The organism is Kitasatospora sp. NPDC001225 (assembly GCF_053597855.1).
Genome location: NZ_JBSFJC010000035.1, coordinates 1 through 56,495, shown reverse-complemented (window position 1 = coordinate 56,495; position 56,495 = coordinate 1). Strand labels below are relative to the sequence as shown.

The window sequence follows — 56,495 nt, the reverse complement described above, 5'->3', positions numbered from 1 at the left end:
GCGACGGATCGTGATCACCCCGCTGGTCGACGAACGGCCCATCCGCTACCAGGACTGGGTGGCCAAACGGCGTTCCCTGGTCCGCGAGTTCAGCGACGGGCGGTGCGGCTACCTGCACATCCCGGACCTCGGCGGCTCCGGCTGGGCGCAGTTCAACCGGGACCTGCGGCGCGAACTGGACAAGCCCGCGCTGGTCCTGGACGTCCGCGGCAACGCCGGCGGCAACGTCTCCGAACTCGTCCTGGAGAAGCTCTCCCGGCACGTCCTGGCCTGGGACTTCACCCGGGACCGCCGCCCGGTCCGCTGGCCCCGGCACGCACCGCGCGGACCGCTGGTGGCGCTGGCCGACGAGGCCACCAGCTCCGACGGCGACGTGATCATCGCGGCGATCAAGCTGCTCGGGCTCGGCCCGGTGATCGGCGCCCGCACCTGGGGCGGGGTGGTCGGGATGAGCGGGCGGCACACCCTCGGCGACGGCACCCAGATCTCGGTGCCGAAGAACGCCTCCTGGTTCGGCGGCGGGCTCGGCTGGACGGTGGAGAACCGGGGTGTCGAACCGGACGTGCACGTGCTGCGCACCCCGCGCGACTGGGCCCGGGGGCGCCACCCGGAGCTGGTCGCCGCCGTCCAGCTGGCCCTGGAGCTGCTGGAGGACGCCCCCGCCGCCGAGCCGCCGTCCGCCGACACCCCCCGGCCGGACCTGCGCCGCCCGCCGCTGCCGCCGCGTACGGCCTGAGCTCCGGGCTCAGCCCCAGGGGTCGCCCTCGGCGGTCATGTTCTCGGCGGCGCGCCGGTCGGCCTCCTCCTGGGCGAGCCGTTCCTGCTGCTCCCGGGTGCGCTCGATGTCGTCGCCGTACGCGTCGGCGGCCTCGTCGTGGGCGAGGGCGGCCCGCTGGGCGGACTCCTGCCCGGCGGACTCGTGCTGCGGCCGGTGGAACAACCTGTCGAAGATGCCCATGGCTCCTCCTCCGGGGGGAACGACGGAATGCCGGGCTGTCCCCCACTCTCACACCGGGCACGGACGGGCGCACCTTGAGCCTTTGGTCCCTGGTGAACGCGTCCAAGGGCCGTAGCCGGGAGCCGCCGGACGGGCGGAGGGTGGTGGCCGTCGGCGACATCCACGCCACCCCCTGGAGCCCGCAGTGACCGTCGTACACCCCGGAAGCCCCGCCCGGCGCACCGCCGAGGACCAGCACGACGGACCGCGCCGGCGGGTCGGCCCGCTGGCCGCCCTGGACGGCCGGCTGCCCGGCGCCCACGACCTGCTGCTGATGCAGTGCCCCAGCTCGCTGCGGCCCCTCGCGGGCGGCGAACTCCCGGACTGGGCACGGGCCGTGCTGCGGGCGCACCCCTGGGTGACGGTCGGCCGGGCGCCCGCCGTGGTCGGCAACCCGGTGGACCTGCCGCACCCCCAGCGCTGCACCCGCGACCCGGAGGCCGCGCCCGAGCTGTGGTTCCCGGTGACCGTCCGCGGCCCGCGCCCGGGCCAGCGGCTGGACGCCCTGGCCCCCTGGGCGGCGGTGGCCCGGACCCTGCGGCCCGAACAGCTCCCCGACCGGCGCGGGCATCTGGCCCCCGAACGGCTCGCCGGCATCCCGGCCCTGGCCCTGCTGCCCGAGGTCGGCCGGCTGGTCGCGGACCACCGGCTGCCCTGGGGCCCGATCGGCGCGGTCGGCTACGAGCTGGGCAGCGGCGTGCCGGTGGCCGGGCCGATGAGCCCGCTGCGGCTGGTGCTGCGCGCGCCGCAGCCGATCAGCCGGCGGGACGCCCTGCAGCTGCGGCGGGCCCTGACCAAGCTGCCGGTGCCCGTGCAGGCCGAACTGGAGACCCGGCACGGCTCGGTGCAGCTCGCCGAGTACGCCTCCGGCGCGCTCGGCCTCACCCTGCTGACCCCGGACGGGCCCCGCGAGGTCCACGACCCGTGGTTCCCCCGGGGCCCGTTCGCCTGACGGGCCCGGACCGCCCCCGAGAGAAGTCCTCGAAAAAGTCCCGGGCCCGATGTCAATCCCGCCGGGTCCGCTCCGACGTCCCGGTGTGCGGCACCCCGCCGCACGATCACGGGACAGGAGCCCCAGTCATGAACCAACTGCTCAGAGTCATGAACTTCAATGTCTCCAGCGACGGCGTCGCGGCCGGCGAGCACCAGAGCTTCGAGCTGCCGTTCGGCCTCGACCGCCCCGAGCGGCTCTTCTCCTGGGCCGGGGCCACCGCGAGCTGGCCGATGCGCACCGACCCCGGCGGCAGCCGGGGCCTGGACGACTACTTCACCCGGGACTTCGACCGCAACATCGGCGCCGAGATCATGGGGCGCAACAAGTTCGGGCCCCAGCGCGGCCCGTGGCAGGACCACGAGTGGCGCGGCTGGTGGGGTGCCGAGCCGCCGTTCCGTACGCCGGTGTTCGTCATGACCCACCACACCCGGCCGTCGTTCACGCTCTCCGACACCACGTTCCACTTCGTCGACGGCGATCCGGCCACCGTCCTCAAGCAGGCCCGGGAGGCCGCCGACGGCAAGGACGTCCGCCTCGGCGGCGGGGTCACCACCATCCGGCAGTTCCTCGACGCCGACCTGGTCGACACCCTGCACGTGGCGGTCTCCCCGGTGGAGCTCGGCACCGGGCTGAAGCTCTGGGAGTCCCCCGACGAGCTGCTCGACCGGTTCCACCTGGAGGTCGTCCCCAGCCCGAGCGGTGTGGCGCACCACCTGTTCTGGCGGCGGTGACACGGGGGCCCCACTTCTCGGCGGAGGAGTGGGGCCCCGTTCGGCGCGGTGGGAACGACGGTCAGCCGGTGATGCTCGCCGCACCCGTCTCCAGGTGGCCGGTGAAGCGCTGGGACCAGGTGCTGTCCGCATCCACCGTCACGGTGAAGTCGTACCAGCCGTTGCTGTACGCCACGGCGTTGAAGAAGTCGCTCACGCTGCCGCCGGCCGGGACCTGGTACGTCCAGGGGCCGTCCGTGCGGTAGTTGTTGGACGCGATCGTGAACGTGATCGGGGTGCTGCCGGAGTTGGCGAGCTTGAAGTAGAGCGCGAGCTTGCCGGTGCCCGGTTCGACGGCGTACGAGGCGGTGACGGCGGCGTTCTTGCCCGCCTTCGTCGCGTCGCCCTTGAAGCGGCGCAGGAAGCGGTTGGGGCCGACCACCGTAAGGTCGTACGGGCCGCCGCCGAAGTTGGTGCCGCAGTTGAAGAAGTCGCTGGTGCTGCCGCCCGGGTCCACCGTGTACTGCCAGGGGCCGCCGCCGCGGTAGGCGTTGGCGTAGGCCGCGAAGTGGGCGGACTTGGTGGCGGCGGCGCCCCCGTTGTCCATCGCGATCCAGACCTTCATCACCCCGCCGGAGCCGAACTCCAGGTGGTCCAGGTTGGCGTTCGGCTGGTACGGCAGGGCGCGCGCCGGGCGGGTGCCGGACTCCTGCACCGGGAGCTGGTTGTTCACCGGGGCCGGGTTGGGCAGCGGGCCGCAGGCGGACAGGCCGATGGTCTGCGAGGTGTCGGGCAGCGCGGGCAGGCCGTAGACCGGGTTGGCGAAGTCGAACACGCTGGTGAGGTCGCCGCAGACCCGGCGGCGCCAGTCGCTGATGTTCGGGCAGGTGGCGGGCTTGCCGAGGGCGGCGGTCCAGGTCTCCAGGAAGCGCAGCACCGAGGTGTGGTCGAAGGTCTCGGAGTTGACCCAGCCGCCGCGGGTCCAGGGCGAGACGGCGATGAGCGGGACGCGGAAGCCGAGGCCGATGTTGGTGCCGTTGTAGAACTCGCCCGGGGTGCCGGCCGGGGCGGCGGGCGGCGGGACGTGGTCGAAGAAGCCGTCGTTCTCGTCGTAGTTGATGAACAGGACGGACGAGTCGAAGACGTTCGGGTCCGCGTTGAGCGCGTCGATCACCATGTGGACGAAGTGCGCGCCGTCCACCGGGGTGGCGTACGGGTGCTCGGAGGAGGACTGGTCGGGGACGATCCAGCTCACCTGCGGCAGCGTCCCGGCCAGCACGTCGGCCTTGATGGCGGCGGCGATGTCGTCCGGGGTCCGCCCGGTGACCTTGGGCACCGAGCCCATGCCCTTGACGGCCAGCGGGCTGCCGGCCTGGGCGCCCGTGAAGTTCGTGAAGTACGCCAGGGCGTTGTCGCCGTAGTTGTCGGCGGCGTTCTGGTAGACCTTCCAGCTGACGCCGGCGCTCTCCAGCGCCTCGGCGTAGGTCTGCCAGCGCAGGCCCTTCTCGTCGCCGCCGTCGTAGGCCGGGCCGCCCGCGGTGCCGGCCGGGTCGATCTGGCCGGACCAGTGGTAGGTGCGGTTGGGGCCGGTCGCGCTGAGCACGGAGCAGTGGTAGGCGTCGCAGATGGTCCAGTTCTCGGCCAGGGCGTAGTGGAACGGGATGTCCTGGCGGGTGAGGAAGCCGAGCGTGCGGACGTTGCCCTTGGCGGCGACCCAGGAGTCCATCTTGCCGCCGTTCCAGGCCTTGTGCTGGTCACCCCATCCGTGGCTGAGGTCCCCGTTGCACTGGGCGAGGCGCTCCGGGTCCGCTCCGCCGGCCGGCTTGGTCTGGCTGAACTGCCAGGGGTACTGGCGGGCGAGCAGGCCGTTCGGCTGGTTGAAGACGCTGTAGCCGCCGGAGATCTGGATGGCGCTGCGGTCGGCGAAGCCGCGCACGCCGCGCAGCGTGCCGAAGTAGTGGTCGAAGCTGCGGTTCTCCTGCATCAGGATCACCACGTGCCGGGCGTCGGTGATGGTGCCGGTCGCGCTGAGCGCGGCGGTGGAAGCGGGAGCTGCGCCACTTCCCTGGGCGGCCCCCGCGGGCCCCGCCGCTCCGGTGCCGGCCACGGCGAGGCCTGCCGCGGCGGCGCCGGACAGCGTGACGAACTTCCTACGACTCAACTCGGCCATCAGACCGGTCCGTCCCTTCGCTGGCGATGTTGTGTGCACAAGTCGGGGCCATCGATCGCGGAGAAGTCTCCACCTCGGCCCGACCGGCCCACCAGGTGCCGACGGCAGGTTTGGCGGACTGTTCGCCCGGGCGTCACCGAGCGACGCCCGGCTGAACGCGCGGAGGGGCTCAGGTGCTCAGCGGTCCTTGACCTCGATCCCCAGCGCGTGGGCGAACTGGGGGGCCAGCTCCATCAGTTGGAGCGAGCTGATGACCGCCCCGCGCAGCCCCTGGTGGCCGTCGACCAGACCGAGCCGGACGGCGCCCCGAAGGTCCGTCCGGCTCAGCGTGGCGCCGCGCAGGCGGACCTCCTCCAGCGTGGAGCCGGGGAAGGACACCCCGGTCAGCTTCGCCTCGCCGAAGTCCACGTCGCGCAGCAGGCAGTCCTCGAAGACGACGTCCCGCAGGACGGCCGAGCGCAGGTTGACCGCCTCCAGCTTGCAGCCCCGGAACACCACCCGGCGCAGCGCCGAGCCGTACCCGGCGACCCCGGCGAGCACGCCGCCGACGAAGGAGCTGTCCTGCCACTCGGAGTCGCTCAGGTCGCAGGCGACCCAGCGGCCGGCCTGCACCCACACCTCGTTGAACCTTGCCTGGCGCAGCTTGACCCCGCTGAGCGCGACACCGGTGAAGGCGCACTCCAGGAAGGCCGCCCCGGCGCCCGACTCGTCGGTGTGCTCGCCGCCGTCGAAGTGCGCGGTGTCGTACCGCTCGTCGGCGCGCAGCGGCCCGGTGTGCGGGCGCAGCAGCTCGGCGTACGGGAGGTCGGCGAGCCGGTCGGGGGCGGAACGGGGCATGGCGGTGGCTCCTGGCGGTCGGGGCGTACGGGTCTCGGCGCATGCTCGCACGCGGCACCGACAACGCCGGGGAGCGACGAGGCCCCGGACCGGATCGCGCCCGGGAAGCGCCGAGGCCCCGGACCGGCCGCGCCGAGGCGGCCGGTCCGGGGTTCACCGTCCGGGGTTCACAGTCCGGGGTTCAGCGCCCGGGTCAGCCGCGCGCCCAGAGCGAGTTGACGCGGCTGCGCTCGGTGGTGTTCGGGTACGGGTTGGTGCAGGACGGGCCGGGGCCGCCGCCGGACATCAGCTCGCTGCACGGGCCGGAGTAGTGGTCCGGCAGGCCGAGCACGTGGCCGGTCTCGTGCGCCACCACGCGCACCGAGCTGTACTGCTGGTTCTGCTGGTAGTCGAGGAAGACGTAGCCGCGCCCGTGGCCGTCGGTGCTGGCGTAGGAGCCGCGGCTGTCGTTGCCCTCGTAGTAGCGGAAGTCGGCGGCCGAACCGGACTGCAGCTTGACGTTGGCGACCGAGCCGTTCCAGATCTGCGCGGCCTGGGATATCTGGTTGCGGAAGGAGGGGGCGGAGCTGGCGTCGTAGGTGACGGTGACGCTCGCCAGGCCCGGGTTGGCGGCCTGCTTGGCCTTGGCCGAGGCCATCACGGCCTGGAAGAAGGCCTGGTTGTTCGCCGCCTCCGCGGCCGAACCGGCGTACGTCGTGGCGGTGTAGCCCTGCACGGCCGGGGCGGTCGGCGTCGCGGCCGCGGCGGCGGTGGTGGGCAGCACGGCGAGGCCGGCCGCGAGGGCGAGGCCGAGGGTGGCGGACAGCACGGATCGCTTCATGTGGGGGCTCCGATTCCTGAGGTGACGTGGCCGGTTGGGGGCCGGCCGGGGGGAACACCTGGTCAACGGGTGGTGTCCCCAGAGCTTCGGGCAACCCGGCGCGTGCGCGGATGATGCCAACCCGCGATAGCACCGTTCAATACCCCTGCTATGGAGTCGATTTGAGCTGTCTTTTCCTCGCCTTGACTCAATCGTGCCCCTGGCATTCCGTTCCGGCGGCGGCTAGGCTCCGGTCCGGGGAAGTACCCGGGGTGGCGGGCCGCTCGATTCCGGCCGAGCGGCCCGCCACCCCGAACCCGCTTGCCGCTCGCGTCAGTTCCGCGCCGCGAGACCGTTCGCCCAGAGGTAGTCGACCTGGCTGCGCTCGTTGCCGTCGGGGTACGGGTTGGTGCAGGACGGGCCGGGGCCGCCGCCGGACATCAGCTCGCTGCACGGGCCGGAGTAGTCGTCGGGCAGGCCGAGCACGTGGCCGGTCTCGTGCGCCACCACGCGGAGCGAGCTGTACTGCTGGTTCTGCTGGTAGTCGAGGAAGACGTAGCCGTGGCCGTGGCCGTCGGTGCTGGCGTAGGAGCCGCGGCTGTCGTTGCCCTCGTAGTACGAGAAGTCGCCGCTGCCGCTCGCCGCCTGGAGCTGGACGTTGGTCTCCGAGCTGTTCCAGATCTGCGCGGCCTGGGATATCTGGCTGGTGAAGGAGGGCGCGTTCGCGGTGTCGTAGGTGACGGTGACGGTCGCCAGGCCCGGGTTGGCGGCCTGCTTGGCCTTGGCCGAGGCCATCACGGCCTGGAAGAAGGCCTGGTTGTTCGCCGCCTCCGCGGCCGAACCGGCGTACGTCGAGGGGGTGTAGCCCTGGACGGCCGGGGCGGCGGGAGCGGCCGGCGCGGCGTTCGCGGCGTTCGCGGCGGTGGCGGGCAGGACCGCCAGGCCGGCCGCGAGGGTCAGGCCCAGGGCTGCGGACAGCACGGATCGCTTCATGTGGGGACTCCGGTTTCGCGGTGCGCCGGCTCGCCGGGGCCCGATGGGGGCCGGGCCCGGCCGGGGCGCACGGTGGGGGCCGCCCCGGGCGGTGGCCGAGAGGCGGGTTGCTGCCCCCGAGCTTCGACCCGGGCGGGGCCGTCGCGGATGATGCCAACCGGCGATAGCCCCACCGCATAGCGGCCCGGTGCCGTCGTGCGGCGCACCGGCCGATCCGTCGGCCGTTCAGCCGGTCGGTCCGTCGGCCGGCCCTTCGGCATGCCTTGAATGCCTGTCATGTCCTTGGCGAAGGGGTGCGACGGCGTCTATGCTCCCGACGTGGAGCTCGACGTGAGACACCTCCGGGTGCTGTGCGCGATCGCCGACAGCGGCAGCCTCCGCAAGGCCGCGCTCCAGCTCGGCATGACCCAGCCCTCCCTCACCACCCAGCTGCACCGCATCGAACGGGCCATCGGCGGCACCCTGTTCACCCGCGAGCAGACCGGCAGCCGGCCCACCGCGCTCGGCCACTCGGTGCTCTCCCGGGCCCGGCCGGTGATCACCGAAATGGCCGCCCTGGTGGCCGCCGCTCGCCAGGAGGCACGGGACTCGGCCGGCCCCGGCCGGCAGCGGCGGCTGCGGATCGGCAGCGTCGGAAGCCGGGCGGTCGCGGCCTGGCTGCGCCGGGTGCACGAGCGGCTGCCGGACACCGACACCACCATCCACGTGGACATCTCGGCCAGCGCGCTGCTGCGGATGGTCGCCGCCGACCAGCTGGACGTGGCCTTCGTGCACGAGTGCGAGGGCTTCCCGCTGCGGGTGCCGCCGGACGCCGAGCACCGGGTGCTGATGGCCCGGGAGCCGCAGTTCGTCGCGCTCGCCGCCGGGCACCCGGCCGCCGCCCGCGACGTCGTCCACCTGGCCGACCTCGCCGAGGACACCTGGATGGTCGACCCGACCGCCGACCACGAGTACGCGGCAATGCGCCGGGTGTTCACCGAGGCCGGGCTCAACCCCCGGGTGGTGCAGGTGCGGGACAACGCCACCGCCGCCGAGCTGGTCGCCTCCGGCGAGGCCGTCCGCCCCTGCCAGCCCACCTCGCTGCCCGGTCCCGGCACGGTGGTCCGCCCGGTGCACGGGGACCCGCTGGCCGTCCGGCTGCTGTTCACCTGGCGTCCGCGCGTGCTCAGCCCGCCCGCGCTGGACGCGCTGTACGGCGAACTGCGGGCCGCCTACCTGGATCTGGCCAAGGTCAACCCGGCCTACCTGGACTGGCTGGCGCGGCACGAGCCGGTGCTGCTGGGCCGGGTCGGCTGACGGGCTGTTCGGACAGGGCGGTTCGGACTGGGCGTGCCCCGTGGACCGGTACGCCCCGCGGATCAGTACGCCCGGCGGGCGCCCGCCCGCCTGCTCTCCCGGCCGTGGACCAGCACGCCCACCGCCACCATCAGCGCGCAGACCAGGCCCGCCGCGAGCACCCCGGAGCCGCCGAGCGCGGTGCAGGCCAGCACCAGCGCGGCCCCCGCCGGCGCCACCGCCTGGGCCGCCGCGCCCCGCTTGGTGTGCCGGGAGTGCAGGAACCAGACCGTGACCAGGTAGAGCGCGGTGGGCACGGTGACCGTCGCGGTGGCGGCGGTCTCGGAGATGTGCGCCTGGTGCACCGCCGACTCCACCGCCACCTCCAGCCCGGTGCCGATCGCCGCCGCCGAGGCGAACACCAGGTAGTGCCCGTACCCCCAGACCAGCGCCTGCCGGTTGGAGCGCAGGTGCTCGTGGACGGACCGGGCGAAGTAGATCCACCAGGCCGCGAAGCAGATCAGCAGCCCGCCGGCGGCCACCGGCACCAGCCGGCCCAGTTCCTCGTGCTCGTCCACCGCCGACTGCACCGCGACGGTCGCCGCCGCCACCGTCTCGCCGAGCACGATCAGGGTGAACAGCCCGTACCGTTCGGCGATGTGGTGCGGGTGCCAGGAGGTCCGCGCCCGCAGTTCGGCGACCACCGGCACGGCCAGCTCGCACAGCACCCCGACCGGGATGACGTACAGCCGGACGTCCTGCGGCAGGAACAGCACCACCACCCAGCCGGCCTGGCAGAGCGTGATCCCCGCCGCGTAGCCCAGCGCGACCCGGCGCGCCGGGCCCTGCTCGCCGGCGGCCGCGCGCAGCCACTGGGTGACCATCGCCAGGCGCATCACCAGGTAGCCGACGATCCCCAGCGTCAGGTCCTGGGTGGCGAAGATCCGCGGCACGCCGGCGGCGAGGATCAGCACCCCGGCGATCTGCACCAGCGTGGTGATCCGGTACGGCACGTCGTCGACGTCGTACGCGGAGGCGAACCAGGTGAAGTTCATCCAGGCCCACCAGATCGCGAAGAAGGCCAGCACGTAGCCGCGCAGGCCGTCGCCGTAGTGCCCGGCCGCCAGCGAGCCGGCCAGTTCGCGCCCGGCCTGGCCGACCGCGACCACGAAGCAGAGGTCGAAGAAGAGCTCCAGCGGGGTGGCGACCCGGTGCGGCTCGTTCCGGTCGCGCGGGACCATCCGGCGCACCGGCGGCGGATCGACGGGGTGGCTGGGGCGTGCCGTCGCGGCGGGGTCACTGGCCATCGGAGCTGCTCCGGGGAGTCGGGAGGAGGGCGGGGGGACCGTCCCGCGCATCCTGGCAGCGGCCCCGGCCCGGCGCACGCACCGGCGCGACGGCTCTGAACGCGGGCGCAACAGCTGTGCACGCACCGGCGCGGCCCGGAAAGGCCGCGCGCCCCCCGGGTACGATGGCCCCGTATGTCCCCTTTTTTCCTTGCCGTCAGCCGTAGTTGACGCTCCGGTGCGCGAACCGGGTGACAGCGCGGCGGGTTTCCGGGCGCGCCCCGCGCGCTGCGTCGCGAGCGACCGGAGCGCCGCTAGATTCTTCCCCGGTTGGAAGAGCGCGGGCCCTGCCGGGCCCCACGACACGGGTGGCGTGCGGGCAACGCGGAAGGTCAAGGCGGGTGGCGGGATTGCGGGGGCGGCGGAGCCGATCCCCCCGCGTCCGCGCCACCGGCCTCGTGATCACCGCGCTGCTCGCCAGCGCCTGCCGTGCGGCCCGCCCCGCCCCGGCGGCGGCTACTTCTCCCAGCCGAGCTTGCTGTAGTCCTCCCCCGCCAGACCGAAGGCCCCGTAGTTGGCCAGGCCCTTGCGGGTCGCCACCACCTCCGGCCGCTGGTAGAGCTCGACGGTGTGGCCGAGCTCCCAGATCTTCGCGTCCGCCTGGTTGTAGAGCTTCGCGGCCTCCGCCGGGTCGACCGTCCCGGCGGCCTTCTTCAGCAGCTCGTCGATCTCCTGGCTGCCCAGGCGCGAGGGGTTGCTGAAGCTGTTGTCGCCCACCGGCAGCCGGAAGTTGGTCAGGCTCTTGGAGAGCGGGAAGGAGTCGGTGTTGCGCCAGCTCGCGATCTCGAACTTGCCCGGGTTCACGTACTTGGTGAAGAAGTCGTTGGCGGGCACCTTGTCCAGGCTGACCTTGGCCCCGGCCGCCTGCCACATCGCCACCGCCGCGGTGGCCAGGTCGATCTGGGCCTGCGGGGTGGAGTCGTTGAGCACCCAGTGCAGTTCCAGCGGCCGGCCGTCCTTGGTGCGCGGCTGACCGCCGCCGGCCTCCTTCCAGCCCGCCTCGTCCAGGAGTTTCTTGGCGGCGGCCAGGTCGAACCTGGCCCAGTCGCCGGAGGTGTCCTGGTACCCGGTCTGGTTGGGCATGAAGATGTGGTTGCCGAGCGGCTTGAACTCCACCGGCACGCCGTTGTTGGCGATCTTGATCAGTGCGGAGCGGTCCAGCGCCTTGCCGAGCGCCTGCCGGACCTTCCGGTCGCTCAGCGCACCCGAGCCGCCGAAGGAGATGTGCACCTCGTCCCACGGACTGGCGCTGCGGATCACGGTGTCCTTGGCGTCCTTGAGCTGCCCGTACGCGGTGGCGGTGCCGGCCGCGGCGTAGTCGATCTCGTTGTTGAGGTACGCCTGGGTCGTCGCCGACTGGGACATCACCCGGAAGGTGACCTTGTCGACCTTGGCCCTGGTGCCCCACCAGGCCGGGTCGGGGACGAGGGTCAGGGTCTGCGCGGTCTTGTCCGCCGTGCCGACCTTCAGCGCGCCCGCGGTGATCGGGATCTTCTCCACCCAGCCCTTGTTGAAGTCGTCCGGGGTGGAGATCCCGGCCGCCGGGATCAGCGGGCGGAACAGGTTCTGCCAGTCGGCGTACGGCTCGGCGAAGGTGACCTTCACCTCGGTCGGATCGGCGCCCTGCTCGACCGCGGAGATCTGCTCGTAGCCGGACGGGTCGGAGACGTTGTACGCCGGGTCCTTGCCACCGGCGGCCTGCCAGTCGGCCTTGAAGTCCAGGTAGCCGAGCGGCTTGCCGTCCGACCACTTGGCCTTGGGGTTGAGCCGGTAGGTGACCACCTGCGGCGAGGTCGAGGTGACCTTGGCGTCCACCAGGTAGTCCGGGTCGGGCAGGAAGCTGCCGGCGGCGTCCGTATTGAAGAGCGAGGGCTCCAGGTTGCGCATGATCGAGACTGCGGAACCGTAGTAGCCGTCCACCTGTAGCGGGTTCCACTGGGTGATCCACTGGTAGAGCGGGAAGCGCACCTCCCCGCCGTCCTTGACCTGGTCCAGCGGCTTGGGGTTGAGGTCGTTGGCGCCCGGGCCCGGCGGCTCGCTCTTCGCCGCGTTGTCGGCGGAGCCGCCCCCGCCCGAGGTGCACGCGGTGACCGCGAGCGCGACGGCGACGGCGAGCGCGGCGGCCCGGCCGAGGCGGCGGGCCGTGGTGGAAGCGTCCATGAGGGTCCCCCTGGGATCGATGACGGGAGTTGGGGCGCGAGAGGTGTGACGGGGCTTGAGCGTGGGCAGCCAATTCGGCACCGGGCGAGCAGAAGGTAACAGCGGATCAGATCCGCCACCAGGGGGAGGAGGGCACACCTGATCGAAAAGTCACACGCGGCAACACGGGCGCAACACCGCCTCAGTGCCCGGGTGCTTCACTCTGACCTGCGCTTTCCCAACTCACTGATCAGTCAATCGATCTGACGATCCGCCGAACCATGCCAACCGACGCCCCGAACGGGCCCGGACCGGAGGCCCCCACCCGATGCCCACCAGACGCGTCGGCCCCACCCGCACCGTGACGGGCGGCCGTTGATGCTCCGCTTCCTGACGAAGCGGCTGAGCTACTACGCGGTGCTGCTGATCGCCGCCGTCTTCCTGGCGTACGCGATCTCCGCGACCGCCCTGCAGCCGCGCACCTACTTCGACGCCAAGGTCCCCCGCCCGGCCGTCGAATCGGTCGAACGCCAGCTCACGGCGCTCAACCTGAACGACCACACCCCGGTCGTCGAACGCTTCGGCCACTGGGCCGGCGGGCTGCTCCACGGCGACCTCGGCCGGACCATCCACGACACCCCGGTCACCGACGACTTCGGCCGCCGGGTCTGGGTCTCGCTGCGGCTACTGCTGCTCGGCAGCCTGCTGGGCATGGTCCTCGGCGTCGCGGCCGGGGCCTGGAGCGCGGTGCGCCAGTACCGGATCTCCGACCGGCTGCTCACCGTGCTGTCCTTCGTGCTGCTCTCCACCCCGGTCTTCCTGGTCGCGCTGTTCCTCAAGAACGGCGCCATCGCCGCCAAGGACGCGGCCGGCCACGACGTCATCCCGTTCACCGGCTACGAGACCCCCGGGCTCACCGGCGGCCTCGGCACCCACCTCGCCGACTGGGCGCTGCACCTGCTGCTGCCCACCATCTCGCTGGCCCTCGGCGGCCTCGCCACCTACAGCCGCTACCAGCGCGGCACCATGCTCGACGTGCTCGGCTCCGACTACCTGCGCACCGCCGAGGCCAAGGGCCTGACCCGCGGCCGGGCGCTGCTCAAGCACGGGCTGCGGACCGCGGTGATCCCGATGTCGACGATGTTCGCCTACAGCTTCCTGGGCATCTTCACCGGCGCGATCTTCACCGAGACGATCTTCGGCTGGCACGGCATGGGCGAGTGGCTGATCCAGTCGATCAACGAGCAGGACGTCAACTCGGTGGTGGCGATCAACCTGTTCACCGCCGTCGTCGTGCTCGTCTCCGGCTTCCTCGCGGACACCCTGCACGCCGCCCTCGACCCGCGCGTGCGGTCCTGACCGGAGGAGAGCCGAATGACCACCACCGTCGCCGAGCCCTCCGCCCCGGCCACCGCCCCCCGGGGCACCGGCCGCGGACGGCTCGTCCTCAGCCGGCTGCTCGCCGCCCGCGGCGCCGTCGCCGGGGCCGTCGTCGTCCTGCTGCTGTTCCTGCTCGCCTTCGGCGGCGCGTACCTCACACCCTGGGACTACGCCGCCCCGGACTTCTCCGCGCTGCACCAACCCCCGTCCGCCGAGCACTGGTTCGGCACCAACGGGGTCGGCCAGGACGTCTTCGCGCAGACCGTCCGCGGCCTGCAGAAGTCGCTGGTCATCGGTCTGCTGGTGGCGCTGTTCTCCACCGTGCTGGCCTCCGTCGTCGGCGCCTGCGCCGGCTACTTCGGCGGCTGGGCCGACCGGGCGCTGATGTTCCTGGTGGACCTGCTGCTGGTCTTCCCGGCCTTCCTGATCATCACCATCGTCTCGTCCCGGCTGAAGAGCGCCGGCTGGATCGCCTTCGTCCTGCTGCTCGCGCTGTTCAACTGGATGATCACCGCCCGGGTGGTCCGCTCGATGACCATCTCCCTGCGCGAGCGCGAATTCGTCCGCGCCGCACGGTTCATGGGCGTACGGCCGCTGCGGATCATCAGCCGGCACATCCTGCCGAACGTCGCCTCCTTCCTCATCATCGACGCCACCATCGCGGTCGGCGGCGCCGTGATGAGCGAGACCGCGCTCTCCTACTTCGGCTTCGGGGTCAAGCCGCCGGACGTCTCGCTCGGCACCCTGCTCGCCGCCGGGACCGGCGAGGCCCCGGTGTTCCCCTGGCTGTTCTACTTCGCCGCGGCGCTGCTGGTGCTGTTCGTGCTCGCCGTCAACCTGATCGGGGACGGGCTGCGCGACGCCCTCGACCCCACCTCCGGGACGGCGCCCCGCCGTTCCCGGTCCGCCCGCCGCTCCCGGTCCACCCGCCGTTCCCACCGCCCTGCCAGCCGTAGGAAGCTCCCGTGACCACCACCGCCGAAACCCCGCTGCTCGCCGTCCGGGACCTGCGGGTCGACTTCGCCGGGCCCGACGGCCCGGTCCCCGCCGTCCGCGGGGTGGACCTCACCCTGCGGCGCGGCGAGACCCTCGGCATCGTCGGCGAGTCCGGCTCCGGGAAGTCCGTGACCGCGCTGTCCGTGCTCGGGCTGCTGCCCGGCACGGCGCGGGTCAGCGGCTCGGTGCGGCTGGACGGGCGGGAACTGGTCGGGCTGCCGGGCCGGGAGCTCGCCGCGATCCGCGGCCGCCGGATCGCCATGGTCTTCCAGGACCCGCTGTCCGCCTTCACCCCGGTCTACCGGATCGGCGACCAGATCGCCGAGGCGGTCCGCGTCCACCAGCGGGTGGACCGGGCCGCCGCGCGCCGCCGGGCCGCCGAACTCCTCGACCTGGTCGGCATCCCGGCGCCCGACCGGGCCCTGGACAGCTTCCCGCACGAGTTCTCCGGCGGCATGCGGCAGCGCGCGATGATCGCCATGGCGGTCGCCAACGATCCCGACATCCTGCTCGCCGACGAGCCCACCACCGCCCTCGACGTCACCATCCAGGCCCAGGTGCTGGACGTGCTGCGCACCGCCCAGCGGGAGACCGGCGCGGCGCTCGTCCTGGTCAGCCACGACCTCGGGGTGATCGCCGGGGCGGCCGACCGGGTCGCGGTGATGTACGCCGGACGGGTGGTCGAGACGGCCGGGGTGGACGAGCTCTTCGCGGCCCCGCACCACCCGTACTCGCTCGGCCTGATCGGCGCGCTGCCCCGGCTGGACGGGCGCGGCGGTCCGCTCGTACCGATCCCCGGCACCCCGGCGCCGATGGCCGAACTGCCCCCGGGCTGCCCCTTCGCGCCGCGCTGCCCGCTCGCGGAGGAGCGCTGCACGACGGCCGAGCCCGCCCTGCAGGGTACGGAGGAGCACCTGTCCGCCTGCGTACGGTCGGCGGAGCTCGCCGAGCGACGGCCCGCGCCCGCCGAGGTCTACCCCGTTCCGGAGCTGCCGCCGACCGCCGTCGGCCCCGTCGACCGCTCCACCCGGACGCCGGTGCTGTCGGTGAGCGGCCTGGAAAAAACGTTCCCCCTCCTCAAGGGCACGGTGTTCAAGCGCAAGGTCGGCGAGGTGTACGCGGTGGACGGCGTCGACCTGGACCTGCGGGAGGGCGAGACCCTCGGCCTGGTCGGGGAGTCCGGCTCCGGCAAGTCCACCACCCTGTTCGAACTGCTGCGGCTCGGCGCCCCGGAGACCGGCCGGATCGAACTGCTCGGCCACGACACCGCGACGCTCACCCGGGCCGAGGCCCACCGGCTCCGCGCCCGGGTGCAGATCGTCTTCCAGGACCCGATGGCCAGCCTCGACCCCCGGATGCCGATCGGCGACATCGTCGCCGAACCACTGCTCGCCCAGCGCGCCCCGCGCGAGGAGATCGCCCGCCGGGTGCCCGAGCTGCTGCGCCAGGTCGGCCTCGACCCGGAGCACGCCGTCCGCTACCCGCACCAGTTCTCCGGCGGCCAGCGCCAGCGCGTCTCGATCGCCCGGGCCCTCGCCGTCCGGCCCGGGCTGCTGGTGCTGGACGAGCCGGTCTCCGCCCTGGACGTCTCCATCCAGGCCGGGGTGCTCAACCTGCTCCAGGCCCTCAAGGCCGAACTGGGCCTCTCCTACCTGTTCGTCTCGCACGACCTCTCGGTGATCCGGCACCTCGCCGACCGGGTCAGCGTGATGTACCTCGGCCGGACGGTCGAGCAGGGCGAGGTCTCCGCCGTCTTCGACCGCCCCCGCCACCCGTACACCCGCGCCCTGCTCTCCGCCGTCCCGCTGCCCGACCCCGCCGCCGAGCGCGCCCGCGACCGCATCCTGCTGGCCGGCGACCCGCCCCCGCCCACCGAGCGCCGCACCGGCTGCGTCTTCCGCACCCGCTGCCCGCGCTACGCCGCGCTCACCGCCCCGGCGGACCGGGCCCGCTGCGAACAGGAGCGGCCGGCCCTGCTCGGCGCCCCCGGGGCGGACCACCAGGCGGCCTGCCACCACCCGGAGCCGGCGACCCGGGGGCAGTGACAATCGGTGATCACTCGAACACGATTCGGTGGATCCGGTCGGCGGCGTGTAAAGTCTTCGACGTCAGCAAGCGCCGCTAGCTCAGTTGGTTAGAGCAGCTGACTCTTAATCAGCGGGTCCGGGGTTCGAGTCCCTGGCGGCGCACATGGCAAGGTCTCAGGCCGTCCACTCCGGTGGGCGGCCTGAGGCGTTTCCGGGCCGGGTAGGCCTTCTCCCCATGAACTCCCCCGACACCGGCACCCGGCCCCTGGCCGAGGAACTGCTGCTGCTCTGCGCCGACCCGGCGGACGGACGCCTTCGGATCCCCGCCCTCACCCTCTCGACGGCGGTCGCGGGCGCCGTCCTCGCCGAGCTCCAGCTGGCCGGCACGATCACCGTCGACGGGCGCCGGATCACCGGCCACCGGCCGCCGGGCGACCAGGACGAACTCGCCGCCGCCGTCCTGGCCGACCTCGGGCAGGCGGGCGAGGGCCGGCCCCGGACCCTCGAACACGCGCTGCGCGCGCTGACCCACCCGCACGGCCGGGCGACCCACCACCACCTGGACCGGATGGTCGGGCAGGGCGTGCTGACCGTCCGGAGCCACCGCTTCCTCGGGCTGCCCTACCGCCGCTGGACGGCCGTGCGGCCGGACGCCGGAGCGCTGATCGCCGCCCGGACGGCGGCCACGCTGGCGCACGCCGGGCTCTCCGGGGTCTCTGGTCCGACTGGTCTCTCTGGTCTCTCTGGTCCGACCGGTGCGGCTGATCCGACCGATCCGGCCGACGAGCGCGACCGGCAGCTGGCCGGCCTGATCGGGGCGGCCGGGCTGGAGCGCCGGCTCTACCGGGGTCGGGACGGCGCCGAGACCCGGCACGCCGTCCGGCAGCTGGCCCGCGACCTGCCGGTCCCCCGGGCCGTGAAGCGGGAGATCACCCGGCGGAGGTCCCAGTCCGGGGGCTGATCCGTGCTCCGGCACCCGCCCTCGCGGCCTCCGGCACCCGGGCCGACCGCTCAGCGGGTGTCGAGCACCGCCGAGGCCACCGCGTCCGGGCGGTCGAACATCACCAGGTGCCCGGCCGGGGCGGTGGTGCGGAAGTCCGCCCCGAGCAGTGCCGCCAGCTCCCGCTGCCGGGCCAGCCAGTCCTCGGTGCGGCGGGTCCGGCAGCCGTCGTCGGCGGCCAGCACGGTCACCGGCAGGTCCTCGGCCAGCGGCCGGGTGCGCCGCAGCTCGTCCAGTTCGGCGGCCGTGTCGAGGTAGCGGCCGTTCTCCCGCAGCAGCGCGCGCAGCGCCCGCCCGGTGCGGTAGCAGTGCCGGACCAGCGGCGCCGGGGCGAGGTCCTCGCGGCGGACGGTGGACAGCCGGGCCATGGCCCGGCGGGCCGTCGGGCCCAGCAGGTAGGGCACGGCGAGGGCGGTAGCGGCGCCGGCCACCGCCCGGGCCGCCAGGTCGCGCGCGCCGGGCGCCGGGTAGGGCCGGGCCGCCGCCTCCACGCTGCCGTCCACCAGCACCAGCCCGGCGGTCCGCTCGGGGTGCAGCCGGGCGAAGGCCTCGACGTGGAAGCCGGCCAGCGAGTGCCCGACCACGGTGCAGGGCTCCCGCAGCCCGAGGCCGTCGAGCACCGCCCGGATCCGCCTGGCCTCGCCGGCCGCCGTCGGCGCGGGGCGCCCGGTGGCGGGCTCCCCGGCGCTCAGCCCGTAACCGGGCCGGTCGAAGCGGACCACGGTGCGGTACGGGGTGAGGAAGGGGACGACCAGGTCCCAGTCGAACCAGCTGCTGCCGAGGCCGCCGGAGAGCAGGCAGACCGGGCCACTGCCCTCGGTGCGGACGTGCAGCGGGACGCCGTCGACGCGCAGGAAGCGCGCCCGGTCGACGGCCTCCGGTCCGGCGGTGCTCATGTCGGCCTCCGTCCCGGGGACGGTTCGGTCGGTCGGCGCCGCCCCTCGTCCCCCTGGTTCACCTCGGCGTCCTCGGCGTCCTCGTCCGTACCGTCCGAGCGGGCGACGCCGAGGGCCAGCAGGCCGAGCCAGAGCGCGACCAGCAGCACCTGGAGCCGCTGCCCGGCCCCGAGCGCCCAGGTGCCGTGCCCGGCCTGGAAGGCGGCGATCGAGGCGAGGCTCCAGCCGGTGGCGAGCAGCTCGGCGCCCAGCAGCCAGGGCCCGAACCGGCGCACCGGCGGCCACCAGTGGTAGCGCCGGGCGGCCACGGTGAGCGAGACCAGCGCGGTGAGCGCCCCGGCCATGGCGAGGCTGCTGGTGACCGCGTGCGCGGTGTGGGTGGCGGGGACGAGCCCGGCGGTCTCCCGCGCGGCGCACATCTCGTCGCTGGTGGGGGCGCAGCTGAGCGGCAGCCGGGAGTCGGCGGCGGTCGCGGCGCCGAACAGGGCGAGCGCGGACCAGCCGGCCAGCGCCCAGCGCCGCCGCCGCGAGGCCCCGACCCGCCCGGTGGCGAGGGCGGTGCCGGCGGCGGCGAGCAGGCAGAGTCCGGCGGCCAGGTCGGTGGCCCGGAACAGGCCGCCCAGCGGCTGGTCCTCGGCGGCGAGTTCGCTGATGTACGCCTGCACCGGGTCGAGTCCGGTGCTCAGCACGACCTCCAGCACCCAGGCGGTGTACGCCACGGCGCTGAGCAGCAGCAGGGTGGCGACCGTCGTCCGCGCGGCGCGGTGGCCTGGCTGGGGGCGGGGCACCGTTCCACCCTAACCAGCGGCGAACTCCGGACCAACCGGAAGGAAAGGGGCGGATCGATCGGCCGCCGCCCGGGTCGTTCGCGGGTGCCCGGGCACGACCCGGGGACGACCCGGGGGCAGCCCGGCGACGGTTCGGTGATGGCTCGGTGATGGTTCGAGGCACCCCTCGGAACCGTGTATTGTTTTCCAGGTCAGCAGGCGCCGCTAGCTCAGTTGGTTAGAGCAGCTGACTCTTAATCAGCGGGTCCGGGGTTCGAGTCCCTGGCGGCGCACAGACATTTGGGGAGCCTCTCGCAGCAGCGAGGGGCTCCCCGATTTTTTGGCCTCCGACGTCCGTTTTGCGTGTGATGTCGGTCTCGATTGGCGATCCGCCGGAGCTATCCGGCCCGTTCTGCTCGTCCAGGGCAGTAAAACCGGAATCGGGACAAAGGTCCCCAACCGCCGATGTCCCCGTCCGTGCCGGGCTGCCTCGATGCGCCCGCAGGAAAGGCCGCGCTTTGTCCAGAAACGCCCAGGGCGGCCGTCGCACGCCGTCGATCAGTCTCCGGCCGGTCAAACGGCTCAAGCGCTCCACCGGCCCGGCCGGCGGGTCCGGCGGGTCCGGCGGCAGGAAGCCGCGACGTCCGAAGCGCACCGGCTGGCGCCGGCTGATACCCACCTGGCGGATGACCCTGCTGGGCTTCGGCTCCGCACTGCTGCTCGGCATCGGTCTGTTCGCCCTCGGGATCGCCCTGGTGAAGGTGCCGGACGCGCACGCCGCCGCCACCGCCCAGAGCAACACCTGGCTCTACGCGGACGGTTCGGTGCTCACCCGCACCGGCCAGACCAACCGGCAGAACGTCTCCCTGGACAAGGTCTCCCCCGCCGCCCAGCACGCCGCGCTGGCCGCCGAGGACCGGAACTTCTACAACGAGGGCGCGATCAACGTCCAGGGCCTGGCCCGGGCCGCGGTCAACACCGCCAAGGGCCAGGGCACCCAGGGCGGCTCCACCATCACCCAGCAGTACGTGAAGAACACGTACCTGAACCAGAAGCAGTCGGTCACCCGCAAGGTGAAGGAACTGTTCATCGCCATCAAGGTGGACGCCACCGAGAGCAAGAACGACATCCTCTCCGGCTACCTGAACACCTCGTACTACGGCCGCGGCGCCTACGGCATCCAGGCCGCCTCCCAGGCGTACTTCGGCATCGACGCGTCCGCCCTCGATCCCGCCCAGGGCGCCTACCTGGCCACCCTGCTGAACGCCCCGAGCGCCTACGACGTCGCCACCGCGACCGCGGCGGGCAAGCAGAACGCCGTCAACCGCTGGAACTACGTGCTCGACGGCATGGTCAAGGAGGGCTGGCTCTCCGCGGACGAGCGGGCCAGGACCGCCTTCCCGGAGGTCCGGGACCCCCAGCCCAACCCGGGCCTGTCCGGCCAGGCCGGCTACCTGGTCGACGCGGCCACCCAGTACCTCACCTCCAGCGGCGTGATCAACGAGACCGAGCTGGCCAAGGGCGGCTACACGATCAAGCTGAGCATCGACCCGGCCCGCCAGCAGGCCCTCCAGGACTCCGTCCAGGCCCAGCTGCACGACAGCCTGAACCCGGACAAGCGGAAGAAGGACGCGGCCGCCCAGGCCGGCGCCGCCTCGGTGGACCCGAAGACCGGCGCGGTCGTCGCCCTGTACGGCGGCGTCGACTACGTGAAGCACTACGTCGACAACGCCACCCGGCGCGACTACCAGGCCGGCTCGACCTTCAAGGCGATCGCGCTGGCCGCCGCCTTCGAGAACAACGCCAAGACCCAGGAGGGTCGCACCGTCACCCCGCGCACGGTGTACGACGGCACCAGCGGCCGGAAGGTCCGCGGCGGCAAGGGCACCCCGTACGCGCCGCCGAACGAGGGCGACAAGAGCTACGGCCAGATCACCCTCCAGCAGGCCACCGACTGGTCGGTCAACTCGGCGTTCGCGCAGCTCGCGCAGGACACCGGGCTCCAGAAGGTCAAGGACACCGCCGTCGCGATGGGCCTGCCCGGCAACACCCCGGGCCTCGACCCGGTGCCGTCCATCCCGCTGGGCGCGGCCACCCCGAGCGTGCTCGACATGGCGGGCGTGTACGCCACGCTGGACAACGGCGGCAAGCAGATCACCCCGTGGCTGGTGCAGTCGGTGGACCGCGAGGGCGAGAACGTCGCGCTGCCCGCGCACAAGACCACCCAGGCGATCAGCGAGGACACCGCCAACCAGGTCACCTCGATGCTCCAGGGCGTGGTGAGCGACCCGGGCGGCACCGGCTGGCGGGCCAAGGGCCTCGGCCGCCCGGTGGCGGGCAAGACCGGCACCACCGACGACCAGAAGTCGGTCTGGTTCGTGGGCTACACCCCCGAGCTGGTCACCTCGGTCGCCCTGTTCGGCCAGGACCCGGGCAACGGATCCCAGGTCAGCCTGAGCGGCGTCGGCGGCATCGACGGCGCGGCCGGCGGCCAGTTCCCGGCCCAGATCTGGACGAGCTACATGAAGTCCGCGCTCAAGGGCCAGCCGGTCAGCGACTTCGCCACCCCGGCGGGCGGCGACTCCTCGGGCGCCACCGACCTGCCGACCGCCCCGAGCACGCCGAGCAGCACCCCGTCGACGGGCGCCCCCAGCGGCGCTCCGAGCACCGGCCCCACCACGGCGCCGGGCGACGGCTCGGGCTCGACCCCGTCGGGCGGCACCGACGGCGGCGCGACCACCGCGCCGACGGCCCCGCCGACCAGCCAGCCCACCACCCAGCCCACCCGGCCGCCCCGGCCCACCTCGAAGCCGACGCAGACCACCCAGCCGACCGCGCCCCCGACCAGCCAGCCGACCGGCCAGCCCACGGGCGGGACGGGCGGGACGGACGCGCTCACGGGGGCGGGCGCCTCGTCCCGGTCCGGGGGCTGACGGGGGTCCGTTCACCCCGGCCCGTTCACTCGGCCCCGGCCGCCCGCTCTCAGCTGAGACCGGGCGGCCGGGGCCGAGTGATTTCGCCGCTGCGTACGGTGAAGGGCAGGACCGAATGACGGAATGGCGCCTTACCCGATCATTGGTATGACTGTCACAATGCGGCCGTGCACAGATCAACGGCCTCGCCCACCCTCCCTTCGGGCAGAACCCTCGGCCTCGGCCTCGCGCTCGTCTCCGCCTTCGCCTTCGGCGGCTCCGGCACCGCGGCCAAGCCGCTGATAGAGGCCGGACTCTCCCCCCTGCACGTGGTGTGGCTCCGCGTCACCGGGGCGGCGGTGGCACTCCTCCCGATCGCCTACCGGCACCGGGACGCCGTCCTGCGCCGCCCCGGCCTGCTGCTCGGCTTCGGCCTGCTCGCCGTGGCGGGCGTCCAGGCCTGCTACTTCGCGGCGATCTCCCGCATCCCGGTCGGCGTCGCCCTGCTCATCGAGTACCTCGGCCCGCCGCTGCTGATCGGCTACGTCAAGTTCGTCCAGCGCAAGCCGATCACCCGCGGCGCGGCCATCGGCGCCGGCGTCGCGGTGGCCGGGCTGGCCTGCGTGGTCGAGGTCTGGAACGGTCTGAGCTTCGACGCGCTGGGCGTGCTGTTCGCCCTCGGCGCGGCCTTCTGCCAGGTCGGCTACTTCGTGCTCGCCGACGCCGGCCGGCACGGCGACCGCCCGGTCGACCCGCTCGCCGTCAGCGCGTTCGGGCTGCTCGTCGGCGCGGTGCTGCTCACCGTCCTCACCCGGCCGTGGCAGGCCGACTGGAGCCGGCTCGGCGGGTCGGTGGTGATGAACGGGCACACCCTGCCCGCGTTCGTCCCGGCCGCGTGGATGGTCCTGATCGCGACCGTGCTCGCCTACCTGACCGGGGTGATCTCGGTCGGCTACCTCTCGCCGCCGATCGCCGGGGTGGTCGCCAACCTGGAGGCCGTGGTCGCCACCGTGACGGCCTGGGTGCTGCTCGGCGAGCACCTCGGGGTGCCGCAGATCGCGGGCGGCCTGCTGGTGCTGACCGGCGCCTTCGCGGCGCAGGCGAGCAAGCCCGCGGAGGTGGGTTCGGGGGCTGGGACGGGCTCGGGAGCGGGCTCGGGCTCGGGAGCGGGCTCGGGCTCGGGAGCGGGCTCGGGAGCGGGCTCGGGCTCGGGAGCGGGCTCGGGCTCGGGTTCAGACGCGGGGGCCGACGGCCCTGGAGCCGCCGGGCCCGGGGCCCCCGACCGGGTGGCCGCCGAGCGCGGGATCAGCGGCCGGTCCAGCCGAACCAGTCGAGGTGACTGAGCGGCCACACGACGGCCGACACCGGGCCGACCACGTTGTCCACCGGCACGGCGCCGCCGCCCTGGCCGTGCTGGTGGTACCGGGAGTCCGCGGAGTCGCTGCGGTGGTCGCCCTCGACCCAGACGTAGCCCGAGGGCACCTTCACCGGCCCGAAGTCCAGCCCGGCGCAGGAGCCGTCCCCGGGGTGCAGGTACGGCTCGTCGACCTTCCGCCCGTCGACGGTCAGCGTGGTGCCCTCGCACTGCACGGTCTGGCCGCCGGTCGCGATGACCCGCTTGACCAGGTAGTTGTCGTCCTTCGGCGGCACCAGGCCGACGAAGCTGAGCACCGAGCTCACGGCGTTGGTGACCGGGTTCGGGTCGGTCGGCTGCGGCGGCAGCCAGCCCCCCGGGTCCTTGAACACCACCGGCTGCCCCGGCTCCGGCTCCCAGCCGGTCAGCGGCGCCAGCTTGTTCACGCCGACCCGGTCGCCGATCCGCAGGGTGTTCTCCATCGAGCCGGACGGGATGGTGAACACCTGGAACAGGCAGGTCTTGATCAGCAGCGCGACCACCAGGCCGACCGCCGCCATCACCGGCAGCTCGATCCACCACGGCCGGGGACGCCGGCCCGCGCGGCGGTCCGTACGGCCGCGCGAACCGCGCGCCCGACGGCGGGCCTCGGCGCGGCCACCGGACACCTCGTGGACGTTCGACGCGGAGCCGCTGGGGGCTCCGGCCCCGCTGGGCGTTTCGGGCAGGTTCACCGCCATCGTCGCTGCTCCACCTCTCCGGCTGGGGAAACCTGCACGCTACGCCAACCGTGGAGCCTGACGAAATCGGTCATTTAGCCGCCGCCGACATCGCCGGGTGTCCCGGAGGAGCCCCGGGGGTCGCACCGGGGATCACCGGGGGTCACCTGGGAACGGCCGGGAACGACCGGGGCCCGCTGCCGGCGGTCCGCTCCGTCTCCGTCTCCGGGTGGGGTGCGGGCTTCGGGCGCGGGGGCCTCCGGCCTCCGGGCGTGCGGGCTCCGGCCCGGTCAGGCGCGGGCGATGGCCTCGTGGTGGCGGATGACCTCGGCGATGATGAAGTTCAGGAACTTCTCCGCGAAGACCGGGTCCAGCTTCGCCCCCGCCGCCAGCTCCCGCAGCCGCTTGATCTGGTCCCGCTCGCGCGCCGGGTCGGCCGGCGGCAGCTTGTGCTCAGCCTTGAGTCGGCCGACCCGCTGTGTCGCCTTGAAGCGCTCGGCCAGCATGTGGACCACCGCGGCGTCGATGTTGTCGATGCTCTCGCGCAGGCTGGTCAGCTCGGCCCGTACGGCGTCGTCGATCCCCTGGGGCAGAGCGGCGTCGGGGGTCGTGGAGTGGTCCGTCATCGGGGCGGCTCCCGGTGTCTGGAGTGGGCGCCCGACCGTACGCCGGCCGGGCTCGGGCCCGGGCAAATCTAACAGGGCCCCCGCTCCGGCCCCGCACCGTCGGACGGAACCGTCCACGATCCGGACAGTGCCCCGGAGCCGCCCGCCGGCACCGCGCACCGCCTCCCCGCTGCGGCGTGACACGCCGGAGCGGGGAGGCCCCTGCCCGTAGGCTGGGGCACGCATGACCGGAAGTGACCGCTCGAACACTCTCCCTCAGCACTGGAGGAACCGATCGTGGCAACCACCCGCACCGCCCGTACGGCCTGGGAGGGCAACCTCGTCGCCGGCCAGGGCCAGGTGACCTTCGAATCGTCCGGCATCGGCACGTACCCGGTGTCCTGGCCGTCCCGCGCCGAGCAGGCCAACGGCAAGACCAGCCCGGAGGAGCTCATCGCCGGCGCCCACTCGGCGTGCTTCTCGATGGCCCTCTCCCACGGCCTCACCGGCGCCGGCACCCCGCCCACCACGCTGGAGACCCAGGCCGACGTCACCTTCCAGCCGGGCGAGGGCATCACCGGCATCCACCTGACCGTCACCGGCACGGTGCCGGGCCTGGACGAGGCGGGCTTCGTCAAGGCCGCCGAGGACGCCAAGGCCAACTGCCCGGTCAGCCAGGCCCTGACCGGCACCACCATCACCCTCACCGCCAAGCTGGCCTGAACCGCACCCCTCTTCTTCTCTTCTTCTTCACCGCGCCCCTCGGGGACCGGCCGGCGTCCGGCTCCCGGCCGGTGTCCGGCCCGCGGTCGGCGCGCGACCGGTCCGCGTCCGGCGCACGGTCGGCGCCCAGGGGCGCGGCTTCAGCGCACGCGCCCCTGGCGCACATCATGTGATGTGCACCGGGGGCGTCTGCACGTACCGCCATTCATGATCACAAAGCGGGCGAATCACCCTGGCGGCGGTCACCGCGTGTTGCCGTCGCGGCCTATGATCGGCCGCAGCGCCCTGTCCTTCAGGCGGGTCCCCGCGCACCGGCGCCCCACGACGGGCGGCCCCGCAGCGGACCGACTCCGAGGACCACGACAGAGTGCGGAGCCGACCGCCGGGTCCCGACTGGCCGGCCGGACATCGTCAAGCGTCAGCAGCGGACGGGAGCATGCCGTGCCGGGCCAGAACGAGGGGGCCGACGCACACCACCCGGGCGGGCGGCACGAGGAGTCACCGTGCCACCGCCACCTCGCCTCTCCGGTCCTGGAACCGGTCCTCGATCCGGCCCTTGAACCGACCCTGGGACCCACCGCCGGATCAGCCGTCGGACCTGTCGTCGGATCGACCGGCGGAACGGGCGGCGGGCCCGTCTCCGGATCCGTCACCGGGCCGGCCGCGGGGCCCGTCACCTCCTTCACCGCCTGCGGGACGCTGACCGAGCCGGAGCCGCTGCTCTGCCCCACCTGCGCGGCCCCGCTCAGCGGCGACGCCCGCCGGGAGCGGGGGCTCACCCGTGGCAGCGGCCGGGAGAGCATCGACACCGACCGGCTGCTGGCGGCGCTGCGGGCCAGCGAGTCCCGGTTCCGGGCCGCCTTCTGCGACGCCGTCATCGGCATGGCCCTGATCGATGCCGAGGACCGGATCATCGAGGTCAACCCCGCCTTCGCCGCCCTGATCGGACAGGGCGTCGGCGACCTGGTCCGCACCCACCTGCACGAGATCATCGACCCGGAGGGCATGCCGGACCGGCTCTTCTCCGAACTCGTCCGCGGCGAGCGGGAACGGTTCCGCGTGGAGAAGCAGCTCAAGCACCGCGAGGGCCACACGGTCTGGAGCAAGGTCACCGTCTCGCTGATCCGGGACGGCGCCGGGGACCCCCTCTACACCCTCGCGCTGGTCGAGGACATCACCGAGCAGCGCCGGCTCGGCGACCGGCTGGAGTACCAGGCCCTGCACGACCCGCTGACCCGGCTGCCCAACCGGACCTACTTCTTCGAGCGGCTCGACGCCGCCTGCCTCGCGCCGGCCGACCAGCCGGGCCCGGTCGGCGCCCCGGACGAACGCCGGGTCGGGGTCTGCTACCTGGACCTCGACGGCTTCGCGGCGATCAACGAGGCGCTCGGCCACCACATCGGCGACCAGCTGCTGATCGCCGTCGCCACCCGGCTGCGGCGCGGGTTCGACGGGCGCGACACCCACCTGGTGGCCCGGATGGGCGGCGACGAGTTCGCCGTGCTGGTCACCGACAGCCTGGGCAGCGAGCAGCTGACCGAACTGGCCGCCCGGATCCTGGAGGTGCTGGAACGTCCCTTCGACGTCGCCGGGCACCGGCTGGTGGTCACCGCCAGCGTCGGCGTGGTCGAGCGGTCCGTGCACGAGACCACCTCGACCGACCTGGTCAAGGACGCCGACGCCACGCTCTACTGGTCCAAGGCCGACGGCCGCGCCCGCTGGACCCTCTACGACCCGGACCGCGGCGCCCACCAGCTCACCCGGCAGCTGCTCGCCACCGCGCTCCGCCCGGCCCTGGAACGCGGCGAGTTCGCGATCGAGTACCAGCCGCTGGTCGGCCTGGCCGACGGCACCGTGCACGGCGCGGAGGCGCTGGTCCGCTGGCGCCACCCCCGCTACGGGACGCTCTCCCCGGACCGCTTCATCCCGCTCGCCGAGGAGACCGGCGCGATCGTGCCGCTCGGGACCTGGGTACTGGAGGAGTCCTGCCGCCAGGCCCGGCAGTGGCTCGCCGAGTTCCCCGAGACCGAGACCTTCGTGAGCGTCAACCTCGCCGCCCGCCAGATCTGGGACTCCGACATCGTCGCCGACGTCGCCCGGGCCCTCGAACGCACCGGCCTGCCGGCCCGACTGCTCCAACTGGAGATCACCGAGAGCGCCCTGCTCGGCCCCGGCGGCCGGCCCCTCCAGGCCCTCCAGGCGCTCGCCGACATGGGCGTGCGGATCGCGATCGACGACTTCGGCACCGGCTACTCCAACCTGGCCTACCTCTCCCGGCTGCCGGTGCACGTGCTCAAACTCGACGGCACCTTCATCGAGGGCTTCCGCGAGCCCTCCCCGACGGACCGGCCCGGACGCCCGGAACTCGGCTCCCGCCGCAGCGACGCGGACGAGCAGATCGTCGGCGCGATGGTGCAGCTCGCCCACACCCTCGGCCTGACCGTCACCGCCGAGGGCATCGAGAGCGCCGCCCAGGCCGAACGCCTGCGGCTGACCGGCTGCGACACCGCCCAGGGCTGGTACTTCGCCCGCCCCGGCGAGGCCGAACTCGTCGCGGCCATACTCCGCGACGGCCGCCCCGCCCTACAGGGCCGCTAGCCGCAGGGTCGGGCCGGAACGAGACGGGGCCTGGGCCGGCGCCCGCCCAGGGCCGGTACTTCGCCCGCCCCCGGCGAAACCGAACCGGCCGCAGTGAGCAACAGCCGAGGGCCGGCGGGCCGACGGCTCGGTCCGCCCGGCCCGCGGTGGTGTGGCCCACCACCGCGTGGCGCTCGGCCCGCGCCCCGGCTGGCCCGGGGCGCGGCGTCGGGCCTCCCGGCGGCGGTCACGGCCGTGGCAGGACCGCAGGCCGCCAGTCCCGGCGGCCGGTCTCGCCACAGCCGTCAGGCCGCAGCCGTCACGCCGTCGCCGTCAGGCCGTACGCCTCGGCGATCAGGCCGTACGAGCGGAGCCGGGCCTCGTGGCCGTGGATGTGGGAGGTGACCATCAGCTCGTCCACGCCGGTCCGCTTGCGCAGGGCCTCCAGCCCGTCGGCGACCCGGCCCGGGTCGCCGAGCACGACGTTGTCGAGCCAGCTGTCGATGAAGTCGGCCTCGACCGGGCTGTACGGGTACTCCTCGGCCTCCTGCGGGGTGGGGATCGGGCCGGGGTTGCCGCGCCGCAGGCGGAGCATGCCGAGGGCCGCGGAGCGGGCGAGGCGCCGGGCCGAGGGCTCGTCGTCGGCGGCGACCGCGCTCACGCCGATCAGCGCGTACGGCTCGGCGAGCACGGCGGAGGGGCGGAAGGACGAGCGGTAGAGGTCCAGCGCCGGGACGGTGTTGGCGCTGCTGAAGTGGTGGGCGAAGGCGAACGGGAGGCCGAGGCGGCCCGCCAGCTGGGCGCTGAAGCCGGAGGAGCCGAGCAGCCAGACCGGCGGGCGGCCCTCGCCCTTGGGGACGGCCGTCAGCCGGGCGTACGGGTGGCCGTCCGGGAAGTCTCCGTCGAGGAAGTGGGTCAGCTCGGCGAGCTGCTGCGGGAAGTCGTCCGCGCCTTCGGCGAGGCCGCGGCGCAGCGCCCGGGCGGTGGCCTGGTCGGTGCCGGGGGCGCGGCCGAGTCCGAGGTCGATCCGCCCGGGGTGCAGGGCTTCCAGCAGGCCGAACTGCTCGGCGATGGCCAGCGGGGCGTGGTTGGGGAGCATGACGCCGCCGGAGCCGAGCCGCAGCGTGGTGGTGTTGGCCCCGAGGTGGGCGAGCAGGACGGCGGGGGTGGAGCTGGCCACTCCGGGCATGCCGTGGTGCTCGGCCACCCAGAAGCGGTGGTAGCCCCACTGTTCGGCCCGGCGGGCCAGTTCGGTGGTGGCGGCGAGGGCCTCGGCGGGCGTGTGGCCGACGCCGACCGTGGCCAGGTCGAGGATGGAGAGCGGGGCGGGTGCCGTTCCCCGGGCGGTGCCCCGGATTGCCGTGTCGGCCGCCGGTTCGGCTCCGTGCTCCTGCTGGTCCTCGGTGGTCATCCCGTCCGCCCTCCTGGCTGCCGTCCTTGTGCCGGCCGTCGTGGCCGGCCGCGCGGGCCCGGGTGGTCCGCCGGTCGCTGTCGCCGACCGGGGTCAACCACGGCCGGGGGCTCGCTGTTCCCGCCTCGGGGATGTCGTCCGGCCACGGTCCGAGTGGGTTTCGGCCATTTCGCACGGGCGTCCGACCGACCGTTCGGCTGACGGAGAGCCAGTGGGCGAACACGGCTGGCGACTTCCCGCCAGCGCCGGAAGTCGCCAGCCCGGGCCCTCGCGACCGGGGGCCGGCGTCCGGCAGGCTTGGGCCCAGAGGCGGACCGCCGGAGCGGGATCCGCACTCCACCAGCAAGATCGTCGGGCTGGACCAGCACCGGACGATCACTGCGAGCCCTCGGCGCGGCACCCCGCCCCGGGGGCTCGTTCGGTTTCGGCGGCCCTCCGCCGCCCGGGCACCCCTCACCCCGGCCGACCCGGACATACGGCCCGGACGCACGGCCCGCAGCCTCGGGGCACGGCCGGAATCAGCACTCGTGATCCATGCCATACCGGGGTGCTTCATGGCATGAAAAGTCGAGGCGCTAGCGTTGACCCCTGCAGCCACCTGCTCCCCCGGGAGGCACGGAGGGAGTAAAGGGTCTTGAACTTCGTGGCCGCGATCGGATCCTCGTGGATCTGCGCGCTGGCGCTCGTCGCCGTGCTCGGGGACGCCCTCCTGCCGTTCATCCCCAGCGGGACGCTGGTCATCCTGGCCGTGCTCAAGACCTCGCAGATCAACGGCGCGCCCCTGATGCTCGGACTGGGCGTGGCGGTGGCCTCCTTCCTGGGCGACCTCCTGCTGCTGAACCTGGCCCGGCGCGGCGCCCCGGTGCTGCACCGCCGACTCGCCCGGCGCCCGAAACTGGCGGCCAGCGTGACCCGGGTCCAGGAGGCCCTGATCGAACGCCCCCACGGAGCGGCCGCCGCGATGGTGGTGGTCGCCCGGTTCGTCCCGGCCGGCCGGACCGTCCTCGACCTGGCCATCGGCCACTCCCCCGCCCATCCGCACCGGTTCCTGCACTGGTCGGCACTGGCGGCACTGGTCTGGGCCGCCTACATCGTGACGCTGGGCTGGCTGAACAGCCACTGGTTCAACACCGCCTGGCTGAGCCTCGTGGTCTCCTGCGCGGCGGCCACCGCCATCAGCACCGCGATCGCGCGCATGGTGCGCCGCACCCGGCGACTCGCCGCGCTCTGACGGCCCGCCCGGCCGCCCCCCTTCTCTCCCTCCTTTCCCCTCCCGCCCGGCCCACCCGGAGCGGCCCCATAGCGGGCTTCGGGCCGCCCGGCCCAGCAAGGGGCAAAAGTTTTCCCAAAAGGGCGACCAACCGGGCCGAACGCTGACGAACTCCGGCGGGGAGCGGACCGACCGGCGGTAGCGTACTGACCGGACCGCACGGGGCGGGAAGCGTCACAGGACGGCAACAGTCGAGGCATCCCCGCAGCCCAGCCGTACGCGCCCGGCGTGTTGAGAGTCGTCAGCGCTCGGCGACCTTGGTGGCCGCTGCGGCGACATGACATGCTAACGGCGGAATATTCATCAATTGCCCGATTTGACCGGTGCGGCCGCGGGCCGCCCTCACCACCGGTATCGGCACCCAGGGGAGACCATGACCAGCATCTCGCGCAGGACGGTGCTCAGCGCAACCGCCGCGACCGCGGCCCTCGGCGCGGTCGCGGCCTGCTCCAGCGGCGGGTCCGGCTCGGGCCAGGGCTCCCCCTCCCCCGGCCCCGGCGGCGCGAGCACCACCCAGGGCGGCAGCGGCGACCCCACCCAGGCGGTGGTGCCCAAGGGCACCCCGATCGGCGACGGTTCCAACGCGGACACCGGCCCGCAGCCGAACCAGCCCAAGCCCGAGAAGCTCAAGCCGGGCGAGCGGCCGCCCCAGTTCGTGGTCTTCTCCTGGGACGGCGCCGGCGGCACCGAGGACGGCCAGTTCCCCCGCTTCCTGAAGCTGGCGGAGCAGCACAAGGCCACGATGACCTTCTTCCTCTCGGGCATCTACGCCCTGCCCAAGGGCAAGGCGGACCTCTACCACCCGCCGAAGCACTCGGTCGGCGCCTCCGACATCCCGTACCTGTCGGACGGCGCGGTGAAGAGCACGCTCAAGCTCGTCAGCCAGGCCTGGCTGGCCGGGCACGAGATCGGCACCCACTTCAACGGGCACTTCTGCTCCAGCCGTCCGGACAAGAACGGGGTCAACGTGTGGACCCCGGAGGACTGGCAGAGCGAGATCGACCAGGCGATCGGCTTCGTCACCCAGTGGCGGACCAACACCGGTTTCACCGATGTCGACCCGCTCCCCTTCGACTACAAGAAGGAGCTGATCGGCGGCCGCACCCCGTGCCTGGAGGGCCAGAAGGCTCTGCTGCCGACCATCGCCAAGCTGGGCTGGAAGTACGACGCCAGTTCCTCGGGCGGCCTGCAGATATGGCCGCAGAAGGTGCAGGACGGCAAGGTCTGGGACTTCCCGCTGCAGTCCATCCCGTTCCCCGGGCACACCTTCCAAGTCCTGTCGATGGACTACAACATCCTGGCCAACCAGTCCGCCGGCAGCACCAAGGGCGACCCGGCCAAGTACGGCGACTGGCGCACCCAGGCCACCAACTCCTACCTGGCGGGCTTCGAGCGCGCGTACAACGGCAACCGCGCGCCGTTCTTCGTCGGCAACCACTTCGAGCAGTGGAACGGCGGCATCTACATGGACGCCGTCGAGGAGACCCTCAAGACCATCGCGGGCAAGCCCGACGTCCGGCTGGTCTCCTTCAAGCAGCTCGTCGAGTGGCTGGAGGTGCAGGACCAGTCCACCCTGCGCAAGCTGCGCTCGCTCAACGTCGGCCAGGCGCCGGCGGGCGGCTGGGAGAGCTTCCTCGGCACGGCGGGCTGACCCGCCGGGGAACGGCGGGACGGGGCACCGGCGGCGGCCGGCGGGGGTGCGGCCCCCGCCGGCCGTCGGCGTTCCGGTCTGCGTCCTGATCGGTTCCCGGTCGGCGTTCCGGGGCGGACCGGCTACCCGGCGGTGAGGGCGTCCGCGAGCAGGATGCGGACGATGCGGTCCGCCCCGGCCTCGCCCCAGAGGATCGAGTAGTGGTTGGTGTCCGGCACCGGCGAGGCCGGAACCCGCTCCGGGTCCAGTCCGGCCAGCCCGATCCGCTCGTGGTCGTAGAGGCCCTGCGGCTCGTCGAACAGGCCGCGCTCGGCCCAGATCAGGTCGGCCGGGCAGGGCAGCCGGTGCACGGCGGCGGCCGCGTCCTCGTCCAGCAGGACCTGGGCGCCGTCGTCCTGCACGGCCTCCAGCACGCAGGAGGAGCGCAGTTCGGGCTCCGCGCCGACCAGGTCGCGCTGGGTGTAGGCGTCGATCCCCTCGGTCCACTCGCCGGCGAAGGCGGGGTGCCCGCGCCAGAACTCCCGGTAGGCCTCCCGGTCCGGGAAGGTCGTGGACAGCCGGGCCAGCGCGGGGCCGAGCACCGCGGCCAGGGCGTCCTCCTCGCGGACGCCCTGCGGCAGCGGGAAGGTCACCGCCCCGTCGACCAGCAGGACGCGGCGGACCAGGTCGGGGTGCCGGACGGCGGCCAGGGCGGTGACCCAGGCCCCCATCGAGTGGCCGACCACCGTGACGGGCCCCGAGCCGAGCGCGCCGATCAGCGCGGCCACGTCGTCGGCGTGCCGGGCCAGTCCGTACGGTCCGGTGACCGAGCGGCTGGCGCCGCGGCCCCGCAGGTCGGGCGCGAGCAGGGTGACCCGGCCGGCGAGCCGGCGGGCGACCTCGTACCAGGCGAGGCCGTTGGCGGTGATGCCGTGCACCGCCACGACCGTCGGGGCCTGCGGGTCCTCGGCGGGCCAGCGCAGGACGGCCAGGTCCCCACCGGGCACGGGGACGGTCAACTCCTCGGGCTTCAGCGGCGACTGGCTCACGCGGGGGTACCTCCGGTGGGGTGGGCGGTTCCGGGGCCGGCCGGCGCCGGGGCGGAACGGCCGGTGCGGGCGGATCGGATGCGGGCAGGCAGTCTAGCCAGGCCGCCGGGCAGCAGGTAGACCACGGCGACGAACAGGGCGCCCAGCAGGAACAGGGGTTGGGAGAGCGGCACGCGCAGCACCGCCGGAAGGTCGGCGACGGCCGACGAGTTGGCGAGGTCGCCGAGCCGGTGGCTCGCCCAGGTGTAGAGGACACCGCCGAGCAGCGGCCCCCAGCGGGTGCCGGAGCCGCCGAGGACGACCATGACCAGGAGCGCGAGCGTGGCGTCCGAGGTGGCGGCCTGCGGAGTGGCGCCACCGGTCAGCAGCAGGTAGACCACCCCGCCCAGCCCGGCGAGTCCGCCGGCCAGCACGAAGGCGACCAACTTGTAGCCGTACGGCCGCAGTCCGAGCACCTCGACCCGGCGCTCGTTCTCCTTGATGCCCTCCCAGACCCGGCCGATCGGGGACTTGACGGCCCAGTGGACCGCGGCGACCGTCAGCACCAGGTAGCCGACGGCGATCCAGTAGAGGTTGGCGGTGTTCTCGATCCCGAGCAGGCCGGAGGGCAGCAGGTCGGCCGGGGCGGACCGGCCCTCCTCGCCACCGGTGGCGCCACCGGGGTTGCGCTGGACGAGGATCGAGCCGGCCTGGGCGAAGGCGAGGGTGACCATGGAGAAGCCGATGCCGGTGACGCGCAGGCTGACCGAGCCGAGCAGCAGGGCCAGCAGGACGGAGCAGGAGACGCCGAACACCGCGGCGGCGGCGAACGGCAGTCGCAGCTCCAGCATGCCGAGGTCGGTGGCGTAGAGGCCGGTCGCGAAGTAGAGCGCGTGGCCGAAGGAGAGCAGTCCGGTCCGACCGAGCAGGAGGTCGTAACCGGTGGCGAGCCCGCCGTAGAGGAGGCACAGGGCGAGCAGTTGGAGGCTTCCGGGGCTGCCGAGCGGGCCGTCGAGCAGTCCCGGGATGGGAAGCGCACTGTATGGGGCGACAAGGAGCGTGATCAGCAGAGCGATCGGCCACCAGCGTAGCGCTCTGTGCGCGCCAGTCCAGCGATTAGTGACTGGATCACCCGTTCGAGGGATGGCGCCGAACTCGGCCCTGTGTTCACAATGGGTCTCGGCAAGGCCGGTGTCAGTCCCCCTTGCCACAGTGGCGGTGTCGGTGGAGCTGGTGTCAGTCCCCTCTGCTGACATGGTGGTCACGGCAGGGCTGGTGTCAGTCCCCCCTGCCGGAGCGGCGGCGCTGCGGCCGGCCGCGGGGCCACCGGTGCTCGTGATCGGTGTTTCGGCGCTCACGCGAGCCTCCCGGTGAGTCCACGGGGTCGGACGAGAAGCAGCACGGCGAGCAGGACGACGACCGAGAGGTCGCCGAGCCCGGCGCCGGTGTAGTAGTTGGCGAACTGCTGGACGAGGCCGACGCCCACCGAGGCGACGGCGGCTCCGGTCACGGAGCCCATGCCGCCCATCACCACGACGACGAAGGCGAAGATGAGCAGGCCGGTCCCCTGGCCGGGATTGACCGAACCGAAGTAGAGGCCGCCGAGGGCGCCACCGAGTGCGGCGGCCGCCCCGCCGAGGGCGAAGACGAGGGTGAACGCCTTCCGGACGTCGATGCCGAGCGCCGTGACCATCGCCCGGTCCTCGACGCCGGCCCGGACGATCAGCCCGTAGCGGGTGCGGGCGAGGAACAACCGAAGAGCGAGCAGCAGCAGGGCGGCGGCGGCCACCAGCACGAAGCGGTTGACCGGGACGGTCGCCCCGAGCACGTGCCAGGTGCCGGACAGCAGCTCCGGCTGCGGGAAGGGGCGGGAGTCCGCGCCCCAGATCCCCATCAGCAGGGCGGGTACGGCGAGCCCGACCCCGACGGTGGCAAGGATCTGGTCGCGCGGCCGGCTGTAGAGCGGCCGGATCAGGAAGAGCTCCAGCAGGACGGCGGCGGCCGTTCCGGCCAGGGTGCCGAACGGCACCGCGAGCCAGAAGGAGAGACCAGCCTCGGCACCGGCCCACCAGGTGGCGTAGGCGCCGATCGAGAGCAGGGCGCCGTGCGCGAAGTTGAGCACGTCCATCAGACCGAAGATCAGCGACAGACCGGAGGCGACCAGGAAGTACAGCGCACCGAGACCGAGTCCGGTACAGAAAAGGAGGACGACAGTGTCCATCAGGGCTTCACCTCGGCGGTGACGACAGGGGCGGCCGGGGAGGCCGGGGCGGCGGCGGGCCGGGGCCCGCCGGCGAGCGGGTGACGGGAGCCGACGCCGAGCAGGCGGCGGGCGGCCTCCTCGTCGGCCAACAGCTCGGCGGTGTCTCCGCGGTGGGCGGTACGGCCGTCGGCCAGGACAGCGCAGGTGCCGGCCAGCCGGCGGACGAGGGCGAGGTTCTGCTCGACCAGGAGGACGGGCACGGCCTCGGCCGCACGCGCCAGCACCTCGGCCACCTCGGCGACGATCTTCGGGGCCAGGCCCTTGGTGGGCTCGTCGGCGATGATCAACCGGTTGCGGTTGAGCAGCGTCCGGCCGATCGCCACCATCTGCTGCTGGCCGCCGGAGAGCGTCCCGGCCAATTGCCCGGCCCGCTGCTTGAGTTCGGGGAAGAGCTCATGGACGAGTGCGTAGTTGGGCTCACCGGCCTCGCCGCCGCTCCCATTCCCGCTTCCGGCAGCGCGCTCGGCGAGGCGGAGGTTCTCGGCGACCGTGAGGCCGGCGAAGATCCCCCGGTCCTCGGGCGCGTAGCCGATGCCATGACGAACGACCAGATGCGTGGGAAGGGAGGAGAGTTCGGAGCCGGACAGCCGGATGCTTCCGGTGCGCGGCACCAGGCCCATGACGGCCTTGACGGTGGTGGTCTTCCCGGCGCCGTTGCGGCCGAGGAGCGCGGTCACCCCGACGGGGGCCACGTCGAAGTCGACGCCGTGCAGGATGTGCAGCCCGTCGATGACCACCCGCAGATCGCGGACGGAGAGGAGGGGTTCGGCAGCGGACGACGGCAAGGACGCGGACGACGGAGAGGAGGCGGAGTGCGCCGAAGGAGCGGGGCGCTGAGCGGAGAACGGAGAGGAGGTCACAACGCCTCACCCAGGTAGGCCTGTTGCACGGTCGGGTCGGCCATCACGGCCTCGGGGGTGTCCAGGGCGAGCAGCGTGCCGTGGTGCATCACCGCGAGCCGGTCGGCGAGGCCGAGCAGGACGTCCATGTGGTGCTCGACCATCAGGACGGTCCGGCCCAGGTCACGGTGTACGGAACGGATCAGCTCGGTGAGGGCCGGCACCTCCTCCGCACTGACTCCGGCCATCGGCTCGTCCAGCAGGATCAGCCGGGGCTCCGAGACCAGCAGGACGGCCAGCTCCAGCTTGCGCTTCTCCCCGTGCGAGAGCGCACTGGCCAGGGTGTCCGCGCGGTGGGTGAGATCGGTGCGTTCCAGGGTGTCGGCCAGCTGCTGCTCGTAGCGGTCGGCGCGGCGCCAGAGCCGGTACGAGGCACCCGGCCCGGCCGCCGCCTGGGCGGCCAGGCGGACGTGGTCGGCGACGGTCATCCCCGGCCAGAGGGAGGAGGTCTGGAAGGTGCGGCCGAGCCCGCGGCGGGCCCTGGCGTGCACCGTCTCGGCGGTGATGTCCGCGCCGTCGAGGTGGAGGCTGCCGTGGGTCGCCGGGTAGATGCCCGAGATCAGGTTGAAGAGGGAGGTCTTGCCGGCGCCGTTGGGCCCGATGAAGGCGATGAACTCGCCTTCGCCGACCGAGAAGGAGACGTCCTCGACGATCGGCACGCCGCGGACGGCCCAGCCGAGCCCGTCCAGACGCAGCACCGGAGAGGAGGACGCGGAGGACCGCGCGGACGAGGTGGACGCGGCGGAGGCAGCCGAGGAGGCGGAAGGAGTCGACGTGGTGCGGGCGGGCATCGGGATCAGCCCGCCATCGGGGTGACCGGGGGTGCCGCCTCGTCCGCGGTCAGGGTCTTCTCCACCGAGGGCTTGGCGGCGGCACCGCTGCCGGTCAGCCGCACCTGGAACATCGGCTGGAGCAGGGCGTGGTCCTCGGCGCGGACCGTGGTCTTCCCCTTCACGCCGTCGAAGCTCCAGCCCTCCAGGGCCTTGACCAGGGCCGAGGTGTCGTCGGCGGAGCCGTGGTTGGACTCGACGGCGTGCACGATCATCTGGGCGGCGGTGAAGCCGTCCGGGGTGAAGATGTCCGTCTTCCCTCCGGCGGCGGTGACGGCATCGGTCATGGCCTTCTCCACCGGGGTGCCGGCGGCGCCGTCGAAGTAGTGGTTCAGGAAGGAGATCTTCTCGGCGGCCGGGCCGAACAGCGGGTAGGAGGCGGCCAGGTCGAGGCCGGTCACGACCTTGGTGTCGGCGAACACGTCCTGCTGGTTGAGCGCCGTCCACAGGGCCGAGGCGGTGTCGCCGGCCCAGGCGACGAACAGCAGGTCGGGCTTGGCGGTCTTGGCCTGGGTGGCGAAGGGGGTGAGGTCGGTGGCGCTCGGCGGGGCGAGCACCTGGTCGACCGTCGCGCCCTCGGCGCCGAGCAGCGCCTTCACGGCGGCCACGTTGGCCTGGCCGAAGGCGTTGTCCTGGGCGAGCACGGTGACCTTCTTGCCCTTGGCGTCACCGATGAACGAGGCCGCGGTCTTGATGTCCTGGTAGGACTGGCGGCCGGAACGGAAGGTGTACTTGTTCAGACCGGTGGCCTTGTCGGCGGCGGCCGGGCCGCTGATGAAGAGCACCTTGTTCTGGGCGGCGATCGGACCGACCTGGAGGGCCACACCGGAGGCGGTGGAACCGGCCAGCACCTTGTAGCCCTTGCCGATCAGGTCCTTGGCGGCGGACACCGCCTTGGCCGGGTCGCCGGCGTCGTCCTGCTCCTCGAACTCGATCTTGTGCCCGTCGACCGCGCCGGTGCCCTTGGTCGCGTAGCTCAGGCCGGCCTTGAAGCCCTCCAGGTACTGCTTGCCGTAGGCGGCCAGCGGCCCGGTCTTGGAGTACACCAGGCCGACCTTGATCGGGCCCTTCGATCCACCGTCCGCCGCGCTCGTCCCGGCCGTGCCGGCCTTGGCGCAGCCCGAGGCCAGCAGGACGCAGGCCGCGAGGGCGGCGAGCTTCCGGGCCGGGCCGCCGGTCAGGGAGTCGCCCAGGCGAACGCCGGAGGCGGTCCTGGAGGGGTTTGTCGAGCTGCGCATGGTGACCGACTCCTGAAGTGCGGCGGGTGGATGCGGGAACCGTAGGTGTGCGGTGGGAACGGCGACATGTGCCCGGTCGACGTATCAGCCGGTCGGGATGTGGCTCCGGTCGACATACCGTCGGCCCGCCGCCGTCCCCCGGGCGCCCGGGTGTGGCCCGCCGACACGGCTCCGCGCCCACCCATGGGGGTGGCCGCCATGGCTGCGCCCACCCCTGCCCGGTGACGGTGGAGGGGCGCGGAGCCCGTCCGACGGCAGCCAACCCCAGCGGCGTGCCCGACCCCGGTCCGGCCCAGGCAGGACCCCAGCCCGGCCTGGTACGGCCACGGGCTCCGCGCGGCGGCCGAGCCCGCCGGCCGCCCCTCCCACAAGCCCCTCCCACAAGCCCCTCCCATAAGCCCGTCCCACCTGCCCGTCCCACCTTCCCCGGCCGCCGCACCACCCCGGCCGCGCTCCGCCCCTTCCTCTTCCACCCCCTCCGCCCACTCCCTCACGAGGTGACCCCTTGGACAAGGTCCTGGACTCCCCCGCCGACGCCGTCGGGGACGTTCCCGACGGCGCGGTGCTGGCCGTCGGCGGCTTCGGCCTCTGCGGCATCCCCAGCACGCTGATCGGCGCCCTGGTGGACTCCGGCGCCACCGGACTGCGGGTGGTCTCGAACAACTGCGGGGTGGACGACTGGGGGCTGGGCCTGCTGCTGCGGGCGGGCCGGATCGCCCGGATGACCTCCTCGTACGTCGGGGAGAACAAGGAGTTCGCCCGGCAGTACCTCTCCGGCGAGTTGGAGGTCGAGCTGACCCCGCAGGGCACGCTGGCCGAGCGGCTCCGGGCGGGCGGCGCCGGCATCCCGGCGTTCTTCACCCCGGCCGGGGTCGGCACCCAGGTCGAGGAGGGCGGGCTGCCCTGGCGCTACGCGGCCGACGGCTCGGTGGCCCTGGCCTCCCCGCCGAAGGAGGTCCGGGAGTTCGGCGGCCGTCGCTACCTGCTGGAGGAGGCGATCACGGCGGACTTCGCGCTGGTCCGGGCCGAGGTGGCGGACCGGCACGGCAACTGCGTGTTCCACGCCGCCGCCCGGAACTTCAACCCGCTCTGCGCGGCGGCGGGCCGGATCACCCTGGTCGAGGCGGACCGGATCGTCGAACCGGGCGAGCTCCCTCCGGACGCGGTGCACCTGCCCGGGGTGTACGTCGACCGGGTGGTGGCCGCCGACCCCGAGGACCGCCGCATCGAGCGCCGGACCGTCCGCCCCGCACTCCAGGAGGCCTGAGCCGATGCCCACCGAGACCGCAGTCCGCGCCACCACCACCGCCGCCACCGCCCTCGGCACCCCTGCCACCCCCGCCCCCGCCACCACCCCCGCCACCGCTCTCGATCCCCGCAACGCCCTGGCCGCCCGCGCCGCCCGCGAGTTGCGCGACGGCCAGTACGTGAACCTGGGCATCGGCCTGCCGACCCTGATCCCCAACCACCTCCCGCCGGGCGTCGAGGTGGTGCTCCACTCGGAGAACGGCATCCTCGGCGTCGGCCCGTACCCGGAGGAGGGCGCCGAGCACGCCGACCTGATCAACGCCGGGAAGGAGACGGTGACGGTCGCCCCCGGCGCCTCGTACTTCGACTCCGCCTTCTCCTTCGGCATGATCCGGGCCGGGCGGATCGACGTCTCGGTGCTCGGCGCGATGCAGGTGTCGGCCGCCGGGGACCTCGCCAACTGGATGATCCCCGGCAAGATGGTCAAGGGCATGGGCGGCGCGATGGACCTGGTGCACGGGGCCCGTCGGCTGATCGTGGTGATGGAGCACACCGCCCGGGACGGCTCGCCGAAGATCGTCGATGAGCTGTCACTTCCCGCGACGGGACGGGGGGTTGTGGACCGGATCGTCACCGACCTCGCGGTGGTCGACGTGACCCCGGAGGGGCTGCGGGTCGTGGAGACGGCGCCGGGCGTGGACTTCGCCGAGGTCCAGGCCGCGACCGGCGCGCCCCTGCTGCCCCCGCTCTGACCAGCCTGCCTGACCAGCCCGGCCGACCAGCCTGCCTGACCAGCCCGGCCCCGTACGGACGGCCGGATCGCCCCGAGGGGCGGTCCGGCCGTTCCGCTGCCCCCGCCGGCACACGACAGCGACCCCGCGAACGGCTCCACGGGCAACTCCGCAACAGCCCTCCACCACCACCGAGTTCCATGGACCGCCCGGGCCGGAGCGAATTCACCGCATTAGCACCAACGCCCGCCGGATCGGCCGGAAACCGTGGCATCTTCATGCCTGGGCGACGGCGATCTCCCGGACTGGTTGCGATCACCGTTGCGCTCAGGGAGAGTTGAGGCGGCCAAGGATCCCGACGTACCCGGAGGGGAAGCTGGAAAGTGCATCGGGATCCCGGATTCGAGGCCGCCGTACCGACGCACAACCGAACCGGTCGCACACGCCGAATCTGCCGGACGGCCCGGGAACTGCCCGAGAACCGCAGTTCGCCGGGTCTCGTTCCAGCCGGTTCCGGCTGTTCCCAGCTGTTTCCAGCTGATTCCGGCCGGTTCCACCCTGTTCCACCCGGACGGCTCCGAGTCGAGGCAGACCCACGCAAGAGCCGAGCGAGCCGAGTGAACCGAGCGAGCCGCGCAAGGCGCGAACTCCGGGGGGAGCAGCTATGACCACGCCGCCGTTCTCACGACGCAAGGGCGTCGGAACGGCCCACGGGCGAGGTGCCGGGGAGTTGGACGAGGCCGCCCTGCGCGCCCTTCCCATACCCGAAGCCCCTTACGACTACGGCCACTTCAGCCGTCTCGCGGGCCCGGCGTACGACCCGGACGAGGACGACGACCTCGGCGGCGGCGTCTACTGGCCCGAACCGGTCGCACCGCACCCGCCCTCCCCCGGCGGACCGCACGACCCCACCGCATACAGCCCCACCGCATACAGCCCCGCCCCGTACGAGCCGCCCCCCGCGGCCCCCTACCGCGTCCGGTACCGCAGCCTGCTGCGCCGCGAGCCGCACCGGATCCGCGCCGCGCTGCTGCTGATGGCCGCCCCCGTGGTGGAGGCGGTGCTGCTGGTCTGGCTGCTGCTGCCGGAGCACTGGCCCGAGCGGCTGGACGAGACGAACTCCCTGGTGCTGCTCGGCGACAAGGTGATGATCGGCATCATCGCCGTCGTCGAGGTGTTCCGGCTGGTCAACGTCGTCTCCAACACCCACGCCACGCTGGTCGCCCGCGACCCGGTCCCGGTGACGCCGGAGCCCGGCACCCGGGTCGCCTTTCTCACCACCTGCGTGCCGGGCAAGGAGCCGCCGGAGATGGTCCGGGCCACGCTGACGGCGGCGCGGGCCGTCCGGCACAACGGACCGTACGACGTCTGGTTGTTGGACGAGGGAAACGATCCTGCAATGCGGGAGCTCTGCGCCGAGCTGGGCGTGCGCCACTTCACCCGCGCCGGCCGGCCGCACTGGAACCGGCCGAAGGGCCGGTTCCGCGCCGGGACCAAGCACGGCAACTACAACGCCTGGCTCCAGGCCCACGGCGACGACTACGAGTTCTGGGTGTCCGTGGACACCGACCACGTTCCGCTGCCGGACTTCTGCGAGCGGATGCTCGGCTACTTCCGCGACCCCGACGTGGCATTCGTGGTCGGCCCCCAGGTGTACGGGAACTACCGCAGCTCGGGATCGGCCGTCACCAAATTCTCCGAGAGCCAGCAGTACCTCTTCCACGCCCTCATCCAACGCGCCGGAAACCGTTACGGCGCGCCCATGTTCGTGGGCACCAACAACGCCGTCAGAATCAGCGCTCTCCAGTCGATCGGCGGGTTGTACGACTCCATCACCGAGGACATGGCGACCGGCCTGGAGTTCCACCGGAGCCGGAACCCGGAGACCGGAGAACGCTGGAAGTCCGTGTACACCCCGGACGTGCTCGCGGTCGGCGAAGGCCCGTCCTCCTGGACCGACTTCTTCTCCCAGCAACTGCGCTGGAGCCGCGGCACCTACGAGACCCTGTTCACCCAGTACTGGCGGGTGCTGTGGCGGCTGTCGCCCGGCCGGCTGCTCAACTACTCGCTGATGGTGGGCTTCTACCCGATGGCGGCGCTCACCTGGCTGCTCGGCGGCCTGTCCAGCGTGCTCTACCTGGGCTTCGGCGCCTCCGGCGTGCACGTCTCCTCGGAGATCTGGATGATGCTCTACAGCGACGCCGCCGCGCTCCAGCTCCTGCTCTACACCTGGAACCGCAAGCACAACGTGAGCCCGCACGAGCCGGCCGGCTCCTCCGGGGTCGCGGGCATGGTGATGTCGGCGCTCTGCGGTCCGGTCTACGCGGCCTCGCTGCTCCAGGCGCTGATCCGCCGCCGCAGCCGCTTCGTGGTGACGCCCAAGGGCAGTTCGGCCAGCACCGACCGGCTCGGCACCTTCCGCTTCCACCTGTTCTGGACGCTGGTGTTCGGGGGCGCGATCGCCGCCTCCTACGTCACCGGCTACGACCACGTCGCGATGCGCACCTGGGCCTGGATCGCCCTGCTGCTCACCCTCCTGCCGGTCCTGATCAGCGCCGGCGACGCCGTACGCCGCCGCCGGACCCGCCCGACCGCCACCCTCACCGTCACCGGCGACCCGACGGCGGCCCCGCAGGTCGTCCTGGAGAAGCGCCGCCCGCGCCACGCCCGCGACCCCCGAGCCGCCCGGACCGCCGGACCGGCGCAGCCCGCACCTCCCGCCCCCCGCCCCGGACGAACCTCACCCGACCACGCCGACAGCGGCAGACCCTCCCACTGACCGGCACCCTCCCACTGACCGGCACCGCCGCCTGACCAGCACCACCCACCGACCAGCACCACCCCGCCGAACAGCACCACCCGCCGACCAGCACCACCCACCGAACAGAGCCGCCCACCGACCAGAGCCCCCGACCGCCTCCCGAGGGGAGCACCCACCGTGAAGATCCACAAGGCCGGCCGCACCAAGCGCCTCGCCCTCGGCAGCACCGTCGCGCTGACCGTGGCCGGGATGAACGCGCCGGCCGTCCTCGGCTTCGCCTCCCAGCAGTACCACCACTACGTGATCAACCGCCCCGAGTACAAGGCGCAGTACGGCCACTGGCAGACCCTGTCGCTGCCCACCGAGTTCCGGGTCAACGCCGTGCACGCGACCGTGCTGCGCACGGGCAAGGTCCTGATCGTGGCCGGTTCCGGCAACGACGAGAAGCAGTTCAACGCGGGCACCTTCAAGAGCCTGCTCTGGGACCCGGCCCGGAACACCTACAAGCTGGTCCCCACCCCGGCCGACATGTTCTGCGGCGGCCACACCTCGCTGCCGGACGGCCGCGTCCTGGTGGCCGGCGGCACCCAGCGCTACGAGAAGCTGGCCGGCGCCGTGAAGAAGGCCGCCGGCATCATGCGGGTGCGCAACGAGAGCCCGGAGCGCGACCGGACCTTCCCCAAGGGCACCGTCTTCGTCTCCCCGAACGGCCACGAGTACGCCAGTACCGCCGCCGTGACGGTCCCGGCCGCGACCAAGACCGGCTCCGGCAAGCAGACCGTGGTCACCGCCGGTGAGCAGCACGTGTACGTGGAGGCGGTCGGCCCGGGCCAGGACTTCGTCTCCGACTCCCCCGCCCAGTACCGGATCAAGGGCCTGAGCGGCACCGACGCCCACAACCTGTACGGGCAGAGCGAGAAGCTGACCCTGGACAAGCAGGAGTACCAGGGCATCCGCTCCGCCTTCGAGTTCAACCCGGACACCGAGCTGTACGAGCCGGTCACCGACATGGCCCACGCCCGCTGGTACCCGACGCTGACCGGGCTGGGCGACGGCCGGGTGGTCACCGTCTCCGGGCTGGACGACACCGGGGAGATCCTCAGCGGCAACGACAACGAGATCTACGACCCGAGGACCAAGTCCTGGTCCAAGGGCCCCGACCACTACTTCCCGACCTACCCGGCGGTCTTCCTGACCGCCTCCGGCAAGCTCTTCTACTCCGGCTCCAACGGCGGCTACGGCCCCGGCGACAAGGGCCGCGAGCCCGGCGTGTGGGACCTGTCGAGCGGGGCCTTCCAACCCGTCCCCGGCCTGCGCGACCCCGGCCTCACCGAGACCTCCTCCTCGGTGCTGCTGCCGCCCGCGCAGGCGCAGAAGGTGATGGTGCTCGGCGGCGGCGGTGTCGGGGAGTCGCCGCTGTCCACGGCCCGCACCGACATCGCGGACCTCTCCTCCGCCGCTCCCGCCTTCGCCCCGGGCCCGGACCTGCCGGCCGGCGGCACCCGCTACCTCAACAGCGTGATCCTGCCGGACGACACCGTCTTCACCACCGGCGGCTCCAGCGGCTACCGCGGCCGCGGCGACAGCGACCTGCTCAAGGCGCAGGTGTACCACCCGGACACCAACGGCTTCACGACCGCCGCCGAGCCGACCGTCGGCCGCAACTACCACTCCGAGGCGCTGCTGCTGCCGGACGGCCGGGTCGCCGTGCTGGGCTCCAACCCGCTCTTCGCGGACAAGGCCGAGACCCAGCCGGGCGGCTTCGAGCAGCGCATCGAGATCTACACCCCGCCGTACCTCTACCACGGCGACCGTCCGGAGGTCGGCGCCGTTCCGCAGGCGGCCCGGCTCGGCGGCACCCTCGCCGTCGGGACGGCGCGCCCGGAGGCGGTGGCCACCGCCAAGCTGATCCGGCCGAGTTCGGTCACCCACGTGACGGACGTCGAGCAGCGCTCGGTGGCCCTGGACGTCGCCGGACGGACGGCGGACGGCGTCTCGCTCACCCTGCCCGCGAACCCCAACCTGCTGCCGCCGGGCTGGTACATGCTGTTCCTGACGGACGCCGCCGGCACCCCGTCGGTCGCCCGCTGGATCCAGATCACCGCGTAGACCGCGCGCCGTGTGAACCGCACGACGCGCAGGGCCCGAGGTCAGGCGCAGGCGGCCTCAGCGCGCCGCCTGCGCCAGCCCGAGCGCGTACGGCAGCCAGAACTCGCCCGCCCGGGGCTCGCCCCGGCCGCAGTCGCCGTCCGACTCCCCCGGGTTCTTGATCCACAGGTAGGCGTCCACCCCGGGCCGGCCGGTCTCGGTGGTCGGCCGCTCGCCGAGCGCGCGCCCGGGCGGGTTGCACCAGGCGGCGCCGCCCAGCGCCCCGTTGCCGCTGCGGCTGGTGTCGATGACGTAGTTCTTCCCGCCGAGGGCCGCGGAGAGCCTGGCGCCGTACACCGCGTTCCGTTCGGTGTCGTAGAAGTTGGCGACGTTCACGGCGAAGCCGTCGGCCGCCGCGATGCCCGACTTGCGCAGGGCGGTGGCCATCTCCTCCGGGTCCTGTGCCCAGCCGGGGTTGCCCGCGTCCAGGTAGACCCGCGCGTTGGGGTTCTTCTTCAACTCCTGGACGGCGAAGGCCAGCAGGCCGTACCGCTCGGCGGCCAGGTCGCCCTTGATCCCGCAGGTGTCCAGGGTGTGCGCGACGGCGTCCGGCTCCAGCACCACCCAGGCCCTGCGGTCGCCGAGGGCCTGGGCGACGCCGGTGATCCAGGCCCGGTAGGAGGCCGCGTCGGGGGCGCCGCCGGCCGAGTACTGGCCGCAGTCGCGGTGCGGGATGTCGTACGCGACGAAGACCGCCGTGCGGCCGGCCTCGGCGGCCCGTCGGCTCACCTGCTCGGCGATCGTCTGGGCGCCCTGCTCGCCGAGCCACTGCGAGGAGGGCTGGCCGGCGATCCGCAGCAGCGCGTCGGCCTCCGCCGTCCGGCCCTGGCCGCGCAGCGCGGTCACCTGCTGGGCGGCGTTGGTGCGGTCGGAGACGTAGAAGGCCTGCCCGGGCAGTTGGGCGAAGCCCGCACCGGCACCCGCCCCCGCGCCCGCCCCGGCGGCGGAGGACACGGACCCGGCTCCCGGCTTCCCGCCGTCCGAACCGGTGCAGCCGGACCCGGCCGCCAGCACCACCCCGGCCAGCAGCGCCCCGACGGCGCCCCGCAACGTCCCTGTCCGCCCCAGCCCGTGCACGTACCGCCCCTCCCCGGCCCCGGTCCGGCGACCGGTCGGCACCAGCTAAGCACACCCGGCACCGGCCGACGGCCACCGGCGGTGAACGCCAAGTGGCCGTGGGCGGACGGGACATCGAACCCGTCCGAACCACGGCCACCACCGGCTGCCGGCGCCCGCCGACCGGCACCCCGGAACGCCCGCGGGCGCTCCGGGCGGAGGCTCAGGCCTCCTTCAGGTTCGGCACCTGCCAGTCGATCGCCTCGGCGCCGAAGGAGTCCAGCGCGGCGTTGATCTGCGAGAACGGGCGGCTGCCGAAGAACAGCTTCGCCGACAGCGGCGACGGGTGCGCGCCCTGCACCACCACGTGCTTGGCGGTGTCGATCAGCGGCAGCTTCTTCTTCGCGTAGTTGCCCCACAGCACGAAGACCACCGGCTCGTCGCGGTCGCTCACCGCCTTGATCACCGCGTCGGTGAACTTCTCCCAGCCCTTCGCCTTGTGCGAGTTGGCCTCGTGCGCGCGGACCGTGAGCACCGCGTTGAGCAGCAGCACGCCCTGCTCGGCCCAGTGCATCAGGTAGCCGTTGTCCGGGGCGGGGACGCCCAGGTCGGCGTCCAGCTCCTTGAAGATGTTGCGCAGCGACGGCGGCGTCTTGGTGCCCGGCAGCACCGAGAAGCTCATGCCGTGGGCCTGGCCGTTGTCGTGGTACGGGTCCTGGCCGAGCACGAGCACCCGGACCTTGTCGTACGGGGTGGCCTCCAGTGCGGCGAACTCCTGGCCGCTCGGCGGGAACACCTCGTGCTCCTCGCGCTGGGCCGCCACGAAGGCCGCCAGCTCGGCGAAGTACGGCTTCTCCGTCTCGGCGCCCAGCACCCCGCGCCAGGACTCGGGCAGTTCCAGCCCGCCGCCCTCGCCGGCCTCGACCACGCCCGCCTCGACCGTGTCCGTCACGACATCTACCTCCCACACCGCGGCTGTTGCGCCGCACGCCCTCTTTCACCCCGAACGCTACACAGCCCCACCGACAACGGCCGCCTCCCCGCGGGCACCAGGCGGCCCCGCACCACGGGCACGGAGCGGCCCCGCCCCGGCGACCTGCCGGAACGGGGCCCACGACGAGAACGCGGGGGGAGAACGCGGACGTCAGACCAGCTCGACCAGGTCCGCGATCGACTGGACCACGCGGGTCGGCCGGTACGGGAAGCGCTCCACGTCGGAGGCGGAGGTCAGGCCGGTGAGCACCAGGATGGTCTCCATGCCGGCCTCCATGCCCGCGACGATGTCGGTGTCCATCCGGTCGCCGATCATCACCGCCGTCTCGGAGTGGGCGCCGGCGGTGTTCAGCGCCTCGCGCATCATCAGCGGGTTGGGCTTGCCGACGAAGTACGGCTCGACCCCGGTCGCCTTGGTGATCAGGGCCGCGACCGAGCCGGTGGCCGGCAGCACGCCCTCGGTGGAGGGGCCGGTCTCGTCCGGGTTGGTGCAGATGAACCGGGCGCCCTGGTTGATCAGGCGGATCGCCTTGGTGAGCGCCTCGAAGGAGTAGGTGCGGGTCTCGCCGAGCACCACGTAGTCGGGGTTGTTGTCGGTCAGCACGTAACCGGCCTGGTACAGCGCGGTGGTGAGGCCGGCCTCGCCGATCACGTACGCGGTGCCCCCGGGGCGCTGGCCCGCGAGGAACTTGGCCGTCGCCAGGGCGGAGGTCCAGATGCACTCCTCCGGCACCTCCAGGCCCATGCCGGCCAGCCGGGCGCTGAGGTCGCGCGGGGTGTAGATGGAGTTGTTGGTGAGGACCAGGAAGGGCTTGCCGGACTCCCGCAGCTTGCGCAGGAACTCCTCCGCCCCGGGGATCGGCGTGCCCTCGTGGATGAGGACCCCGTCCATGTCGGTCAGCCAGGACTCGATGGGCTTGCGCTCTGCCACGTAGGTGTCTCCTCGGTCTTGCACAGGTCTGAACGTTCTCGCACATGCCCAGACCGGACACCCTCGGCCGGTCGGGCGCCACAGGCTGCCCCAACTCCGACCAGCGTAGTCGCCCGCACCGCCACCACGCGGCCCCCGTCCGGCCGGTGGCCGCACGCCCCGGGCCGGTGACCGCACGGGCCGGGCCCGGTGGCCGCACGGTGGCGCCCCGGTCAGGACGACGAGTCGGTCAGGCCGGTCGGGACCTGCCACTCCCGGCGGCGGCCCTTGTTGGTGAGCAGCAGCCCCTCCTTGAAGACCAGCAGCCCCAGTTGGCTCGCCAGTTCGGCGAGCGGCGGCAGGGTGTCGCCCGTCCTGCCGTACCCGAAGTTCGGCAGGGCGGCGGCGCTCAGCCCGAGCTTGGTGAGGCTGTCCGCCGGGGGCACCGCGACGACGTCGGCGGACTTGTCGCCGATCAGGCGCCGGATCAGGGTGGGGCCCGCTCCCGAGGGGACCGGCAGCACCTCCCGGATGAAGTCCAGGACGCCCTTCGTCAGCACCCGTCCGGCTTCCGAGGGCCGCTGCTGGTGGCGGATGATGGCGTCCTTCAGGGCCGCGCCGTCGCCGAACTTGGCCGGGTTGAGCTGCTCGTCGACGCCCAGGACGTGGCCGACCACCCGCCAGATGTGGAAGTAGGCCTCCCGGTCCTCGGGCAGCAGGTCGACGCCCAGTTCGGCGAGGCCGAGCGGGATCAGCACCGAGAAGCTCATCAGCGTGCCGGCCAGGTCCTCCTGGTTGACCGGCACCCCCAGGGCGGCGGCGTCCCAGTCGCCCAGCTGGGAGACGTGGTAGCGCATGGTGGCGTGCAGCAGGCGGACCTTCTGGGCCGACCGGAGCCCGCGGCCGCCCGGCCCCAGGCCGTCGTTGTCGAGGACGTCGACGACGAACTGCGAGGTCTCCATCAGGCGCCGGTACACCCCGGAGGTGAGGCGCTGGGAGCGGACGAGCACCTCGGCGCCGTTGCCGCAGGTGTAGCAGAGCGGGAGCGAGCCGCAGAGCAGGATCGAGGCGATCAGCGGCTGGTAGCGGCCGAGCAGCTCGTGGCCGCGCGCCATCCGCGCCCGGTCCGCCCAGGACGGCAGGACGGCGGACTCCTCGAAGTACGCCCGGAGCCTGGGCGGCAGCCCGGCCGGGACGGCGTCGCTGTTGCGGCCGAAGCCGAGCAGGGTCTGCCGCACCTGGTCCTGCTGTCCGAGCTCGTACGTCTCGGCGATGGCGGCGTCCCCGAGCGGGTCGCCGACGGTGCGCATCCGGTCGAGCAGGTCGTCGGTCCAGCCGTTGGCGGCCATGTGATCCTCCGTCGCAGTCCGTGGGGTGATACGTGCACGTATCGCCGCGTACACGTATCACCGCGCTCCGGGCCGCGGCGGCAGCCTCACCCGGACGAGGGCGCGGCGGCGGGCCCGTCGTCCCGTCCGCCGAAACCGGGAGCAACCGGGCGCCTCGTGATTGAGTGGGCGCATGAACCCGCAGACGACTCCCGGTCCGTTCCGCGTCGGCCTGATCGGCTACGGCCTGGCCGGCTCCGCGTTCCACGCGCCGCTGATCGCCACCACGCCGGGGCTGCGGCTGGACGCCGTGGTCACCGCCAACCCCGACCGGCGCGCCCAGCTGGCGCGCGAACACCCCGGTGCCCGCGCCGTGGACACGCCCGAGCAGCTGCTCGCCGACCCGGACGCGCTGGACCTGGTCGTCATCGCCTCGCCCAACCGCACCCACGCCCCGCTCGCCCGCGCCGCCCTGCGGGCCGGCCTGGCCACCGTGGTGGACAAGCCGCTGGCCGGCACCGCCGCCCAGGCGCTGGAGCTGTGCCGACTCGCCGAGGAGCAGGGCGTGCTGCTCTCGGTCTTCCACAACCGGCGCTGGGACGGCGACTTCCTCACCGCGAGCCGGCTGGTGCGCGGCGGCGCGCTCGGCCGGGTGCACCGCTTCGAGTCCCGCTTCGAGCGCTTCCGCCCCAAGCCCAAGCCGGGCTGGCGGGAGCTGGCCGACCCGGCCGAGGTCGGCGGCACCCTGTACGACCTGGGCAGCCACCTCGTCGACCAGGCGCTCACCCTGTTCGGGCCGGTCGAGACGGTGTACGCGGAGATCGACGTGCGGCGCGACGGCGCGGTGGTGGACGACGACGCCTTCCTCGCCCTCACCCACACCAGCGGCACCCGCTCGCACCTGTGGACCAGCGCCATCACCCCGCTGATCGGCCCCCGGCTGCGGGTGCTCGGCGACACCGCCGGCTACGTCAAGTCCGGCATGGACCCGCAGGAGGCCGACCTGCGGGCGGGCCTGCGCCCGGACGGCACCCGCCCCTGGGGCACCGACCAGCCCGCGCACTACGGCACCCTCGGCACCGACGAGTCGGCGATCCGGCTGCCGACCGACCCGGGCGACTACCCCGCCTTCTACGCGGGCATCGCCGCCGCCCTGGCCACCCCGGGCACCCCGCCCCCGGTCGACCCGCGCGACGCGGTGGCCGCCCTGGCCGTCCTGGAGGCCGCCCGCACCTCCGCCGCCACCGGGACGGCGGTCCGCCCGGGCTGACGGCCGTGCGGCCCGCTTTACCCTCCCTTGACCTAGCCTCCTACGATGGCCGCCATGAGCAACCGGGGGGAACGGCGGGTCACCGCCGACGAGCGGCGTGAGCGCGAACAGGCGTGGTCCACCGAGCAGAAGAAGCGCGAGAAGGCCTGGTCGGAGGAGTTCGAGCAGCGCCGGAAGGCCCGGGAGGCCGAGGACCGCGAGCTCCAGGAGAGCCTGTCGACCACGAGGGAGCGGACGGCCTGGGCCCGCGGCGAGCGGGACGGGTCGATCGGCTACGTCGACGTGACCGGGCCCGACCGCCGCCCCGTACGGATCGCGGTGGTGTGGCTCGGCCGCCTCGGGGCCACGCACAGGCCCCTGCACGCCTACGACCCCATGCGGCACGTCGGCGGCGAAGCCGGCGGCGAGGGGGTCCTCCTGCTCGTCCCCATCGCCGCCGTCCTGGGGCTGAACTTCGGACTCCGCTGGCTGGTCCTCGCCCTGCTCCGCCAACCGCGCTGGGCCGTCGCCGCCAAGACGGGCGGCGACCGGGGCAAGCGCGGGGGCAACACCGTCCTGCTGCGCACCCGGAACCGGGCGGAGGCCCTGAAGGCCGCGGCCGCCCTGGCCGACCGGGTCGAGCGGGACGGGGCCGCCGCCCTCGGGGCCTCCTGACCGCCGCTCCCGCCCGGCCCTCGGGACCCCCCGACCATCGCCCCCGCCCGGACCTCACACCCCGATGACCTCCACCGCGGAGCCCAGCCCCCGGAAGTCCGCCACGTTGCGGGTGTACAGCGGCAGCCCGTGGGCCGAGGCGACCGCGGCGATCATCAGGTCGATCCGGCGCGGGCGCGGCTGCCGTCCGGCGGCGATGGTGAGGGTGACCAGCGTCCCGTAGCGGGCGGCGGCGGCCGCGTCGAAGGGCAGCGGGTCGAAGTCCGCCATCGCCGCGCCCAGCACCTCCAGCCGGGCGGCCCGGCTGGCCGGGTCGCGGGCCATCGACACGCCCTGCTGCAGTTCGGCGAAGGTGATCGCGGTCAGCTCGGGCACGGCCGGCAGGTCGGAGGGGCTGAGCAGCGCCAGGTCGATGTAGACGCAGGTGTCCAGCACCCCGGCCGGCCGCCGCCGGGGTGCTCTGCGGCGCTCAGCCACGCCGCCGCTCGAACGGGTCGTCGCCGTCGTCGCCCACCAGCTCCTCGGGGCCGAAGTCCTCCTCGGCCTCCTTGCGCATCTGCTGGTAGTCCACGCGCGGCAGCTTCACGTGCCGGGCCACCAGCTCCTCCGCCGTGAGCCGCCGACGCCCGGGCACCGGCCGCAGCTCCGCGACCTCGACCCCGTTCCTGGTGATGTGGAACGTCTCCCCCGCCTCCACCGCGTCCATCACGGCGGCGGAGTTGTTCCGGAACTCCCGCTGGGTAATCGTCTTCACCTCTCCACGGTAGCCCCGCGTAGCCCCGGCGGCTACACCCCGGACGGCCGCTTTTCGCCGCTCCGAGGAGGGGGCCTTCGGGTACGAACGGAATCGGGCGGAACCAGGCGGGGGCGCCCGGGGGACACCGTGGGGGACATCCCCGACACAGGCGGGAACCCGGGGGCTCGTAGGATCGTCCTGCTGGTACGTCAGGAAGCCGATGGGACACCGGGAGGGGGAGCGCGTCGTGGCCGTTGTGGCGATGCTGCTGGGCCTGCTCCGGGTGCTGACCGGGGAGCTGGTGGCCGACAGCGGGACGCTGGCGTCGGTGGCCGCCGTCGCGGCCGTGGCACTGGTGGCCGGGGCGGTCGCCGGGGCGCTGGCCGGGGCGCGGCTCCTCGGGGCGCGGGCGCCGGCGGCGGTGCGCAGCGGGGTGCTGCGGCGCCGGGCGTTCGGTACGGCGTTCCTTCCGCAGCGTGATCCGGACGCCCGGGGCAGGCGACGCCCCAGGGCGCCGGGAGCGGCCCCGGCGGCCGCGTAGTTCCGTCCGACGTCCTTCCAGGCGTTCTTCCGATCGTTCCTGCCGGACGTTCTTCCAGGCGTTCCCCGTGGCCGTCCTCCGCCGATCACTCATGTCCTGAGACCCCGGAGGGCTCGCTCCACCATGTCCGTACTCGCTGTTCTCGACCCTGCCGTCGCCGTGGCGCACGCCGTCGTCGCCGCCGTCGCCCACCTGGTGCCGACCGCCTTGGCCATCGTCCTGTTCACCGTCGCCGTCCGCTTGGCGCTGCACCCGCTGGCGCGGGCGGCGGCGCGCGGGGAGAGGGCCAGGGCGCGGCTGGCGCCGAAGGTCGCGGCGTTGCAGCGGAAGCACAGGGACCGCCCGGAGCGGCTGCGGGAGGCGCTGGCCGAGATGTACCGGAAGGAGCAGGTGTCGCCGTTCGCGGGGTGCCTGCCGGTGCTGGTGCAGATCCCGTTCTTCTCGGTGATGTACCGCCTGTTCACCACCCCGAACGACCTGCTGGACCACACCCTGTTCGGGGTACCGCTGGGTCTGCACGTCACGGGCGCGCAGGGTGCCGGGCAGTGGGCGGTGTTCGGGGTGCTGTTCGCCGGGCTGGCGGCGGTCGGGGTCGTCAACTTCCGCCGGGCCCGGCACACGGCCGCGGCAGCGGCAGCGGCGACGGCGGCTACAGCGGCGACGGCGCAGCCCGCCCCGCAGCCGGGGGCGGGACTGCTGCCGTACCTGTCGTTCGGGTCGGTGCTGTTCGCGGCGCTGGTCCCGGTGGCCGCCGTGCTCTACCTGCTGACGGCCGGCGTCTGGTCGGCCGCCGAGCGGGCCTGGCTGTACCGGGACGGGACGCCGGTGCCGGCGGCCGCGATGATGGGCTGAGGGCCCGGAGGGGCCGTCAGAAGTGGCGTAGCAGCTCGGGGAAGGCCCCGAGCCGCAGCGTCGCCTCGTCCGGGCCGAGTTCCGCGTGCTCCAGCACCCAGGTGTGCTCGTGCGGGATGAAGACGGTGCGCAGGCCGGCCCGGCGGGCGGGGGCGATGTCGGACTTGGGCGAGTTGCCGATCATCCAGGTCCGGCCCGGGTCGAGGCCGAGGTCGGCGGTGAGCTGCCGGTAGGTGTCGACCGACTTCTCGGCGACGATGTGGACGCCGCGGAAGTGGTGGTCGATGGTGGACGCCGTCACCTTGCGCTGTTGTTCGCCCTGGTCGCCCTTGGTGAGCAGGAGCAGCTGGTGGCGGTCGGCGAGGGCGGCCAGGGTGTCGGCGACGCCGGCGATCAGTTCGACGTCGCGGCTGGTCAGCGGGGTGAGCAGGTCGTCGATCCGGGCCTGTTCGGCAGCCGTGGGGGTGCGGTCGTTGAGCCGCTGGAGGCAGTCGGCGAGGCTCTGCCGGAAGACGGTGGCGCCGTAGCCGAGGGTGGCGGAGTTGACGGCCTCGATCTCGTTCAGCAGGGCCCGGGTGCGCTGCTGCTCCTGCGGGGCGGCGACCCAGTCCAGGAAGCCGTCGATGACCCGCTCGAAGAGGACGTTGTTCTCCCAGAGCGTGTCGTCGGCGTCGAAGATCAGGGTCTGGTCGGTGTGCATCCGGTCGGTCTCCAGGGTGTTCAGGCGGACGGCAGCAGGCGGGCCGCGCGGTCGAGGGTCTCACGGAGGTTGTCCTCGGTGGTCCGCCGCTTGGCCTCCTCGACGGTGAGCCACTCCAGCGGGGACGCCGGGTTCTCCGGCCGGGCCTGCTCCGGGGTGGCGGTGGCCAGTAGGAAGCGCAGGTCGGCGTGCTCGTGGGCGGGTTCGGCGGGCGAGGCGGGGACGGGCACCACGGCGAGGTGGACGAGGGCGGGGCCGGGCCAGGGGGTGAGGTCGGTCAGGCCGGTCTCCTCCAGGCCCTCGCGCAGGGCGATGTCCAGCGGCCGGGTCTCGCCCGGGTCGCCGTGGCCGCCGACGTGCAGCCAGGCCTGCTGGCGGACGTGCCAGCGCAGCAGGACGCGGCGGGTGGGCGGGTGGACGATCAGCGCGGAGGCGGTGAAGTGCAGCGGGAAGGTGCCCCTGTTCCAGGCTTCGGCGACGCCGAGGAGGCGGCGGGCGCGCTCGTGGTCGGCGGTCTCCACCGGGCCCCGCGGACGGTGGTCGGCCAGCAGTCGGGCCGGGTCGGGGCTCTGGGACGGGCCGCCCGTGGTCACCATGGGTCTGCGCTCCTCGTTCCGCGCCGGGACCGCGGACCGCGTCAACCGGCGTGCGGGGGCGGGCAGTCGGGCCCGGGGCTTCGGGTTCCGGCGAACCCGCGCAGCCTAGCCCGGGGGTACTCGGGCGGCCCACCGGTTTTCACCGCGGGCGCTCCGGCGGACGTCCGCGACGCTCGCGCGCGACGTGAGCACCGGACGTTCCGACGACGGACACCTCCCGTACCTCCGGCGGCATGCCGCCTGGTCCGGGCGTTCCCCCGGAGGCCGTAGCCTGTGGTGATCGTTTTCGGGACAGGTGGAGGGATGTCGTCATGGTGGCTGCTCCGGCGCTCGCCGAGCTGCGCGAGGTGTGCCAGCCGCAGGCCAAGCTTCAGAGCCGCAACGGCGAGCACTGGGCGGGTCGGATGTACATGCGGCGGATCTCGCTGCGGACCACCCGGCAGCTGGTGCGCACCTCGGTGTCGCCGAACACCCTCACCTGGGTGATGGTGGTGTGCGGGGTCGGCGGCGGCGCGACCCTGCTGATCCCGGGCCCGGTAGGTGCGGTGCTGGCCGTCGTGCTGTTCCAGCTGTTCCTGCTGTTCGACTGCGTGGACGGCGAAGTGGCGCGCTGGAAGCGCCAGTTCAGCATGGCCGGGGTGTACGTGGACCGGCTCGGCGCCTATCTGGCGGACGCCGCGCTGATGATCGGCGCGGGTGTCCGGGCGGCGCGTGGCGGGTCGGAGCTGTGGGTGTCGGCGGGTCTGGCGGCCGCGCTGGGCGTGGTGCTGCTCAAGGCCTCGACGGACCTGGTGGACGTGGCCCGCGCCCGCAGCGGGCAGCTGCCGGCGACCGAGGAGTCGACGCAGCCGCGTTCCCAGGGCATCGCGACGGCCCGCAAGGTCGCCTCGCTGTTCAAGATCCACCGGGTGACGAACGGCATCGAGGCCTCGCTGGTGCTGCTGGCGGCGGCCGCGGTGGACGCCGGGCTCGGGAACCTGGACGCCACCCGGTGGACGCTCGCGGGCATCACGGTGATCACCTGGGGCATGGTGGTCGCGCACCTGGCGTCGATCCTCTCCTCCTCGCGGCTGCGCTGATCCGGGCGGCGTCCCGGCCGCCGGGTGACGGGGCGAGGCGCCCTGCTCCCGGGGACCGAGGCGCCCCTCCCCCGCCCGGGGGAGCCCCCGGCGGCGGGCCCGCCGCC

At 73.5% G+C, this 56,495-nt stretch carries 49 protein-coding genes and 2 tRNA genes (1 of these 51 running past the window's edge); 25 read left to right on the top strand and 26 right to left on the bottom strand.

Features of this window, described 5'->3' with window-relative positions; translation table 11 throughout:
* Positions 1-736 carry the end of a S41 family peptidase gene (locus ACWDCZ_RS15055; RefSeq protein ID WP_449816121.1) on the top strand. 2,483 nt of this gene lie to the left of the window's left edge, so only the last 736 of its 3,219 coding nucleotides appear in the window; its start codon lies off the left edge, out of view; its stop codon occupies positions 734-736.
* Between the two features lie 9 nt (positions 737-745).
* Here ACWDCZ_RS15055 and ACWDCZ_RS15050 read toward each other — a convergent pair whose 3' ends face one another.
* Positions 746-958, bottom strand: a complete 213-nt coding sequence (locus ACWDCZ_RS15050; protein ID WP_380741404.1) for a hypothetical protein — start codon at positions 956-958, stop codon at positions 746-748.
* A gap of 184 nt (positions 959-1,142) precedes the next feature.
* Between ACWDCZ_RS15050 and ACWDCZ_RS15045 the strand changes: the two genes are divergently transcribed.
* Together ACWDCZ_RS15045 and ACWDCZ_RS15040 are read left to right on the top strand one after the other, a co-directional pair.
* Positions 1,143-1,949: a phosphoribosyl-dephospho-CoA transferase MdcG domain-containing protein gene (locus ACWDCZ_RS15045; protein WP_117487882.1), complete on the top strand. Its 807-nt coding sequence runs from the start codon at positions 1,143-1,145 to the stop codon at positions 1,947-1,949.
* 128 nt (positions 1,950-2,077) lie between these two features.
* Positions 2,078-2,722 carry a dihydrofolate reductase family protein gene (locus ACWDCZ_RS15040; protein ID WP_449816120.1) on the top strand — a complete coding sequence of 215 codons (645 nt, stop codon included), beginning with the start codon at positions 2,078-2,080 and terminating at the stop codon, positions 2,720-2,722.
* A 61-nt stretch (positions 2,723-2,783) separates the two neighbouring features.
* Here ACWDCZ_RS15040 and ACWDCZ_RS15035 read toward each other — a convergent pair whose 3' ends face one another.
* From ACWDCZ_RS15035 to snpA (ACWDCZ_RS15020), 4 genes are all read right to left on the bottom strand, one after another.
* The gene (locus ACWDCZ_RS15035; protein WP_449816119.1) at positions 2,784-4,871 is read right to left on the bottom strand and encodes a phosphocholine-specific phospholipase C; all 2,088 of its coding nucleotides are present in this window, start codon (positions 4,869-4,871) and stop codon (positions 2,784-2,786) included.
* A gap of 177 nt (positions 4,872-5,048) precedes the next feature.
* Entirely contained in the window at positions 5,049-5,708 is a 660-nt protein-coding gene (locus ACWDCZ_RS15030; RefSeq protein WP_049652227.1) for a pentapeptide repeat-containing protein, read from the bottom strand.
* A gap of 193 nt (positions 5,709-5,901) precedes the next feature.
* Positions 5,902-6,528 carry a snapalysin gene (gene snpA / locus ACWDCZ_RS15025; protein WP_449816118.1) on the bottom strand — a complete coding sequence of 209 codons (627 nt, stop codon included), beginning with the start codon at positions 6,526-6,528 and terminating at the stop codon, positions 5,902-5,904.
* Between the two features lie 312 nt (positions 6,529-6,840).
* Complete coding sequence (gene snpA / locus ACWDCZ_RS15020) at positions 6,841-7,500, bottom strand: snapalysin (RefSeq protein ID WP_449816117.1); 660 nt, start codon at positions 7,498-7,500, stop codon at positions 6,841-6,843.
* Between the two features lie 318 nt (positions 7,501-7,818).
* Here snpA (ACWDCZ_RS15020) and ACWDCZ_RS15015 point away from each other — a divergent pair, with 318 nt between their 5' ends.
* Positions 7,819-8,796, top strand: coding sequence for a LysR family transcriptional regulator (locus tag ACWDCZ_RS15015; protein WP_241853111.1), 978 nt, complete (start codon positions 7,819-7,821; stop codon positions 8,794-8,796).
* Positions 8,797-8,858: 62 nt separating this feature from the next.
* Here ACWDCZ_RS15015 and ACWDCZ_RS15010 read toward each other — a convergent pair whose 3' ends face one another.
* Both ACWDCZ_RS15010 and ACWDCZ_RS15005 read right to left on the bottom strand, forming a co-directional pair.
* Positions 8,859-10,082: a low temperature requirement protein A gene (locus ACWDCZ_RS15010; protein WP_449816116.1), complete on the bottom strand. Its 1,224-nt coding sequence runs from the start codon at positions 10,080-10,082 to the stop codon at positions 8,859-8,861.
* 495 nt (positions 10,083-10,577) lie between these two features.
* Positions 10,578-12,281, bottom strand: a complete 1,704-nt coding sequence (locus ACWDCZ_RS15005) for an ABC transporter family substrate-binding protein (protein ID WP_074005100.1) — start codon at positions 12,279-12,281, stop codon at positions 10,578-10,580.
* 357 nt (positions 12,282-12,638) lie between these two features.
* Between ACWDCZ_RS15005 and ACWDCZ_RS15000 the strand changes: the two genes are divergently transcribed.
* From ACWDCZ_RS15000 to ACWDCZ_RS14980, 5 genes are all read left to right on the top strand, one after another.
* Positions 12,639-13,619, top strand: a complete 981-nt coding sequence (locus ACWDCZ_RS15000; protein WP_049652233.1) for an ABC transporter permease — start codon at positions 12,639-12,641, stop codon at positions 13,617-13,619.
* 15 nt (positions 13,620-13,634) lie between these two features.
* On the top strand, positions 13,635-14,609 hold the full coding sequence (locus tag ACWDCZ_RS14995) for an ABC transporter permease (RefSeq protein ID WP_449816115.1): 975 nt from the start codon (positions 13,635-13,637) through the stop codon (positions 14,607-14,609).
* Positions 14,606-16,681, top strand: a complete 2,076-nt coding sequence (locus ACWDCZ_RS14990) for an ABC transporter ATP-binding protein (RefSeq protein ID WP_449816114.1) — start codon at positions 14,606-14,608, stop codon at positions 16,679-16,681. Before ACWDCZ_RS14995 ends, ACWDCZ_RS14990 begins: the two co-directional genes overlap by 4 nt.
* 70 nt (positions 16,682-16,751) lie before the next feature.
* Positions 16,752-16,825, top strand: a tRNA-Lys gene (locus ACWDCZ_RS14985).
* A 73-nt stretch (positions 16,826-16,898) separates the two neighbouring features.
* Positions 16,899-17,624, top strand: coding sequence for a GOLPH3/VPS74 family protein (locus tag ACWDCZ_RS14980; protein WP_449816113.1), 726 nt, complete (start codon positions 16,899-16,901; stop codon positions 17,622-17,624).
* Positions 17,625-17,674: 50 nt separating this feature from the next.
* Here the strand turns inward: ACWDCZ_RS14980 and ACWDCZ_RS14975 are convergent, their stop codons facing one another.
* Positions 17,675-18,559: an alpha/beta fold hydrolase gene (locus ACWDCZ_RS14975; protein WP_449816112.1), complete on the bottom strand. Its 885-nt coding sequence runs from the start codon at positions 18,557-18,559 to the stop codon at positions 17,675-17,677.
* Complete coding sequence (locus ACWDCZ_RS14970; RefSeq protein ID WP_082345204.1) at positions 18,556-19,347, bottom strand: DUF998 domain-containing protein; 792 nt, start codon at positions 19,345-19,347, stop codon at positions 18,556-18,558. Before ACWDCZ_RS14970 ends, ACWDCZ_RS14975 begins: the two co-directional genes overlap by 4 nt.
* Before the next feature lie 198 nt (positions 19,348-19,545).
* Between ACWDCZ_RS14970 and ACWDCZ_RS14965 the strand changes: the two genes are divergently transcribed.
* From ACWDCZ_RS14965 to ACWDCZ_RS14955, 3 genes are all read left to right on the top strand, one after another.
* Positions 19,546-19,619 (top strand) — tRNA-Lys (locus ACWDCZ_RS14965).
* A 225-nt stretch (positions 19,620-19,844) separates the two neighbouring features.
* Positions 19,845-22,259: a transglycosylase domain-containing protein gene (locus tag ACWDCZ_RS14960; protein WP_449816111.1), complete on the top strand. Its 2,415-nt coding sequence runs from the start codon at positions 19,845-19,847 to the stop codon at positions 22,257-22,259.
* 167 nt (positions 22,260-22,426) lie between these two features.
* Positions 22,427-23,581, top strand: a complete 1,155-nt coding sequence (locus tag ACWDCZ_RS14955; RefSeq protein ID WP_449816110.1) for an EamA family transporter — start codon at positions 22,427-22,429, stop codon at positions 23,579-23,581.
* Here ACWDCZ_RS14955 and lepB read toward each other — a convergent pair.
* Entirely contained in the window at positions 23,544-24,332 is a 789-nt protein-coding gene (lepB, locus tag ACWDCZ_RS14950; RefSeq protein WP_449816109.1) for a signal peptidase I, read from the bottom strand. The two genes, ACWDCZ_RS14955 and lepB, sit on opposite strands and share 38 nt — an antisense overlap.
* Before the next feature lie 269 nt (positions 24,333-24,601).
* Entirely contained in the window at positions 24,602-24,937 is a 336-nt protein-coding gene (locus ACWDCZ_RS14945) for a chorismate mutase (protein WP_049649676.1), read from the bottom strand.
* 276 nt (positions 24,938-25,213) lie between these two features.
* Between ACWDCZ_RS14945 and ACWDCZ_RS14940 the strand changes: the two genes are divergently transcribed.
* Together ACWDCZ_RS14940 and ACWDCZ_RS14935 are read left to right on the top strand one after the other, a co-directional pair.
* The gene (locus ACWDCZ_RS14940) at positions 25,214-25,639 is read left to right on the top strand and encodes an OsmC family protein (RefSeq protein WP_049649677.1); all 426 of its coding nucleotides are present in this window, start codon (positions 25,214-25,216) and stop codon (positions 25,637-25,639) included.
* 441 nt (positions 25,640-26,080) lie between these two features.
* Positions 26,081-28,237 (top strand): putative bifunctional diguanylate cyclase/phosphodiesterase, encoded by a 2,157-nt coding sequence (locus ACWDCZ_RS14935; protein ID WP_449816108.1) that lies wholly within the window; start codon positions 26,081-26,083, stop codon positions 28,235-28,237.
* Positions 28,238-28,535: 298 nt separating this feature from the next.
* On the opposite strand, the gene ACWDCZ_RS14930 is transcribed toward ACWDCZ_RS14935, so the two are convergent.
* Complete coding sequence (locus tag ACWDCZ_RS14930; protein ID WP_387968147.1) at positions 28,536-29,627, bottom strand: LLM class flavin-dependent oxidoreductase; 1,092 nt, start codon at positions 29,625-29,627, stop codon at positions 28,536-28,538.
* A 643-nt stretch (positions 29,628-30,270) separates the two neighbouring features.
* On the opposite strand from ACWDCZ_RS14930, the gene ACWDCZ_RS14925 reads away from it, so the two are divergent.
* The gene (locus ACWDCZ_RS14925) at positions 30,271-30,858 is read left to right on the top strand and encodes a DedA family protein (protein WP_234348218.1); all 588 of its coding nucleotides are present in this window, start codon (positions 30,271-30,273) and stop codon (positions 30,856-30,858) included.
* 412 nt (positions 30,859-31,270) lie between these two features.
* The gene (locus ACWDCZ_RS14920; RefSeq protein ID WP_049649680.1) at positions 31,271-32,548 is read left to right on the top strand and encodes a polysaccharide deacetylase family protein; all 1,278 of its coding nucleotides are present in this window, start codon (positions 31,271-31,273) and stop codon (positions 32,546-32,548) included.
* Between the two features lie 122 nt (positions 32,549-32,670).
* Here ACWDCZ_RS14920 and ACWDCZ_RS14915 read toward each other — a convergent pair whose 3' ends face one another.
* The 6 genes from ACWDCZ_RS14915 to ACWDCZ_RS14890 form a co-directional block, all read right to left on the bottom strand.
* The gene (locus ACWDCZ_RS14915; RefSeq protein WP_449816107.1) at positions 32,671-33,576 is read right to left on the bottom strand and encodes an alpha/beta fold hydrolase; all 906 of its coding nucleotides are present in this window, start codon (positions 33,574-33,576) and stop codon (positions 32,671-32,673) included.
* Entirely contained in the window at positions 33,573-34,700 is a 1,128-nt protein-coding gene (locus ACWDCZ_RS14910; RefSeq protein ID WP_449816124.1) for a branched-chain amino acid ABC transporter permease, read from the bottom strand. The genes ACWDCZ_RS14915 and ACWDCZ_RS14910 overlap by 4 nt, the downstream gene beginning before the upstream one ends.
* A 209-nt stretch (positions 34,701-34,909) precedes the next feature.
* Complete coding sequence (locus tag ACWDCZ_RS14905; protein WP_449816106.1) at positions 34,910-35,776, bottom strand: branched-chain amino acid ABC transporter permease; 867 nt, start codon at positions 35,774-35,776, stop codon at positions 34,910-34,912.
* Positions 35,776-36,603, bottom strand: coding sequence for an ABC transporter ATP-binding protein (locus ACWDCZ_RS14900; RefSeq protein WP_449816105.1), 828 nt, complete (start codon positions 36,601-36,603; stop codon positions 35,776-35,778). Before ACWDCZ_RS14900 ends, ACWDCZ_RS14905 begins: the two co-directional genes overlap by 1 nt.
* A gap of 71 nt (positions 36,604-36,674) precedes the next feature.
* Positions 36,675-37,415, bottom strand: coding sequence for an ABC transporter ATP-binding protein (locus ACWDCZ_RS14895; protein WP_074005091.1), 741 nt, complete (start codon positions 37,413-37,415; stop codon positions 36,675-36,677).
* A gap of 98 nt (positions 37,416-37,513) precedes the next feature.
* Positions 37,514-38,785 carry a substrate-binding domain-containing protein gene (locus ACWDCZ_RS14890; protein ID WP_082345208.1) on the bottom strand — a complete coding sequence of 424 codons (1,272 nt, stop codon included), beginning with the start codon at positions 38,783-38,785 and terminating at the stop codon, positions 37,514-37,516.
* Positions 38,786-39,290: 505 nt separating this feature from the next.
* Between ACWDCZ_RS14890 and ACWDCZ_RS14885 the strand changes: the two genes are divergently transcribed.
* From ACWDCZ_RS14885 to ACWDCZ_RS14870, 4 genes are all read left to right on the top strand, one after another.
* Entirely contained in the window at positions 39,291-40,052 is a 762-nt protein-coding gene (locus ACWDCZ_RS14885; RefSeq protein WP_074005090.1) for a CoA transferase subunit A, read from the top strand.
* 4 nt (positions 40,053-40,056) lie between these two features.
* Positions 40,057-40,785 (top strand): 3-oxoacid CoA-transferase subunit B, encoded by a 729-nt coding sequence (locus tag ACWDCZ_RS14880; RefSeq protein ID WP_449816104.1) that lies wholly within the window; start codon positions 40,057-40,059, stop codon positions 40,783-40,785.
* Between the two features lie 709 nt (positions 40,786-41,494).
* The gene (locus ACWDCZ_RS14875) at positions 41,495-43,543 is read left to right on the top strand and encodes a glycosyltransferase family 2 protein (RefSeq protein ID WP_449816103.1); all 2,049 of its coding nucleotides are present in this window, start codon (positions 41,495-41,497) and stop codon (positions 43,541-43,543) included.
* A gap of 159 nt (positions 43,544-43,702) precedes the next feature.
* Positions 43,703-45,634: a galactose oxidase-like domain-containing protein gene (locus ACWDCZ_RS14870; RefSeq protein WP_449816102.1), complete on the top strand. Its 1,932-nt coding sequence runs from the start codon at positions 43,703-43,705 to the stop codon at positions 45,632-45,634.
* A gap of 57 nt (positions 45,635-45,691) precedes the next feature.
* Here the strand turns inward: ACWDCZ_RS14870 and ACWDCZ_RS14865 are convergent, their stop codons facing one another.
* The 4 genes from ACWDCZ_RS14865 to ACWDCZ_RS14850 all read right to left on the bottom strand — a co-directional run bounded on the left by ACWDCZ_RS14865 (position 45,692) and on the right by ACWDCZ_RS14850 (position 49,981).
* Complete coding sequence (locus tag ACWDCZ_RS14865) at positions 45,692-46,792, bottom strand: glycoside hydrolase family 6 protein (RefSeq protein WP_449816101.1); 1,101 nt, start codon at positions 46,790-46,792, stop codon at positions 45,692-45,694.
* Positions 46,793-46,952: 160 nt separating this feature from the next.
* Positions 46,953-47,681, bottom strand: a complete 729-nt coding sequence (locus ACWDCZ_RS14860; RefSeq protein WP_449816100.1) for a uracil-DNA glycosylase — start codon at positions 47,679-47,681, stop codon at positions 46,953-46,955.
* A 192-nt stretch (positions 47,682-47,873) separates the two neighbouring features.
* Entirely contained in the window at positions 47,874-48,653 is a 780-nt protein-coding gene (locus tag ACWDCZ_RS14855; protein ID WP_049649696.1) for an HAD-IIA family hydrolase, read from the bottom strand.
* Positions 48,654-48,865: 212 nt separating this feature from the next.
* Positions 48,866-49,981, bottom strand: a complete 1,116-nt coding sequence (locus ACWDCZ_RS14850; RefSeq protein WP_117487920.1) for an oxygenase MpaB family protein — start codon at positions 49,979-49,981, stop codon at positions 48,866-48,868.
* Positions 49,982-50,153: 172 nt separating this feature from the next.
* Here ACWDCZ_RS14850 and ACWDCZ_RS14845 point away from each other — a divergent pair, with 172 nt between their 5' ends.
* Positions 50,154-51,230, top strand: a complete 1,077-nt coding sequence (locus tag ACWDCZ_RS14845) for a Gfo/Idh/MocA family oxidoreductase (protein WP_117487922.1) — start codon at positions 50,154-50,156, stop codon at positions 51,228-51,230.
* A gap of 54 nt (positions 51,231-51,284) precedes the next feature.
* Complete coding sequence (locus tag ACWDCZ_RS14840) at positions 51,285-51,884, top strand: hypothetical protein (protein WP_449816099.1); 600 nt, start codon at positions 51,285-51,287, stop codon at positions 51,882-51,884.
* 54 nt (positions 51,885-51,938) lie between these two features.
* On the opposite strand, the gene ACWDCZ_RS14835 is transcribed toward ACWDCZ_RS14840, so the two are convergent.
* Positions 51,939-52,361 (bottom strand): type II toxin-antitoxin system VapC family toxin, encoded by a 423-nt coding sequence (locus tag ACWDCZ_RS14835; RefSeq protein WP_049649700.1) that lies wholly within the window; start codon positions 52,359-52,361, stop codon positions 51,939-51,941.
* On the bottom strand, positions 52,354-52,638 hold the full coding sequence (locus ACWDCZ_RS14830) for a type II toxin-antitoxin system Phd/YefM family antitoxin (protein WP_049649701.1): 285 nt from the start codon (positions 52,636-52,638) through the stop codon (positions 52,354-52,356). Before ACWDCZ_RS14830 ends, ACWDCZ_RS14835 begins: the two co-directional genes overlap by 8 nt.
* Positions 52,639-52,867: 229 nt before the next feature.
* Here ACWDCZ_RS14830 and ACWDCZ_RS14825 point away from each other — a divergent pair, with 229 nt between their 5' ends.
* Together ACWDCZ_RS14825 and ACWDCZ_RS14820 are read left to right on the top strand one after the other, a co-directional pair.
* Positions 52,868-53,161 (top strand): DUF6412 domain-containing protein, encoded by a 294-nt coding sequence (locus ACWDCZ_RS14825; RefSeq protein WP_234348221.1) that lies wholly within the window; start codon positions 52,868-52,870, stop codon positions 53,159-53,161.
* Between the two features lie 123 nt (positions 53,162-53,284).
* The gene (locus ACWDCZ_RS14820; RefSeq protein ID WP_449816098.1) at positions 53,285-54,013 is read left to right on the top strand and encodes a YidC/Oxa1 family membrane protein insertase; all 729 of its coding nucleotides are present in this window, start codon (positions 53,285-53,287) and stop codon (positions 54,011-54,013) included.
* Between the two features lie 16 nt (positions 54,014-54,029).
* On the opposite strand, the gene ACWDCZ_RS14815 is transcribed toward ACWDCZ_RS14820, so the two are convergent.
* Together ACWDCZ_RS14815 and ACWDCZ_RS14810 are read right to left on the bottom strand one after the other, a co-directional pair.
* A complete protein-coding gene (locus ACWDCZ_RS14815) occupies positions 54,030-54,713 on the bottom strand; it encodes an HAD family hydrolase (RefSeq protein WP_049649704.1) in 684 nt (227 codons plus the stop codon).
* Between the two features lie 20 nt (positions 54,714-54,733).
* The gene (locus tag ACWDCZ_RS14810) at positions 54,734-55,309 is read right to left on the bottom strand and encodes an NUDIX hydrolase (protein ID WP_387968129.1); all 576 of its coding nucleotides are present in this window, start codon (positions 55,307-55,309) and stop codon (positions 54,734-54,736) included.
* A 311-nt stretch (positions 55,310-55,620) separates the two neighbouring features.
* Between ACWDCZ_RS14810 and ACWDCZ_RS14805 the strand changes: the two genes are divergently transcribed.
* Positions 55,621-56,388 carry a CDP-alcohol phosphatidyltransferase family protein gene (locus tag ACWDCZ_RS14805; protein ID WP_449816097.1) on the top strand — a complete coding sequence of 256 codons (768 nt, stop codon included), beginning with the start codon at positions 55,621-55,623 and terminating at the stop codon, positions 56,386-56,388.
* The last annotated feature ends 107 nt before the right edge of the window (positions 56,389-56,495 follow it).

Bases quoted from the DNA above. Each gene is read 5' to 3' on its own strand.
- ACWDCZ_RS15040 (WP_449816120.1), top strand. From the start codon at position 2,078: ATGAACCAACTGCTCAGAGTCATGAACTTCAATGTCTCCAGCGACGGC.
- ACWDCZ_RS14880 (WP_449816104.1), top strand. From the start codon at position 40,057: ATGCCCACCGAGACCGCAGTCCGCGCCACCACCACCGCCGCCACCGCC.
- ACWDCZ_RS14995 (WP_449816115.1), top strand. From the start codon at position 13,635: ATGACCACCACCGTCGCCGAGCCCTCCGCCCCGGCCACCGCCCCCCGG.
- lepB (WP_449816109.1), bottom strand. From the start codon at position 24,332: ATGGCGGTGAACCTGCCCGAAACGCCCAGCGGGGCCGGAGCCCCCAGC.
- ACWDCZ_RS14810 (WP_387968129.1), bottom strand. From the start codon at position 55,309: ATGGTGACCACGGGCGGCCCGTCCCAGAGCCCCGACCCGGCCCGACTG.
- ACWDCZ_RS14890 (WP_082345208.1), bottom strand. From the start codon at position 38,785: ATGCGCAGCTCGACAAACCCCTCCAGGACCGCCTCCGGCGTTCGCCTG.
- ACWDCZ_RS15050 (WP_380741404.1), bottom strand. From the start codon at position 958: ATGGGCATCTTCGACAGGTTGTTCCACCGGCCGCAGCACGAGTCCGCC.
- snpA (WP_449816117.1), bottom strand. From the start codon at position 7,500: ATGAAGCGATCCGTGCTGTCCGCAGCCCTGGGCCTGACCCTCGCGGCC.
- ACWDCZ_RS14945 (WP_049649676.1), bottom strand. From the start codon at position 24,937: ATGACGGACCACTCCACGACCCCCGACGCCGCTCTGCCCCAGGGGATC.
- ACWDCZ_RS14980 (WP_449816113.1), top strand. From the start codon at position 16,899: ATGAACTCCCCCGACACCGGCACCCGGCCCCTGGCCGAGGAACTGCTG.
- ACWDCZ_RS14840 (WP_449816099.1), top strand. From the start codon at position 51,285: ATGAGCAACCGGGGGGAACGGCGGGTCACCGCCGACGAGCGGCGTGAG.
- ACWDCZ_RS14975 (WP_449816112.1), bottom strand. From the start codon at position 18,559: ATGAGCACCGCCGGACCGGAGGCCGTCGACCGGGCGCGCTTCCTGCGC.
- ACWDCZ_RS15000 (WP_049652233.1), top strand. From the start codon at position 12,639: ATGCTCCGCTTCCTGACGAAGCGGCTGAGCTACTACGCGGTGCTGCTG.
- ACWDCZ_RS15005 (WP_074005100.1), bottom strand. From the start codon at position 12,281: ATGGACGCTTCCACCACGGCCCGCCGCCTCGGCCGGGCCGCCGCGCTC.
- snpA (WP_449816118.1), bottom strand. From the start codon at position 6,528: ATGAAGCGATCCGTGCTGTCCGCCACCCTCGGCCTCGCCCTCGCGGCC.
- ACWDCZ_RS14930 (WP_387968147.1), bottom strand. From the start codon at position 29,627: ATGACCACCGAGGACCAGCAGGAGCACGGAGCCGAACCGGCGGCCGAC.
- ACWDCZ_RS15030 (WP_049652227.1), bottom strand. From the start codon at position 5,708: ATGCCCCGTTCCGCCCCCGACCGGCTCGCCGACCTCCCGTACGCCGAG.
- ACWDCZ_RS14820 (WP_449816098.1), top strand. From the start codon at position 53,285: ATGTCCGTACTCGCTGTTCTCGACCCTGCCGTCGCCGTGGCGCACGCC.
- ACWDCZ_RS14905 (WP_449816106.1), bottom strand. From the start codon at position 35,776: ATGGACACTGTCGTCCTCCTTTTCTGTACCGGACTCGGTCTCGGTGCG.
- ACWDCZ_RS14815 (WP_049649704.1), bottom strand. From the start codon at position 54,713: ATGCACACCGACCAGACCCTGATCTTCGACGCCGACGACACGCTCTGG.
- ACWDCZ_RS14850 (WP_117487920.1), bottom strand. From the start codon at position 49,981: ATGGCCGCCAACGGCTGGACCGACGACCTGCTCGACCGGATGCGCACC.
- ACWDCZ_RS15035 (WP_449816119.1), bottom strand. From the start codon at position 4,871: ATGGCCGAGTTGAGTCGTAGGAAGTTCGTCACGCTGTCCGGCGCCGCC.
- ACWDCZ_RS14805 (WP_449816097.1), top strand. From the start codon at position 55,621: ATGGTGGCTGCTCCGGCGCTCGCCGAGCTGCGCGAGGTGTGCCAGCCG.
- ACWDCZ_RS14845 (WP_117487922.1), top strand. From the start codon at position 50,154: ATGAACCCGCAGACGACTCCCGGTCCGTTCCGCGTCGGCCTGATCGGC.
- ACWDCZ_RS14920 (WP_049649680.1), top strand. From the start codon at position 31,271: ATGACCAGCATCTCGCGCAGGACGGTGCTCAGCGCAACCGCCGCGACC.
- ACWDCZ_RS15010 (WP_449816116.1), bottom strand. From the start codon at position 10,082: ATGGCCAGTGACCCCGCCGCGACGGCACGCCCCAGCCACCCCGTCGAT.